This window comes from Xanthomonas sp. F1 (genome assembly GCF_014199855.1).
Map to the genome: position 1 here is coordinate 1 of NZ_JACHOK010000004.1, position 57,671 is coordinate 57,671.

42 protein-coding genes and 2 tRNA genes (1 of these 44 running past the window's edge) are annotated in these 57,671 nt (G+C 66.8%); 19 read left to right on the plus strand and 25 right to left on the minus strand.

Annotated features, from left to right (window positions below):
* The 4 genes from GGR71_RS10785 to GGR71_RS10800 form a co-directional block, all read right to left on the minus strand.
* Positions 1 to 3,732 (minus strand): amino acid adenylation domain-containing protein (locus tag GGR71_RS10785; protein ID WP_456362612.1); only part of this gene is annotated, 3,732 nt, incomplete at its 3' end.
* Complete coding sequence (locus GGR71_RS10790) at positions 3,648 to 5,351, minus strand: cyclic peptide export ABC transporter (protein WP_160958423.1); 1,704 nt, start codon at positions 5,349 to 5,351, stop codon at positions 3,648 to 3,650. The genes GGR71_RS10790 and GGR71_RS10785, both read right to left, overlap by 85 nt.
* A gap of 26 nt (positions 5,352 to 5,377) precedes the next feature.
* On the minus strand, positions 5,378 to 8,560 hold the full coding sequence (locus GGR71_RS10795; protein ID WP_160958426.1) for a non-ribosomal peptide synthetase: 3,183 nt from the start codon (positions 8,558 to 8,560) through the stop codon (positions 5,378 to 5,380).
* Positions 8,561 to 8,683: 123 nt separating this feature from the next.
* Positions 8,684 to 10,996, minus strand: coding sequence for a M28 family peptidase (locus tag GGR71_RS10800; RefSeq protein ID WP_160958429.1), 2,313 nt, complete (start codon positions 10,994 to 10,996; stop codon positions 8,684 to 8,686).
* Positions 10,997 to 11,520: 524 nt separating this feature from the next.
* Here GGR71_RS10800 and GGR71_RS10805 point away from each other — a divergent pair.
* From GGR71_RS10805 to GGR71_RS10820, 4 genes are all read left to right on the plus strand, one after another.
* Positions 11,521 to 12,429: a CmcJ/NvfI family oxidoreductase gene (locus GGR71_RS10805; RefSeq protein ID WP_160958431.1), complete on the plus strand. Its 909-nt coding sequence runs from the start codon at positions 11,521 to 11,523 to the stop codon at positions 12,427 to 12,429.
* A 79-nt stretch (positions 12,430 to 12,508) separates the two neighbouring features.
* Entirely contained in the window at positions 12,509 to 12,754 is a 246-nt protein-coding gene (locus GGR71_RS10810; protein ID WP_160958433.1) for a hypothetical protein, read from the plus strand.
* Between the two features lie 97 nt (positions 12,755 to 12,851).
* Positions 12,852 to 14,294, plus strand: a complete 1,443-nt coding sequence (locus GGR71_RS10815) for a phenylacetate--CoA ligase family protein (RefSeq protein ID WP_160958435.1) — start codon at positions 12,852 to 12,854, stop codon at positions 14,292 to 14,294.
* A 60-nt stretch (positions 14,295 to 14,354) separates the two neighbouring features.
* Positions 14,355 to 15,386, plus strand: a complete 1,032-nt coding sequence (locus GGR71_RS10820; RefSeq protein ID WP_160958437.1) for an alpha/beta fold hydrolase — start codon at positions 14,355 to 14,357, stop codon at positions 15,384 to 15,386.
* Between the two features lie 114 nt (positions 15,387 to 15,500).
* Here GGR71_RS10820 and GGR71_RS10825 read toward each other — a convergent pair whose 3' ends face one another.
* The gene (locus tag GGR71_RS10825) at positions 15,501 to 16,373 is read right to left on the minus strand and encodes a TauD/TfdA dioxygenase family protein (protein WP_237474285.1); all 873 of its coding nucleotides are present in this window, start codon (positions 16,371 to 16,373) and stop codon (positions 15,501 to 15,503) included.
* A 1,137-nt stretch (positions 16,374 to 17,510) separates the two neighbouring features.
* Between GGR71_RS10825 and GGR71_RS10830 the strand changes: the two genes are divergently transcribed.
* Positions 17,511 to 17,843: a hypothetical protein gene (locus GGR71_RS10830; protein WP_160958440.1), complete on the plus strand. Its 333-nt coding sequence runs from the start codon at positions 17,511 to 17,513 to the stop codon at positions 17,841 to 17,843.
* A 16-nt stretch (positions 17,844 to 17,859) separates the two neighbouring features.
* Here the strand turns inward: GGR71_RS10830 and GGR71_RS10835 are convergent, their stop codons facing one another.
* From GGR71_RS10835 to GGR71_RS10855, 5 genes are all read right to left on the minus strand, one after another.
* Positions 17,860 to 18,063 carry a hypothetical protein gene (locus GGR71_RS10835; protein WP_160958442.1) on the minus strand — a complete coding sequence of 68 codons (204 nt, stop codon included), beginning with the start codon at positions 18,061 to 18,063 and terminating at the stop codon, positions 17,860 to 17,862.
* 491 nt (positions 18,064 to 18,554) lie between these two features.
* Positions 18,555 to 18,725 carry a CsbD family protein gene (locus tag GGR71_RS10840; RefSeq protein ID WP_082028942.1) on the minus strand — a complete coding sequence of 57 codons (171 nt, stop codon included), beginning with the start codon at positions 18,723 to 18,725 and terminating at the stop codon, positions 18,555 to 18,557.
* A gap of 297 nt (positions 18,726 to 19,022) precedes the next feature.
* Positions 19,023 to 19,574, minus strand: coding sequence for a CPBP family intramembrane glutamic endopeptidase (locus GGR71_RS10845; RefSeq protein ID WP_184451991.1), 552 nt, complete (start codon positions 19,572 to 19,574; stop codon positions 19,023 to 19,025).
* Between the two features lie 352 nt (positions 19,575 to 19,926).
* Positions 19,927 to 22,062 carry a glycogen debranching protein GlgX gene (gene glgX, locus GGR71_RS10850; RefSeq protein WP_160958447.1) on the minus strand — a complete coding sequence of 712 codons (2,136 nt, stop codon included), beginning with the start codon at positions 22,060 to 22,062 and terminating at the stop codon, positions 19,927 to 19,929.
* Between the two features lie 225 nt (positions 22,063 to 22,287).
* The gene (locus GGR71_RS10855) at positions 22,288 to 22,989 is read right to left on the minus strand and encodes a pirin family protein (RefSeq protein ID WP_048489015.1); all 702 of its coding nucleotides are present in this window, start codon (positions 22,987 to 22,989) and stop codon (positions 22,288 to 22,290) included.
* A 149-nt stretch (positions 22,990 to 23,138) separates the two neighbouring features.
* Between GGR71_RS10855 and GGR71_RS10860 the strand changes: the two genes are divergently transcribed.
* The 3 genes from GGR71_RS10860 to GGR71_RS10870 all read left to right on the plus strand — a co-directional run bounded on the left by GGR71_RS10860 (position 23,139) and on the right by GGR71_RS10870 (position 26,593).
* Positions 23,139 to 24,074 carry a LysR substrate-binding domain-containing protein gene (locus GGR71_RS10860; protein WP_160958449.1) on the plus strand — a complete coding sequence of 312 codons (936 nt, stop codon included), beginning with the start codon at positions 23,139 to 23,141 and terminating at the stop codon, positions 24,072 to 24,074.
* Positions 24,075 to 24,439: 365 nt separating this feature from the next.
* A complete protein-coding gene (locus tag GGR71_RS10865; RefSeq protein ID WP_160958451.1) occupies positions 24,440 to 25,429 on the plus strand; it encodes a DedA family protein/thiosulfate sulfurtransferase GlpE in 990 nt (329 codons plus the stop codon).
* 369 nt (positions 25,430 to 25,798) lie between these two features.
* Positions 25,799 to 26,593 carry an SDR family NAD(P)-dependent oxidoreductase gene (locus tag GGR71_RS10870; protein WP_160958454.1) on the plus strand — a complete coding sequence of 265 codons (795 nt, stop codon included), beginning with the start codon at positions 25,799 to 25,801 and terminating at the stop codon, positions 26,591 to 26,593.
* A gap of 231 nt (positions 26,594 to 26,824) precedes the next feature.
* Here GGR71_RS10870 and GGR71_RS10875 read toward each other — a convergent pair.
* From GGR71_RS10875 to GGR71_RS10915, 9 genes are all read right to left on the minus strand, one after another.
* Positions 26,825 to 26,901, minus strand: a tRNA-Arg gene (locus GGR71_RS10875).
* A gap of 168 nt (positions 26,902 to 27,069) precedes the next feature.
* Positions 27,070 to 27,146 (minus strand) — tRNA-Arg (locus GGR71_RS10880).
* Between the two features lie 62 nt (positions 27,147 to 27,208).
* Entirely contained in the window at positions 27,209 to 28,075 is an 867-nt protein-coding gene (locus GGR71_RS10885) for an alpha/beta hydrolase family protein (protein WP_160958457.1), read from the minus strand.
* Positions 28,072 to 28,881, minus strand: a complete 810-nt coding sequence (thiD, locus tag GGR71_RS10890; protein ID WP_160958459.1) for a bifunctional hydroxymethylpyrimidine kinase/phosphomethylpyrimidine kinase — start codon at positions 28,879 to 28,881, stop codon at positions 28,072 to 28,074. The genes GGR71_RS10885 and thiD overlap by 4 nt, the downstream gene beginning before the upstream one ends.
* Before the next feature lie 258 nt (positions 28,882 to 29,139).
* Positions 29,140 to 29,808, minus strand: a complete 669-nt coding sequence (locus tag GGR71_RS10895) for a YoaK family protein (protein ID WP_160958462.1) — start codon at positions 29,806 to 29,808, stop codon at positions 29,140 to 29,142.
* 84 nt (positions 29,809 to 29,892) lie between these two features.
* Entirely contained in the window at positions 29,893 to 30,387 is a 495-nt protein-coding gene (locus GGR71_RS10900) for a hypothetical protein (protein WP_160958464.1), read from the minus strand.
* Positions 30,384 to 31,784, minus strand: coding sequence for a PhoH family protein (locus GGR71_RS10905; RefSeq protein ID WP_048489023.1), 1,401 nt, complete (start codon positions 31,782 to 31,784; stop codon positions 30,384 to 30,386). The genes GGR71_RS10900 and GGR71_RS10905 overlap by 4 nt, the downstream gene beginning before the upstream one ends.
* 82 nt (positions 31,785 to 31,866) lie before the next feature.
* A complete protein-coding gene (locus GGR71_RS10910; RefSeq protein WP_160958466.1) occupies positions 31,867 to 32,346 on the minus strand; it encodes a peroxiredoxin in 480 nt (159 codons plus the stop codon).
* A 65-nt stretch (positions 32,347 to 32,411) separates the two neighbouring features.
* Positions 32,412 to 32,987, minus strand: coding sequence for a glycine cleavage system protein R (locus GGR71_RS10915; RefSeq protein ID WP_184451932.1), 576 nt, complete (start codon positions 32,985 to 32,987; stop codon positions 32,412 to 32,414).
* Positions 32,988 to 33,153: 166 nt separating this feature from the next.
* Here GGR71_RS10915 and dapA point away from each other — a divergent pair, with 166 nt between their 5' ends.
* Positions 33,154 to 34,062 carry a 4-hydroxy-tetrahydrodipicolinate synthase gene (dapA, locus tag GGR71_RS10920; RefSeq protein WP_184451935.1) on the plus strand — a complete coding sequence of 303 codons (909 nt, stop codon included), beginning with the start codon at positions 33,154 to 33,156 and terminating at the stop codon, positions 34,060 to 34,062.
* A gap of 17 nt (positions 34,063 to 34,079) precedes the next feature.
* A complete protein-coding gene (locus GGR71_RS10925) occupies positions 34,080 to 34,604 on the plus strand; it encodes a hypothetical protein (RefSeq protein ID WP_048489026.1) in 525 nt (174 codons plus the stop codon).
* Positions 34,605 to 35,235: 631 nt separating this feature from the next.
* On the opposite strand, the gene fdxA is transcribed toward GGR71_RS10925, so the two are convergent.
* From fdxA to GGR71_RS10950, 5 genes are all read right to left on the minus strand, one after another.
* On the minus strand, positions 35,236 to 35,559 hold the full coding sequence (gene fdxA / locus GGR71_RS10930; protein WP_017909525.1) for a ferredoxin FdxA: 324 nt from the start codon (positions 35,557 to 35,559) through the stop codon (positions 35,236 to 35,238).
* 95 nt (positions 35,560 to 35,654) lie between these two features.
* On the minus strand, positions 35,655 to 36,554 hold the full coding sequence (locus tag GGR71_RS10935) for a 2-dehydro-3-deoxygalactonokinase (protein ID WP_160958473.1): 900 nt from the start codon (positions 36,552 to 36,554) through the stop codon (positions 35,655 to 35,657).
* Positions 36,551 to 37,474, minus strand: a complete 924-nt coding sequence (locus GGR71_RS10940) for an SMP-30/gluconolactonase/LRE family protein (RefSeq protein WP_160958476.1) — start codon at positions 37,472 to 37,474, stop codon at positions 36,551 to 36,553. The genes GGR71_RS10935 and GGR71_RS10940 overlap by 4 nt, the downstream gene beginning before the upstream one ends.
* 4 nt (positions 37,475 to 37,478) lie before the next feature.
* Positions 37,479 to 38,630 (minus strand): galactonate dehydratase, encoded by a 1,152-nt coding sequence (gene dgoD / locus GGR71_RS10945; protein ID WP_160946586.1) that lies wholly within the window; start codon positions 38,628 to 38,630, stop codon positions 37,479 to 37,481.
* Positions 38,627 to 39,247 carry a 2-dehydro-3-deoxy-6-phosphogalactonate aldolase gene (locus GGR71_RS10950; protein ID WP_184451937.1) on the minus strand — a complete coding sequence of 207 codons (621 nt, stop codon included), beginning with the start codon at positions 39,245 to 39,247 and terminating at the stop codon, positions 38,627 to 38,629. The genes dgoD and GGR71_RS10950 overlap by 4 nt, the downstream gene beginning before the upstream one ends.
* 284 nt (positions 39,248 to 39,531) lie before the next feature.
* Between GGR71_RS10950 and GGR71_RS10955 the strand changes: the two genes are divergently transcribed.
* The 8 genes from GGR71_RS10955 to GGR71_RS10990 all read left to right on the plus strand — a co-directional run bounded on the left by GGR71_RS10955 (position 39,532) and on the right by GGR71_RS10990 (position 55,259).
* Positions 39,532 to 40,494 (plus strand): LysR substrate-binding domain-containing protein, encoded by a 963-nt coding sequence (locus GGR71_RS10955; protein ID WP_160958481.1) that lies wholly within the window; start codon positions 39,532 to 39,534, stop codon positions 40,492 to 40,494.
* A 287-nt stretch (positions 40,495 to 40,781) separates the two neighbouring features.
* Entirely contained in the window at positions 40,782 to 43,712 is a 2,931-nt protein-coding gene (locus GGR71_RS10960) for a TonB-dependent receptor (RefSeq protein ID WP_160958483.1), read from the plus strand.
* A gap of 83 nt (positions 43,713 to 43,795) precedes the next feature.
* Positions 43,796 to 45,733 (plus strand): sialate O-acetylesterase, encoded by a 1,938-nt coding sequence (locus GGR71_RS10965; protein WP_160958486.1) that lies wholly within the window; start codon positions 43,796 to 43,798, stop codon positions 45,731 to 45,733.
* 17 nt (positions 45,734 to 45,750) lie between these two features.
* A complete protein-coding gene (locus GGR71_RS10970; RefSeq protein WP_343160796.1) occupies positions 45,751 to 47,442 on the plus strand; it encodes a DUF5597 domain-containing protein in 1,692 nt (563 codons plus the stop codon).
* A gap of 53 nt (positions 47,443 to 47,495) precedes the next feature.
* The gene (locus GGR71_RS10975) at positions 47,496 to 50,378 is read left to right on the plus strand and encodes a TIM-barrel domain-containing protein (RefSeq protein WP_160958489.1); all 2,883 of its coding nucleotides are present in this window, start codon (positions 47,496 to 47,498) and stop codon (positions 50,376 to 50,378) included.
* 493 nt (positions 50,379 to 50,871) lie between these two features.
* Complete coding sequence (xylB, locus tag GGR71_RS10980; RefSeq protein WP_160958491.1) at positions 50,872 to 52,365, plus strand: xylulokinase; 1,494 nt, start codon at positions 50,872 to 50,874, stop codon at positions 52,363 to 52,365.
* 34 nt (positions 52,366 to 52,399) lie between these two features.
* On the plus strand, positions 52,400 to 53,740 hold the full coding sequence (xylA, locus tag GGR71_RS10985; RefSeq protein WP_160958493.1) for a xylose isomerase: 1,341 nt from the start codon (positions 52,400 to 52,402) through the stop codon (positions 53,738 to 53,740).
* A gap of 91 nt (positions 53,741 to 53,831) precedes the next feature.
* A complete protein-coding gene (locus GGR71_RS10990; RefSeq protein WP_160958495.1) occupies positions 53,832 to 55,259 on the plus strand; it encodes a sugar porter family MFS transporter in 1,428 nt (475 codons plus the stop codon).
* A 69-nt stretch (positions 55,260 to 55,328) separates the two neighbouring features.
* Here GGR71_RS10990 and GGR71_RS10995 read toward each other — a convergent pair whose 3' ends face one another.
* Positions 55,329 to 57,110 (minus strand): S53 family peptidase, encoded by a 1,782-nt coding sequence (locus GGR71_RS10995; protein ID WP_184451940.1) that lies wholly within the window; start codon positions 57,108 to 57,110, stop codon positions 55,329 to 55,331.
* Positions 57,111 to 57,317: 207 nt separating this feature from the next.
* Between GGR71_RS10995 and folE2 the strand changes: the two genes are divergently transcribed.
* On the plus strand, positions 57,318 to 57,671 hold the 5' portion of the coding sequence (folE2, locus tag GGR71_RS11000) for a GTP cyclohydrolase FolE2 (protein ID WP_160958499.1). Its footprint extends 594 nt past the window's final position; 354 of the gene's 948 nt are visible here — the first part of the coding sequence; it begins with the start codon at positions 57,318 to 57,320; its stop codon lies beyond the right edge, outside the window.

Consider the following 57,671-nt stretch of genomic DNA (forward strand, 5'->3'; position numbering starts at 1 on the left):
CAGCAGGTGTGCCAGCGGTTGGCCATCGGCACTGGTGGCGAAGACGGTGCGCAAGGCGGCATGCCGTTGGAGCAGGGCGTCCAGGGCACGGCGCAAGGCGAGCGGGTCGAGGTCGCCGCGCAGGCGCAGCGCACCGGGCATGTGGTAGGCGGTGCCGGTGCCTTCGAGCTGGGCCAGGAACCACAGGCGCTGCTGGGCGAAGGACAGCGGCAGCGTGTCGCCGTGGTGGACCGGGACGATGGCCGGCAACGCCGCCGTGGCGACGCCGGTCTGGTGGCGGGTGACGGCTTGTGCCAGTTCGCGTAGCGTCGGGTGGGCGAAGACCTCGGCCAACGACAGGCGCACGCCGCAGGCCGCCTCGATGCGGCTGAGCAGGCGCACGGCGAGCAGGGAGTTGCCGCCGAGGGCGAAGAACTGGTCGTGGCGGCCGATCCGTTCGCGCCCCAGCAACCGGCACCAGGCCTCGGCGAGGAGGGCCTCGGTGCCAGGATGCGGCGGCGCATAGGCATGCCGGGCGAAGGCGTCGTCCTGCGGCGCGGGCAAGGCCTTGCGGTCGAGCTTGCCGTTGGCGCTCAGCGGCAGGGCAGGCAGGCACACGAACGCGGCCGGCACCATGTAGTCGGGCAAAGTGCGGGCCAGGAACGGGCGCAAGGTGGTGACCAGCGCATCGCTGGGCGCATCGGCGGAGGTCTCGCGCGGGACGACATAGGCGACCAGGCGCATGTGCGCCGCCTCTCCCAGAGCCAGCACGACGGTGCTGTGCACGGCAGGATGTTCGGCGATGCGCGCCTCGATCTCGCCCAGTTCGATGCGGAAGCCGCGCAGCTTGACCTGGTGGTCGATGCGGCCGAGGAACTCGATGGCGCCATCGGCGCGATAGCGCGCCAGATCGCCGGTCCGGTACAGACGTGCCTCAGGATCGGCGGCGAAGGGATCGGGGAGGAAGCGCTCGGCGGTGAGCTGGGGGCGGTTCAAATACCCTCTGGCCACGCCGACGCCGCCGATATGCAGTTCGCCGACGGCGCCGAGCGGCACCGGTTGGCCGTTGCCGTCGAGCAGGTAGATCGTGGTGTTGGCGATGGGACGGCCGATCGGCACGCTCTCCCCGGCGAAGGCGGGCGGGCAGGTCCAGGCGGTCACATCGATCGCCGCTTCGGTAGGGCCGTAGAGGTTGTGGAGGGCGGTCCAGGGCAGGCGCCGTTGGGCCAGGCGCACGCTGCTGGCGGGCAGGGCCTCGCCGCTGCAGATCAGGTGGCGCAGCGTGGTGCAGCGTTCGACGCCGGCGGCTTGCAGGAACAGGGCCAGCATGGAAGGCACGAAATGCGCGGTGGTCACGCCGTGGTGCACGAACAGTGCGGCCAGGGCATCGGGATCCTTGTGCGCCCCCGGCGGCGCCAGGGCCAGGGTGGCCCCGTTCAGCAGCGGCCAGAAGAACTCCCAGACCGACACGTCGAAGCCGAAGGGGGTCTTCTGCACGACGACGTCGCGGGCGTCGAGGCGATAGGCCTGCTGCATCCAGACCAGGCGGTTGACGAGGGCGCGGTGCTCGTTCTGGGCGCCCTTGGGGGTTCCGGTGGACCCGGAGGTGTAGATGACGTAGGCCAGGTGGCGGGCGTGCAGGCCGAGGGCGTGCGGATCCGGATCGGTGTGCGGCTGCTGGTGCCAGGCCGGATGCGGCTGGTCCAGGTCCAGCACGTGGCGGTTCGCCATCGCCTCGGCGCCGAGGGCGACGCGGCCGGCGGCGTCGACCAGCAGCAGGGCCGGATCGGCATCGTCGAGGATCTGCTGCAGGCGAGCGGCGGGATAGTCCGGATCCAGCGGCACGTAGGCGCCGCCGGCCTTGAGGATGGCGAGCAGGCCCACGACCATGGCGAAGGAGCGCTGCACGCACAGGGCGACCAGGCCATCGGGGCGCAGGCCCTGGGCGATGAGGTGGTGCGCGAGCTGGTTGGCTTGCGCGTTGAGTGCGGCGTAGCTGAGCGTGTGCGTGTCCAGGACCAGGGCGGTGGCGTGCGGGCTGCGCTGCACCTGCGCCTCGAACAACTGATGCAGGCAGCGATCGTCGGGATAGGGCGCCGCGGTCTGGTTCCAGGTCTCCAGCAACAGCTGGCGTTCCTGCGGCGCCAGCAGGTCGATGCGGGACAGCGGCTGGTCCGGCGCGTGTACGCTCGCCTCGAGCACGCGGACCAGCGCATCTGCCATGCGCTCCATCGAGGCATCCTCGAAGAGGCTGCGGTTGAAGCGCCAATCCACGACCAATCCCGTATCCGACGCAACGGCGTCCACCTGCAGGTCGAACTTCACTGGAGCGCCGCGGTTGTCCAGTGCCTCGACCTCCGCGCCAGGCAGGTGCAACCCGGCGCGCTGCTGTGTTTGCAGCGCCAGGAAAATCTGCACCAACGGCGTGTAAGCCGGGCTGCGCCCCGAGCACAAGGCGTCGACCAGGGTGTCGAAGGGTACGTCACGATGCTGCAGCGCCTCGATCACCGCTTCCCGGCTGAGCGCCAGGGTATCGGCGAACGTCACGTTGCCGCGCACTGGCACGCGCAGTACCAACGTATTGACGAACAAGCCGACGACCGTTTCCAGCTCCTTGCGTTGCCTGCCGCTGACGGGGAACCCCAGGGTGATGTCGTCCTCGTTGCTGTAAGCAGACAGGACAATGGCCAGTGCCGCATGCAGATACATGAAAAGCGTGGCGTTGCTGGATTGGCACAGCGTCTGCGCGGCCTGCAGCCAGCGCTGCGGCAGAATCCGGCGGACGGTGCCGCCGTCGTTGATCTGGACCGCAGGTCGCGGTTTGTCCAGCGGCAGGCTGTGCAACGTCGGCAAATCAGCCAGCTTTGCTTTCCAATAGTCGAGCTGCGCCAACTGTTCGATGCCCTGCGCCTGCCGGTTGCTCCATGCTGCGTAGTCGATGTAGTGAAGGGGCGGTACCGGCAGTGCAGGCTGCGTGCCGGTGGAAAGGGCCGTATAGAGCGCGCTGATCTCGCGCTCGAGAATGCCGATGGACCACTCGTCCCCTGCGATGTGGTGAATGTTCAGCAGCAGCATCCAGTTGCCGCTGCCGAGGTCACTGCAGGTGGCGCGAAGCAGCGGGCCGGCGGCAAGGTCGAAACGCCAATGGTTCTCGCGCTGCAGCACGCGCTGCAGCGCATGCTCGGCTTCAACGGGTGTGACCGTGGAGAGATCGATGTGCTCGAATGCCACACGCCCGATGGGCTGCACGCATTGCCGCAGCTCGCCGTCTTCCTCGGCAAAGACGGTCCTCAGGGCCTCGTGGCGCACCACCAGCGTGTCCAGCGCGGCCCGCATGCACGCGACATCGAAACTGCCGTGCACGCGGTAGGCGCCGACCATGTTGTATGCGCCATTCTCCTCCTCCAGCATGTGGAGCAGCCACATGCGGCGTTGCGCGGTGGATGCCGGAGCCGATGTCCTGGCTTCCGGGGCCAGGGCCGGGATGCCCGCGACATGCCGCGCCTCCGAATTGTTCAGCTGTTGCAGGATGTCCTGCTTGTGCCGGCGCAAAGCATCCAGCAGTGCACGATCCGGAGGGGGGCCATCGAAGTGGACGCGCAGATCGCCGTTGTTCTCGGCTAGACGGACACCGCGGCGAACGCATTCGCTCAGGAGATCGTGAATGTTCATGTGCGCGCAGACGTCCGTTCCAAAGAAAAAGGGTTCATGGCGGGCTGGCGGCTGCCTGGCATGCTGCCGCGTTCCACCCATACTTCATCGGTCGGAGTGTTGTGGGTGGTGGATGCAATCGCGCCGTTGTCGAACTTCAGCACTTTGTCGGCGAGATGAAAGTAACGCTCGTCGTGAGTGACCACGATCGAGGTCTTGCCCAACTTCTTCAGTCCTGGAAGGAAGCTGCCGTAGAAGAACTCGCGGAACTCCACATCCTGGTCCGCGGCCCATTCGTCGAAGACGTAGATCTCCGATTGCTCGAAGTAGGCGATCAGCAGCGCCAGACGCTTGCGCTGGCCATAGGACAGCCTGGTGGTCGACAGGCGTCCACGCTCGACGCTGACCTTGTCGGAGAGATGCAGCCTGTCCAGCCAGGCTCGCACCTGCTCCGGCTCAATCTCCTGGCCGCGCTTGGCCACCAGCGTTTCGAACAGGTAGTAATCCTGGAAAATTGCAGAGAAGTACTGGAAATGCGCCCGCTGGTCGGCCAGTTGCACGCCATTGATCAGTACGTCGCCTGCATGGTGCTCGTACAGTCCGGTGAGCAGCTTTGCCGCGGTGGTCTTGCCGCTTCCGTTGCCGCCGACGAAGTAGACGATCTCGCCGCGCGCGATGTCCAGGTCCAGCGGGCCGACACTGAATCCGGGGCATTCTCCGTCCGGAGTGTCATGGCGGAACGATAGGCCTCTCGCCGATAGCGACTGGAATGGTTCCATCGCCAAGGGGGGAGAGGACGCGGTATCCGTGGCGTCGAGTCTGAGCGTATGCAGGTGCGCGATGGCCGCCTTGGCCGCATGCACGGTGCGGAACGAATTGATGAGTACCGTCAGTGGGCCGACGATGTAGAAAATGGTCAGCACGAAGGTCACCACCGGTTCGCGGTCCGTTACGCCGATGTGCGAGGACAGGAACAGCAGGGTGCCGACCCCGATGAAGATGATTGCGCTCGCCCAACTATTGGATATGTTGAGGAACAGCTCTGCGGTCTTGGTGGCGTCCTTGTATTTCTGGGCGAATCCCTCGAGTTCATCCCGGAGCAACCAGTCCTCCCGGTCCCGGTTCAGCTTGAGTTCCTTGCTGCCGTCGATGACCGCCTCGTAGCACTTGAACAGATCGTTCTCGACCTTGCGGCGCAACTGGAAGCGCGCCTCCGCCCGGTCGGCGATGACGACCTTGGCTACGTAGAGGCCGATGACGAGGAGTACGAAGAAGACCAGGAACAGCCGGGAGGAGATGAGGGCGAGATAGACCAGGCACGCCAGCACCACTGTGATGTTGAACACGTAGTTCGGTAGCGCGACGAGGAAGTCGTGCAACGCAGGGACGTCGCGGGTGAGCGCGGCGTACAGCCGATGCCGTCCGATGGCTTCGATCCTGCGAACCGACAGGTGGCTGATGGCCTGCACCAGCTTGTGCCGGAGGCCATGCAGCATGTTGGCGCTGAGCCGCGACAGCGCGACCTGGGAGACCAGGCCGAACCCGACCATCAGCAGCAATGCGCCCGCAAACTCGACGATTGCGTCCGGTGCGGCGGCAGTGGCGCGCATGTCGCGGCCAACCAGGGCCAACAGCCAGATATTGGCTGCGCCGGCGGCGATGCTGATCGCGCTGGCGAGCGCGATTTGCGGCTTGCTCTGCTTGACGACGTCCAACACCATGGCTTGATAGTCCGTCCTGCGCGCGCTCAAAGATCGATGAAGGTGTCCGATGCCGCTTCCTGGAGATCGCATGCCGCGTGTCGCACGCGTTCCAGTTCCAGTTGCTGGATCAGCAAGCGGCTTTGTGCGGCAATCGTGGGGTTGGAGAACAGCAGCGGCAGGTCGATGCGCAGCGCGAACTCGCGTTCGATGGACGAGGCGAGCTTGAGCAACAGCAAGGAGTCGCCACCTCTCGAAAGAAAGTTCTCGTCAATGCCGATGCCTTCCTGCTGCAGCGTGTCCTGCCACAGCATGCCCAGACGCTGTTCGGTGTCATTGCCGGGTGCCGCGTCGGTAGCCGCACGGTGTGGTGCGGAGCCTGGCGCCGGCAATGCATTGCGGTCCACCTTGCCATTGGGGGTCAACGGCAGCGTGGAGAGTGGTATAAAGCGCGATGGCAGCATATGTGCCGGCAGGCGCATGGCCAGGAATCTGGCGAGATCGTCCAGCACCTCGGACGTGGTGGGAGCTGCGTTGTCCTCGCCCGCCGACGCGACGACGACATAGGCCAGCAGGATCCTGCCTTCGGCGGCCCCCGCCGTGCCGTGGCCGACCACGACGCATTCGCTGACCGCCGGATGCTCCAGCAGACAGGCTTCGACTTCCCCCGGCTCGACCCGGTAGCCGCGGATCTTCTCCTGGTTGTCCTTGCGTCCCCTGTACTGCAGGCGGCCATCGCTGGTCCAGCGCGCCAGGTCGCCGGTCCGATAGACGCGGGTGTCGGCGTGGGGGTTGAACACGAACCGCTCCGCCGTAGGGGCCGGTTGGTTCAGATAGCCCCTGGACAGGCCGGCGCCGGCGATATGGAGCTCGCCGACCATGCCGGTCGGAAGCGGATCGCCTGCCTCGTCCAGAACGTAGACTTGCGTGTTGTGGATAGGCCTTCCTATGGAGGCATCCCCGCCCTTGCTGCGCAGACACACTGTGGAATAGGTCGTACTTTCGGACGGGCCGTAGAGGTCGTAGACCTTCACGTCCGCAAGCTGCGCATAAAGCGCGTCCACCAACTCCTGCTGCAGCAGTTCGCCGGCCAGGTTGAGGCAGCGCACAGAGGCGGGAATGGCTTCGGCATCGAGCAGTACTCGGATGGCCGATGGAACCGTATTGATCAGCGAGAGGCCGTCGAACTGCTGGTCCCTGAGCGCGAGTACATTCTCTGCCAGAACAACGCGGCCACCGCTGGCGAGCGGCACGAAGAGTTCGAATACCGACAGGTCGAAGCAGATCGATGTCGCAGCGAGCACCGCGGACAACTCGCTGGCCGAATAGTGCGCGAGTGCCCATTGGATGAACGCGGCGGCATTGCGATGCTCGATCAGGACGCCCTTGGGTCGCCCTGTCGAGCCGGAAGTGTAGATGACGTAGGCCACTTCCCGTGCGGACAGCCGGGTCGTCGCGCGTGACGGATTCACAGCTGTGCGATCGTCCCGCCCGGCCTTCGCGCAAGGGAGGTCCGTACGGATTGCTGTCCTGCCGAGATCACCCAGGGCCTGGGCACCCATCGCGTCGGCGAGCAGGATCGCGGGGCGCGCATCGTCGAGAATGTGCCGTATCCGCGATGGTGGATAGGCAGGGTCGATCGGCACATAGGCAGCGCCGGATTTCAGCACGGCCAGCAACGCGATCACCAGTTCCAGCGATCTGCCGTGGCACACACCCACCATGTGACCAGGGCCGGCGTCTTGCTCGATCAGCCGGGCGGCCAGCTGATTGGCCCGGCTGTTGAGTTCGGTGTAAGTGAGCGTGGAACGGCTGCACACCACGGCAATGGCCTCGGGTGTGCGCTTGGTCTGCTCTTCGAAGAAATCGTGGATGCAGGCGCCCGCGCGCAACGCGACGTTGGCGCCTTGCCAAGCGCTGAACTGATTCTGCCATTCCTCCGCAAGCAGGAGCCGGTACGAAGCGACACGCTGCCTGCCATCGGCGGCGACCTGGTGCAGGACGTACACCAGCCTGTCGAGCATGGTCTGCGCGGCGGCCTCGTCGAAATGGCCGAGCGCATAGTCAAGATGCAGCCGTACGTGTTGGTTGCCGTAGTCGCAAAGTACGAAGGTCAGTGGGACGCGCTCCCACGAGTGCGACATGTAATGCGTTTCCACCGGCTCGCCGTGGATCTGGAAATCGAAATCCAACTTCTGGTAGTTGAAGGCGATTTCGTATGGGAGTTCGTCGCTGGTGCCGTGATCTTCGCGAAGGGCCCTGACCAGGTCGCCGAGCGGGAAGCGGCCATGGCGATAGTCCTGCCGCAGCACCGAGGCCACGTATTCGACCAATTGGATGAAGGAGATGCCGGGCTGGGCGGCGAACCGATGCATGTTGACGTTGACGATGGAACCGATGGTGTCCTTGTCGTCCGCGTTGCGTCGGTTGTGCACAGGCGAACCGATGATGAGATCCGTACGCTGGTGCGACCTTGAAAAATAGAGGTACAACGCTGCATGCATCACCGCGACCAGATCGGCCTTCGCGTTGGCCGCCAGTTCCCGCAACGAGGTGAGCAACGCCGCATCCAGCACTGCACTGACACGTCTGCTGCCAATTGCTGCCGGCGCGTGTGAAAGCGGGAACAGGGCATCCCTTGCGCCAGTGTGGCGCGACAGCCAATGTTCGCGGCTGCGCAGATACTGTGGGCTGCCGCGATAGCCGGATTGGCGCAACATGTGATCGACGAAGGAGCGGGGCGGATGGGCGGGCACTCCTTCAGGCCCGGCCTCTCCCGATGCCGCATACATCCCCAGAAAGCGGCGCATCTGCAAGGCGAACCCCCAGCCATCCATGATGAGGTGATGCGCTTTGGAGAAGTACCAGTGTTCGTCGGATGCCAGTCGCAGCAACGCATCTTCGAATACGTCCGATGCGATGTCGGTGAACGCCGTCGCCATGCGTTCCTCGATCCAGGCCAGCGCTGCCGTCGCGGTGGCGATATCCACGATGCGCAGTTCGGTCTGGCGCTGGTCGCTGAGAAACGGCGTGCAACGGCCCTCGATTTCGCGGAAACGCAGGCGATAGGCATCGTTTTCCTGCAGCAGGCGGGTGCGTGCATGCCGAAAGCGGCCAAGATCCAATTCGCCGCGATAGACCTGATAGCCTCCGATATTGTTCACCACCTTCCCGAAGAGTCGTCCCTCCAGGTAGATGTCCTGCTGCGCCGGTGTCAATTCGAGAACCATGTGCTTTATCCAGTCGCTTCCATCGCCATACGGTGATGCCTGGCGTGCGACGCGGCCCACGCCGCCGTCGTACGCTTGCCTTGCTGGTGGTGCCGGATATGGATCGGGAGCGCCTTTTTCGGATCAGAGAGTGACGTTGCTGATGACGACGCTTTGGTCGCCGTCCTGGTAAGGCACGGCGTCGCTGTCCCTGACATTCGCCAGCGCGCTGGCTGGTTTGGCCAGGGGTGAGAATGACTTGACCAGCACGGTCGACGGTCGCTTGCTGGCCATCGCGAGGGTGAGCTGCATGCCGTTGCACGATCTGCCACGGCAATTGAGGACCTTGTAGTTGCCATAGCTGGAGAGGCTGCCCGCATAGTCCATCCGCTGGCCTCCGGTTTCGATCGAGTGCAGTCCCATCGCCTGAGGGAAGAACAGGCCTACGCGCCGTATCGAGGCATCCGCATCGATGCGAATGGTCGTGGTCCTTCCGGTCACGGTTTGCTCTGTTCGCAGCACGGTCACGTTTGCCGGGCTCAGCGACATGGATGCCACGGGTGCAGCAAGATAGGTCTCGCCGGACTCGGGGAAGATGGGTTTCATGGAGGCCGTACCCATCGCGCGGGCCACAGCGAGTGGTGGGGATGCGCTCGACGAGACCAGATGGGCGTCGCCGTCGGCGCTCTGTACATAGAGGATGTTCACCGCCTGCGGCTGCTCTGTGTCGTAGGCGGAGGCGCTTATCGAAAAGAAGGCGCTTCCGGCAACGACCAACAGCATCGCGACGCCGCCGTAGCGCAGGGTCCTGGAGGGCGTGCCGGTCGGCATCGATGGTGCAAGGAATGAGGCAGCCAGACCGATGAGCACGCCCATGCCGACAGCGCCGATTGCCTCATTGAATCCGAGCAGCATTTCGAAAAGGAATGTCGCGTTCAGCAAGATCGCGAACGCCACGGATGCCGGCAGCAACAGAACCAGGGGCGACGCCTTGCGCAATCGTGGGGCAATGAGGAGCAGCAGCGCCGCGGCGGACAGCGCGATGGAGGGAAGGATGAACAGGTAGCTGATGCCGGGAAGGAACAGGGCCGTCAGCACGCCAGCCGCCAGCCACGCGTATCCCATGCCGATCCAGCTCCCCTCGGGGTTGCTCCAGCGCCTGAGCGTGCGTTGCGTGGCCAGTGTCGCCACTAGCACGCACGTCCATAGCAGCAGCCGGTTGGCTGCGGTATCGCTGTGCCATGGCGGATCGCGCCCACTGGCCAGGGACAAGGCGGTCGTCAGCAAGTAGCCCACCAGGCCGCCCGTCATGGCACAGGCGACGACCAGCAAGAACCCGGTCGGGATACTGGCCCAGGCAATGGGCAGCCGCAGTGCCAGGCGCCAGTGGCAGAATGCGAAGATGCCGAGCAACGCGATGGCAAGACCGGCGCCGGCGTTTGCCGGCCATCCAACCATGCCCATTCCCATGATGTCGGTGTACACCCGGCGGCCCATCGCCTCCGGTGCGGGAATGTCGCGATCCAGCAGCGAGATCAGCAGTCCGTAGACGTGGTCGCCTTGTTGCTGAAGACTGCCGCGATTCAGCGACTGCAGATTGTCACGTGGCGTGTGGTAGTAGGCCATGTGATCGCCATAGGCGAAGTTGACGCCCTGCATGCCGTGCGATTTGAAGATCGTCAGGTCGGTGTCGTTGGGCAGAAGCGCATATGCCGTGTTGAGCAGGGAATTGGCAAGCGGCCGTACGGAACTGGCGGCGAATGCATCAACCAGCCAGCCGCTGGTGCTGCCGGTTTCGAATAATGCGCTTTGTCCGGACGTGCCTCGTGCCTCGATGTTGATCGCCACTGCGAGACGGGCGGCGAGCGGGGACTGGGTGGCGAATGCGTGCGCACCCAGCAATCCGGCTTCTTCGCCGTCCGTGAACAGGAAGCGAACGCTGTTCCTGCTCGCAGGACGTTGTGCAAGCATGCGCGCCGTCTCAAGCAGGATTGACACGCCCGCACCGTCGTCGCTCGCCCCGGGGCCGGCATCCACCGAGTCGTAATGCGCAGATAGCAGCAGCGTCTGGCCCTCTGCCGATCCCTTGCGCAACGCGGTGATGTTCTCCACTTTGGCGCAGACGTATACCCGAAGCTTGCGGCAGGATGTGGCTTGTTGGACATCCGGCTGATAGCCGTATGCGCGCAGCGTGTCGAGAATCCGCTGGCGTACTTTGTCGTTTTCTTCGCTATCGACAGGATGTGGCAGTTGCTGCGGCAGGATGCGCGTCAATACATCGAAGGCACGATGGGCGGAAAAGCGGTCCGCGTCGGTCGTTGTTGCCGGAGAAATCGGCTCAAGACGCCACTTCGCGAGCGCCGAGAAGATGATGAAGAGGCTGACTGAGATAATGAATGTGATATTCGTTAATTTCCCATTTCCTTTGGGGTCTGCCTGAACATTTGGTTGCGTCAAGGCCGTACTCCATGTGATGCAACTTAATGCGATGTGTTGCAGGAACTGCATTTCTCCAACGCGCCGCTCTGGTTGCGTTGCAGCATGCAGGACGTGCAGTTGTCGGTGAAGTTGCGGCGACGGCGGCGTCGGCGTGGCGATAGGCGCGAACTCTATGCATTTCTGCGTTTTTTTTGGTAGACAATTTCCAGTTCTGTTTGATTTCAGCGTCGCATTTCGTGTGGTCGCGCACTGTTTGCAAGTGGGCAGGAAAATGCAGTCGAACGGTCATATTTTCGGTTTAGAAGTGTCTCCGTAAAGCTGCGCTGGATTGAGCGGCGTATCGCAGAATCTGCGTTGACAGTGCGAATCTGCCGAGAGTAGGATCGGTTCCTCGCTGAAGGGGGTGGCCCTGATTTTTTCAGCGAGTGCATATTCGACGCATTCGCGCTGCTGCGGCGATCGCAGCGGCTTGCCGGCAGAGACCGCAGCTTCCTTGAGGTTTCTGTCCCGACGTCAACGGCCATTGATAGGCGGTGAGAAGAATGGAAAGTGCAGCTACGACGTTGTATTACTCCGCTCCCCTCACCCCGGGAGGAAGGGTGGACAACTGGCAATGCGACGCGGCCACGCGTCCGCCGGAAGTCATCTGCAACTTCCGGACAGTCGGGATCGAGCTCGGGGTAAACGATCTACGAACCGCGCCCGATCTGAATCCGACCTTGGATGGCTGGGGTTTCCAGAAATTCGACGTCCCCACTGCAGTGGATCAAAAGGATTTTCTGGAGTATGGAAATGCGTCGATCGAAGCTTACATCCAGGAAACCAAGGATCTACTGAAGAGCGTGCTTGGTGCGGATGATGTCGTGCATTTCGATACATGCATCCGTCAGAAAGATACGGAATCGGCCGTCAAGCTGGTCAACAATCCGTTCGTCGGGCCGTATCAGCGCGTGCACGTTGACCAGAACCCGACCAGTGCCCAGGCGCGGCTCGATCATCATGCCAGCCACGCGCGCCATGTCAGTCGGTTTCAGATCATCAACGTCTGGCGAGCGTTCGTCGAGCCGGTCAAGAACTTTCCGCTCGCGTTGCTTGATTACCGTACGGTGGATCCGGTGGAGGATCTGGTGGTTACGCGCAGGATTCTTCCGGAATGGATGCATGAGCGCTGGGTGCAGGATCGCGAAGGATTTTCGCTCAAGCACAGCGACGCACATCGCTGGTATCACTGGAGCGGGCTGAGACCGGAAGAAGTCATCTTGTTCAAATGTCACGACAGCGCCAGCAGGAGTCTGCTCGCATCGCATGGCAGTCTCTCGGCGGAAAGCGATAGCGGCTTGCGCGACATCGCTGGGGTGTGCCCGCATACCGCCTTCTTCAATGCGCAGGGACCGGCCACCGGTCACCTGCGTAGTTCGGCCGACCTGCGGTTTCTGGTGCTTTACAACTAGTGTCGCAGGGGGCCACGCCGATAGATTTCCACCGCTTTTCATGTCCGGGTCACTGATCATCGTTTCAGGGAGATTGGCAATGACGAACGAAGAAGAACAGGTTGAATCGGTGGCGAAGCTCTACGCGAAGGCGACCGAAAACGATTGGCGCACGGTCCAGTCTTCTGCGCAGCAAGTGCCTGTCGCGTCGGGTGAAGAGCCGGTCGGCGAGCAGGCGGCTGCCGAAGCGCCATCGTCGGCGAGTCCGATGACGACGGCCGAGACGGTCAAGCTGATGAACGTCGCTCGCTCGATTCTCGTGAACGAGAATGGCAGCGTCGGCTAGGCATGGATGCGCGATCGACGCCGTAGTGCCGCCCTGGTCTTCAGGGCGGCTTTTTTGAAGGAGGAGTCACGGGCTGTGCTGCGTACACGAGGTCTCGGTGCGCTCGTCCTTTCCGGATTTTCAGGTGGTGCCAGAAAAATGGGGCGTCCAGTTCATGCGGCACGACGGCGATCTGCTTGATGCATCGCAGTCTGGCTCGATCCAGGCCCTGCATGCATTTCACAGTGCGCTTCTTCCTGGAACGATCGCGAACGCGCTCGATACGCCATTTTATCGCGCACACTGGTCGGAATGCTCGCTACCGCATGGTGGGCGCGACAGCCTGGCAGAGTTGCCGCTGGTCGAGAAGGATCACATCCGTGCGGCCGGCGATGCAGCGAGGAATCGCGCAGGGGTCATCTGCGACGACGTCTTCACCACGGGGACGACCGGAAACCCGCTGATCACGGTGCGCAGCGACCGCGAGCAGGCGTTCATTGCCGACTTCTTCGCGAGGGTGCTGCGCGATCGCCCGCCGGCGCCGTTGTTGCGGGGGCTGGAGTTCAAGAACCCTTATCACGGCCACCTCGTCCGGGTGCCAGGAGCCGCGCATTATCATCGTGTCAGCGTATTCGATGCCGGGAGTTTCGAGTACGGGCGGGTCACTCTCCTGCACAGCCACAACGACGCCAACGTGGATGCGCGCTGCTCGGTGCTGATGGGCCTGGAACGCTGCTTGCGAGCGTTCACTCTGGACACGTTGCGAACCTATCCGGGTGGATTCCCCGCCACGGCGCTTCGCCTGGTGGTTTCTTACTCGCAGTATCTGACGCAGGCCTGGCGCCGCAGGCTGCAGGATACTTGGGGGGCGCCGGTCGTCGACCGTTTCGGCGTCAGCGAGGTGTTTGGCGGTGCCAGCCAGTGCCTGGCCTGTGGTTGGTACCACTTCGAGCCGTTCGTCATCGCGGAAGTGATCGGGGCTGAAAGCGGCAAGCCCATGTCCAGCGGGCGGGGGCTGCTTGCCTTGACCGCGCTGTATCCCTTTCAACAGGCGCAGCCGCTGATCCGATACTTGACTGGAGATCTCGTCGACGTGACGCATACTTCCTCGTGCCGCCCGGGGACGACGGCGATAAAGCCGCTCGGTCGTGCGCGATACGGCGTGCCCAAGCCTGGCACTGATGGTTGGCTGGTCACTCCTGCGTCCGTGCTTGAGGCAGTGGACGAAGTGCCGGAGATCCAACGCACTGCACGCTTCGCCGGCATTGAGCAGGTACGCGATCCTCATGCAGTCGGTCATCCGAAATTTCGGACCCGCTGGTCGCAGCAGGGGGGCGTCGTGGCAGTCAAGGTCGAGGTGGCGTTTTGCGATGGATTATCCGAACGCCGGCGCTCCGACGTCCTTGCCGACATCCGATGCGCGGTCTTGCGCTGCAACAAGGCCTTGGCGGAAGCGCTTCAAGACAACGCTGCGACGCTCGATGTCGACGCATGCGACGGTATCGAGGAGGGCGATCTGATTGCGCAGGCGCATTCGGGTGGAGTATGGAGCGCGGCATGATGCCAATCGAACCGCACGACGTCTCCGGGTTTGGGGCGGCGTCTTCGCGGAATTCCGGCAATGAACGAAGAGGGGCCGATGCGAGAGCATGAGGATGAGGCTGTGTGTCTGCGTGGCGCACGGACATGGCACGAACAGTGTGTGCAGGGATTCTTCGGGGACGTGTTGGGTACGTCGATCGACCGAATAGACATGGATCGCAGCTTCTTCATCCTGGGTGGTACTTCTGCACAAGCAGCGCAGCTGGCGGGGCGCATCGGGAGCGCGTTTGACATCGCCGTTCCGCTGCAAGCGATTTTCCAGCAATCGACAGTGCGGCACTTGGGGAGGTGGCTCGAAGAACGCATCAAGCGGCTACCGCAAGGTGCGCCATTGGCGCTGAGTCCCAAAGATCGCAACCGCACGCTGATATGTATTCATCCTTCCAGCGGATTCGGGCGGCCTTACAGGGTATTGCTGCCGCATCTGGCGGCCGATATGTCGGTCTACGCCTTGGAAGCGCGTGGCATGCGCGATGACGAAGCCTTGCCTGCCACGCTTGAGGAAATGTGTGATGATTACATTAGCCAGATCCAGCGGATTCAGGTGCACGGCGCTTATCATCTGCTCGGCTGGTCTTTCGGAGCGATCCCGGCCCATGCCATTGCAGCCGCAATGCAGAAGCGCGGACTTGAGGTGGCCAGTCTTGTCCTGATCGACGGATTTCCCTTCGACGGCGAGCCGTGGATCGAGCAGTTGGTTTCAAGCCATCGCGCGCATTGGAGCCAGGAAATATTGAGTTTCCGAGAAGTGCGCGATGCCGGCTCCGAGCGTCAGGCCGTCATGCTCGATCGTCTCTGTGCGATCAAGGAAAACAACGTGCGCCTGCAGTCGTACAAGCATCGCGCTGTCTTCATAGGGGACGCACTTCTGGTCAGTTGCGCCGCACATCCGTTTTCGTGGAACGAATATGTGTCCGGAACGCTGCAGGAGGTGAGCGTTCCATTCGGACACAACGTGCTGATGACGGAGGAGGCCGCCGCGTTCTACGGCCCCAGGATCGCCGATTACCTGGAGCGCTTCGTGCATGGCAGCCTGCGGTCCGATGCTTGATCCAGTGTTTTTCGCAGCGTGTGCTGTCATGCCATTGGGCATACTGCACGTTCCGTCGGTAATGTGCCGACGGAACGTGCGATCCAGTCCTGGTTTCGTAACAGCAGGTCCGCACTACTGGGGTGATTGCAGCATCTTTCCAGCGGGACGGACGACATATTCTCCATCAGGATGGAACTTGACGGCCTTGAGGAAGCGGATTCCCTGATAGGCCTCTCTGCGGTGGAGGAGCTGCATATTGTCGTAGAGCAGCACGTCGCCTTGCTTCCAGGGGTGCGAGTAGATGTTTTCCGGCTTCAGAATCTTCTCAAGAAGATACGCGGTCTTCTTGTCGCTATCTGCGATGTTTTCGCCGTCGGACCCGATGAACTGGCGAGTGTTTTCGCTGATGTAGATGAACTCGCTGCCGGTGAATGGGTTGGTTTCGACCACCGGGTGCGCCACGATGCTTGCAGCTTGCCGGGTCGACCAGAGTTCGCGTAGTTCGGACAATTCACTGGGATCGATATCGAGATTGTCCACCGCGGTCGTTGCAAAACTGGTCGCACCTTCGTTTTCTGTAGGAATCAGACAATACAGCATGGCGATCGATGCGGGAGCTTCCCTGAATTCCTGGTCGGAATGCCACACGTCCGTGGAGTCCGCTGCGAAGCCGAGCGCAGAGCCATCGGGCTTCTTCAGGTTGGTAAGGTAGGCGATGCTATCGGATGGGCTATTGAACGCCTTGGGAGGCGCTTCGATCTTGCCCGATCCAAGGCGTCGCGAAAAATGGATCAGGTGGTGGTCTTCGAGGACCTGGTCGCGGAAGATGAGCAGGCCGTGCAATGCAAGCAGCTTTCGTATCTCGACGATGTCCTGGTCGGACGCCGCCTTGATGTTGTAGTCCCTCAATTCCTTGCCGTAGCGAGCTTGTCCCGATAGCGGGTCGCCGTGATGGCCAAGCGCGCGGCGGCGCGCGATTTCTTCTACAGAAATATCAGAAAGCATTTGCAACCCTCCCTAGCTGGCGTTGTGATACTGCCTGTTACTGAGCGGTCATCGCCTGCGGCGATTCGAGCGCTGTCCAAAAACGCGTTGGATCCGAACAGCATTTCAGGAACATCAGGAAAATCTTGCCTCCCCGGAAGCGTTTCGATACTAGCGGATGGCATCTCGACATTCGTTAAATTGTCGAAGATGTCTACGATGGCATGCCTGGCAAGTTAATCGTCGCAGCACGTTGCCGCGATGGCGAGGCGTGCTGCCAAAAGGCCCCTGCCGATGCCGCGTGTAGCATGCGAATGTCGTGGTCTTACTGGGCGATTCGTTGGTACGCCGCTTGCCGGCATCGCTGTCGGCACACGCACGAGCCGATGATCGCAGCGCAGAGACAAAGCCGTGTCGCACGGACGCGGCCTGGATCGGGTGAAGTCTTACGACGGTCGCTGGCGATCGGCGGTCGTTTGGATCTGCGACAGAGGCATCCCAGCGCGGATGTCGCGTGGTCGAGAGTCTGCAGGCAGTGCGGACAAGGATCGTCTTTGACGATGGTCACCTTCAGAAACAGGGGGGGGAGGTGTTTTGGCCCAATTCACATGTGGGGAGCGCGGGGTGTCCTGCGGCATCGCCTTTTCCGTGGGAGAGAAGTCAGATGACCGAAGTATCCCTGGCCGGCGGCCGATCCATTCTGTTCCCTGCGTTTGTCGCTTGAGGCGGCGACGCTGTTAGGCGTCCTGTTGAGCGTGGTGGTACTGGCCGTCATGTTGCTCTGGCGTCGCCGCTGCACCGCAGTAGATGCCACCGCAGCCGCGCTTGCGATCAGGGCGGCATGTAGCTCAGCCCTTGCCGGCAGGCGTCGACGACGATCGGAAAGGGGTGCGTGGATAGTGCCTTGAAGTTGGCTGTCTGCGCTCTTCTCCCCGTTGCCGGTTGGCAGAACGTTCGTCGGCATCGATCCAGAGGGCCCGTCCATCCCGATTCCAAAACGGGAGGTGGCGGGCGATCAAGGCATCGTAATGCCTGCGCGGGCACTCCTCGGCTGACGAAGAACGCCAGTTGGTATCTGGTTTGGCTCATTGATTTGAGTTCTCTTTATGATTTTCGCCGGATTGTTTGCGGCTAAACCGTGTTGATAGTCAACATGACGTGGGTGATCTTCTCGTTTTAAAGTTGAAAGGAAAGGCGCTTGTGACTATTTTCATGGTATGGCCAGTGCTGATTATTTTCATTTTCCGTCGTGCCTTTGCCGTACTTGCTGAGAAGTGCATTTTGCGTATCGCCTATCGTTACGTCTTGGACTGTCTTGATTGCCGTCGTATCGTTGCTTGTCTACGCAACTATGTAGCTGTCAATGTTGCGTTGCTATGTTTCCCAGAGCGGGTTCGCAGTATGGATTTCAAAGCCATCATATTGATGTTGGTAGTATTTGTAGTTGCGTATCCAACGGGAGCAACGCCCGCGAAACTTTCTCTGATCTGAGTGCCTGACAGACCAGTCAACGCTTGTCGAATGACATGGCGACGTCTATTGTGGAGATGTTCGCCATGGACAGCCGCATCTTGGCGTTGCGAGAAGGCAGGAGTGAGCTCTGATCGATGTCGTTGGGAGGCGGTCGGCGCGCCGCGGCCCATTTCAGACGGTGGAACGCATGTTCGCCGTTGGCAACGCGCATGGATATCACGTCACTCGTCGCGTTCAAGCATGTGTTGCTTGGGGCGAGGGGCGGGAGTGCTGCAGGAATGAGTACCAGCATGGCATTTTGCACATGCGGCTTAGCTAATCCTCCTGCGCTTTTGTGCGCGACACAGTTCCGGCGCAGAAACGACGTCTCGATTGCCTCCACGCCGATCGGCTCGGACGTGAGATGAGCTGCGCCAGGACCCGGTCGAGTTCAACGTGTGCAATGCCTCGCATGGGTGTCGAACACTCCGGCCTTAGTAGCGGCAAGCTGCGTCAGGGCACCTGATGATTGATCGCGATGCACGTCGCCGACCGGATGTGGCGACATGGTTTATCGGATGTGGTGGAGATTCTCGTTTTTCGGTCGATTCGCCGGCCGTTCTGGAGATATGTGCGAATCCTGATGCTCCACGGCGTCATACGAACCGGCGAATCCGTTAGTCAACAAGGCGTAAGCCACTCCCAGAAGCTCCCCAGCCATACGGGCAGGGGAGCACGAAGGGGTGAAGCTCAGCCGCGCGCGTGGTCGCGCGCCTTGCCCACTTCGCTCTGTACCTTGCCGGCGTTCTTCTGCATCTTGCCTTCGACTTCCTTCATCTTGTTGCCGGTCACCTTGCCGGCGACTTCCTTGATGGTGCCCTTGATCTGGTTCTTGGCGCCTTCGGTGCGATTCTTGTCCATCGTTGACTCCGCAGTAGGATGCCCGCAAGTGGGCATCGCCAAACTGCGCGTCGGCCGGTAGCGCTCGAGTGAAAATCGAGCGGGTTCGCGCGCGCCATTTAGGCGGCGGATGGGTTGTGTGCCGACGCTCGAGCCATTCATCGCGCTTGTCGGCGCGCATTCCCTGCGATGCCGTGCTCAGCGCCAGGCGATGGGCGCGCCAGCACAGCGATAGGATCTATTATCTTCCCCTTGGATGGACGTAGTTCGTCAGCATCGGCAGGCCGATCGTCGGCGGTTTGGGCCCGCACCGGGCGCTCAATACCAACCGAGATACAGGGTGGTCACGCCCCAGGTGTCGATCAGTCCGTGCGCGAGGATCATTGCCAACAAGTTGCGCCTGGAGCGCAGATAGGCATAGCCGAACAGCATGCCGACCATGCCGGTCAGCAGGATGCCCGAGGCGCCTTGCGCGGCGTGCATCAGGCCGAATACCACGCCACCGGCCAGTGCGGCGATCCAGCGGCCGCCGCGCAGGCGCGCCAGCAGCGCATCGAGTTGGTGCATGAGGAAGGCGCGGAACACCAGTTCTTCGCCGAGCGCCGCGCTCAGCCATGCCGCGCCGATCAAGCGGAGCGTGGCGTCGACGTTGCCCTTGAGCGCGCCATAGGCGCTGTAGTCGGTCTTGTGCCCAGTGATGGAGTCGATCAGCGGTTGCAGCACCGGCGTGATCAAGCCAACGGTCAGCAGCATCAGCAACAGCGTCCAGCCGATCACAGGCACCAGGCGGGGGCGCGCCACGCCGCAAGCTTCGCGCGAGCGCGTCTCGATCCATACCAAGGCCAGGCCGAGCAGGCCGACCACCGGCATCCGTAGCGGGAACGGCAGCCATGGAAAGGACGCCAGTGCGAGAATCGCGGCGCTCAGCGCGATGCGCAGCAGCGGGTGACGCATGAAGGAGGTGTCGGACGTGGTGTGGACGTTGCCTTGGATGGAGTGCTGCATGCCGAACCTGGGAAGAAGCGAGCACTCAGCCTAGCGAGACTACGCCGTCGGGCATTGTGCCAAAGGCCATGCAGGCCAATGGATGTCGGTGCAACACTGTGCGTCTTGGGAACGCACGGATGCTCACGTGTGGCGCGTCGCCGGCAACCGGTGCCGGCGACGCCATGCAGGTGCGGACGTTGCGGTCCGCGGGCAATTCGAAAGCAGCGTGGCGCGACTACGCCTTCGGCACCTGGCACTCGAACACGCTGACGCTGCGCGGCGGCGCCAGGAACTCGCTGGCACCGGCCGGCATGCTGTCCACCTGCAGCGCGTCGTCGGTGGACAGCACCAGCTTCCAGTGCAATTGCTCATCGGAAGAGGGCAGCACGAAGCTCACGCCTTCGTGGTAAGCGTTGATGACGATCAGCAAGGTGTCGTCGTTGGCCAGTTCCTTGACGCCGGACGTTTGCGCCTTGCCTTCCAGCAGCAGGCCGACCGAGCGCGCGCCGGCGTCGGTCCAGTGCGCCTCATCCATCTCGGTGCCACCGGGGTTGAGCCAGGTCAGGTCGCGCACGCCCGCATCTTCGTTGTACTGGCCGTTGAGGAAGCGGCCGCGGGTCAGGATGCGATAGCGCCGGCGCAGCGCGCTCAGTGCCTTGACGAAGGCGGTAAGGCGGCCTTCGGTCGGGTCGCGCTGCCAATCGATCCAGGTGATCTCGTTGTCCTGGCAGTAGGTGTTGTTGTTGCCGCCCTGGGTCTGCGCGCGCTCGTCGCCGGCCAGCAGCATCGGCGTGCCCTGCGACAGCAGCAGGGTCGCCAGCAGATTCTTCATCTGCCGCTCGCGTAGTTGCAGGATCTCGACGTCGTCGGTCTCGCCTTCGGCGCCGTAGTTGCAGGAGCTGTCATGGTCGGAGCCATCGCGGTTGTCCTCGCCATTGGCGTCGTTGTGCTTGCCGTTGTAGCTGACCAGGTCGTGCAGGGTGAAGCCATCGTGCGCGGTGATGAAGTTCACCGAAGCCCAGGGCCGGCGCCCGCGCCGGTCGAACAGATCGGCCGAGCCGGTGAAGCGCGTGGCGAACTCGGCGAGCTTGCCCTCGTCGCCTTTCCAGAACGCGCGGGCGTTGTCGCGGAACTTGTCGTTCCACTCCGACCAGCCCGGCGGGAAGTGGCCGACCTGGTAGCCGCCCGGGCCGCAGTCCCAGGGTTCGGCGATCAGCTTGACCTGCGACAGCAGCGGGTCCTGGTTGCAGGCGTCGAGGAAGCCGCCGCGCTGGTCGAAGCCGGTGGGCTCGCGGCCGAGGATGGTGGCCAGGTCGAAACGGAAGCCGTCCACGTGCATCTCGCCGGCCCAGTAGCGCAGCGAGTCGTTGACGAACTGGATCACCCGCGAGTTGCTCAGATTGAGCGTGTTGCCGGTGCCGGTGTCGTTGATGTAGTAGCGCTTGTCCTCGGCCAGGCGATAGTAGCTGGCGTTGTCGATGCCACGGAAGGAGAGGGTGGGTCCCAGTTCGCTGCCTTCGGCGGTGTGGTTGTAGACCACGTCGAGTATCACCTCCAGGCCCTGGCGGTGCAGCGCCTTGACCATGTCGCGGAACTCGTCGCGGTGGCCACTGGCCAGGTAGCGCGACTTGATCGCGAAGAAGCCGAGCGTGTTGTAGCCCCAGTAGTTGCGCAGGTCCTTGTCGAGCAGGTGCTGATCGTCGAGGTAGGCGTGCACCGGCAGCAGCTCCACCGCGCTGACGCCCAGTTCCTTGATGTAACGCAGCACCGGCTCCTGGGCCAGCCCAGCGCAGGTGCCGCGCAACTCGTCCGGCACCTGCGGGTGGCGCATGGTGTAGCCGCGCACGTGGGTCTCGTACACCAGGGTCTCGCTCCACGGCGTCAGCAGGCGCTGGTCGTCCTCCCAATCGTAGGTGTCTTCCACCACCACGCACTTGGGCATGAACGGCGCGCTGTCGCGCTCGTCGAAGCTGAGATCGCCGTCCGGGTGGCCGACGGTGTAGCCGTAGAGCTCGTCGGCCCAGATCAGATCGCCCTCGAGTTCGCGCGCGTACGGATCGAGCAGCAGCTTGTTGGGATTGAAGCGGTGGCCTTCGCCCGGTTCATACGGGCCGTGCACGCGATAGCCGTAGCGCTGGCCGGGCTTCACGTCGGGCAGGTAGCCGTGCCAGATTTCGTTGGTGTATTCGGGCAGGTCCAGGCGCGTCTCGGTGCCGGCCTCGTCGAACAGGCACAGCTCCACGCGGGTGGCGTGTGCCGAGAACAGTGCGAAGTTGGTGCCCTGGCCGTCGAATACGGCGCCGCGGGGGAAGGGACGCCCTTCGCGGATGCGCGAGGGGGTGGCATAGGCGGCGCTGGTAGGGTGGCGCATCGGGCAGGCTCTCGGCCGGCACGCCGGCAGTAGGGGAGGGAGAGCGGAAGCATTGCCGCGGAGGCCGTGCAGGACGCGTTACGGGGTGCCGAGGATGGCGTGAGGATGTGGGCATCGCAGCGGATGCAGCCACCCTCGCAGCGACGCCATGGCGCCGCTGCGTGGGCGGATTTCGCGAGGCCGTCGCGGCCCGGTCCAGTGGGCCCCGGGCGCGACCTGACCTGCTCAGCGCGGCAGGTCGAACAACAGGAACTCGCTGTCCTGAGCATCGGCGAACCGCAGGCTCGCCTCGTCGATCGCCTGGGCCGCGTCGCCGGCCTGCAGGGTCTGGCCGTTGACGCTCAGCGTGCCGCGGATCACCTGCACGTAGGCACCGCGCCCGGCCGCCAGCGGGTAGTCCAGGTGTGCGTCGCCGTCGAGGATCGAGGCATAGATGCGTGCGTCCTGGTGGATGCGCACCGCGCCGTCCTCGCCCTGCGGGGCGGCGATCAGGCGCAGTTGACCGCGCTTGCTGTCCGGAGCGAAGTGCTTCTCCTCGTAGCCCGGATCGATCCCGGCGCGCTCGGGCATCACCCAGATCTGCAGGAAGTGCACCGGCGCACTGGCGGAGTGGTTGAACTCGCTGTGGGTGACGCCGGAGCCGGCGCTCATGCGCTGCACGTCGCCGTAGCGCAGCACCGAGCCGTTGCCCATGCTGTCCTTGTGCTCCAGTGCGCCCTCGACCACGTAGGACAGAATCTCCATGTCGCGATGGGCGTGGGTGCCGAAGCCCTGGCCCGGCTGTACGCGGTCCTCGTTGATCACCCGCAGCGGGCCGAAGCCCATGTGGCGCGGGTCGTGGTAGTGGCCGAAGGAGAAGGTGTGGCGCGAGGACAGCCAGCCGTGTTCGGCGCGGCCACGGGTGTTGGCGGGGCGGATCTGCAGCATGGGAGGCTCCTTGATGGCGTTGATGTGCAAGTGGATCGAAAGCGCCTGTCGGCATGATTTCGCGTGCGCTTCGGCTTGGAAACAAGTATCCGCGCTGTTGCCGGGTTTGAAAAACGGATAGATTCGGCATCCATCATCGAAAAAATCGAATGCTCAAGCTCAGCCTCGATGCCCTGCAGATCCTCGACGCCATCGACCGTCGCGGCTCGTTTTCGGCCGCCGGCAAGGCGCTGCACAAGGTGCCGTCGACCATCTCCTACACGGTCGCCAAGCTCGAGCAGGACCTGGGCGTGCAGCTGTTCGAGCGCATGGGGCCGAAGGCAGTGCCGACTGCCGCGGGCGCCGAGCTGCTGCGCGAGGGCCGCCACCTGCTGCGCGCGGCTGGCGATCTGGAACTGCGCGTGCGTCGCGTCGCCTCCGGCTGGGAGACCGAGTTCGCGTTGGGCCTGGATGCGGTGTTCGCGCCCGAATGCCTGGCGCAGGACATGGCGGCGTTCTACGCGGTCGCCGACCAGACGCGGCTGCGGGTGGTGCAGGAATCGCTGTCCGGCACCTGGGAGGCGCTGCTGGACCGGCGGGTGGATCTATTGGTCGGTGCGGCCGGCGAAGGGCCCAGCGGTGGCGGCTACGTGATCGAGCTGCTCGGCACGCTGCCGTTCGTGTTCGCGGTCGCGCCCGGGCATCCGCTGGCGCAGGCGCCGGAACCGCTCAGCCGCAGTCAATTGAGCGCGCATCGCGCGATCGCGGTGGCGGACTCGGCGCGGCGCCTGCTGCCGCGCACGGTCGGGCTGTTGTTCGGCCAGGACGCGCTGACCGTCCCGGACATGCGCAGCAAGTATCGGCTGCAGTTGGCCGGGCTCGGCTTCGGCTTCCTGCCCGAGCCGTATGCGCGCGCGGCGCTGGCGCGCGGCACGCTGGTGCGCAAGGCGGTGGAGGAGCCGAAGCCGGACGAGGTGTTCCAACTGGCCTGGCGCAGCGGCGAGGAGGGTGCGGCGCTGACCTGGTGGCGCGCGCGCATGCGCCAGCCGGGCGTGTTCGCGGCATGGCTGGCGCAGATGGCGTTGCGGCTGGACGAGGGGGGGTGAGCTTCGTCGGCGCGCACGCGGCCAGTTCCATGGCGCGTTGAGGCCGCGTTGCGCGCCATGCTCCGGCGGACCGGCCAGGGCAAGGTGATCGCCCTGGCCCAATCAAGCGGAGGCCGCTTCCCTTTGGGTTCGGCGTCCGCGTCGTCGCCTAGGCATCGCGCACTTTGCGTTGGCGCCGGCCATGGCTGCGCCCCGTAATCCCGCTCCCCAGCGCGGGCGGCCAGCGCATCTGGCCTCGGCGCGCGGCGCGCGCTCCAGCGCGATGATGGATGGGTCTGTTCCGCCGGTGATGCCGTGGCGCCCGCGCACCTGGTGAATGCCGGGAGGATAATGCGCGGCATCTTCTTCTCTCCGCCCGGCAAGCCATGCAGGACCTGATTGCGCGCTACGGACTCGGGCTGGTCTTCGTCAACGTCCTGGCCTTGTCGCTGGGCCTGCCGGTGCCGGCGCTGCCCACGCTGATCCTGGTCGGCGCGACCTATGCGCTGCTCGATGGATCGGCGATGTGGAGTGCGTTGCTCGGCGCCTTGTCGGTATCGATCGCGGCCAGCCTGCTCGGTGACCTGCTGTGGTTCGGCGCCGGGCGCCGCTACGGCAATCGCACGTTGCAGTCGCTGTGCCGGCTGTCGCTGTCGCGCGACACCTGCATGAAGCGCACCGAGCGCTTCTATGCACGCTGGGGCGTGCGCGTGCTGGCAGTGGCCAAGTTCGTGCCCGGCCTGTCGATGGTGTCGGTGCCGATGGCCGGCGCGATGCGCGTGCGCGCTGGCGCCTTCCTGCGCTACGACGCGCTGGGCGCGGCGCTGTGGGCCGGTGGCGGGTTGTTGCTGGGCCTGTGCTTCGCCGACCAGGTGCAGGACCTGTTGGACTGGCTGAGCCTGCTTGGCAGGCGCGCGGCACTGCTGCTGGTCGGCCTGCTGGCGCTGTATGTCGGTTACCGCGCCTGGCGCCGGCATACGTTGCGCAAGGCGATGGAAACCCTGCGCATCGATGTCGACGAACTGCATGCGCTGCTGCAGGGCGAGACGCCGCCGCTGCTGCTGGACATTCGCGCCCCGGGTTATCGCACGCTGGAGCCGTATGCCATTCCCAGTGCGCTGGAAGTGGACGATCGCCAGGTCGATGCGCTCGTCGCCCGCTTGCCGCGCGACCGCAGGATCGTCATCTATTGCGCCTGCCCGAACGAGGTGTCGGCCGCGATACTGGCCAAGCGCCTGCGCCAGCATGGCTTCGAGGACGTGCTGCCGCTGCGCGGCGGCCTGGATGCGTGGCGTGCGGCAGGCCATCCGCTGGTCGCGCTGGACGCTGAAACTGCTGTGGCGCCGGCACCGAAGGGCAATACGATCGCGGCGTGAGTCGGCGCAGCGGAGGCGTCACGCGTGCCGATGGCGCCTACGACGCACAGGCCGAGCGTGCGCCCCGGCTGATGCAGGCGGGTGCGTTGTCCGCAGGCGCGCGCGGGCGCGTGCTGTGCACGGCGGAGCAAGTTCAGCGGTCATGCACTTGATCCTCTTGCCTGTGCCGTCTTGCGGCACCCTGCTGCAATGGGCGAGATCCACATCGCGCCGTTCACTTGCCGTTCCTTGCCTTGCGGTTGGATGCGCACATGATGAATCGACAGAACGAATGGACAGAACGACCGGCGCGGCCAACGCGTGTCGGCAGCGACGACCTCGCAGGGCGGGCGCCGAAGCGGATCCTCACCCTCATTCTTGGAGACAGCCATGCACATCGATCTATCCGGTAAAACCGCCCTCGTCACCGGCTCCACCGCCGGCATCGGTTTCGGCATCGCCAAGGGCCTGGCAGCGGCGGGCGCCGAGGTCGCGCTGAACGGTCGCGACAAGGCGCGCACCGAGGCCGCCGTTGCGGCCCTCGAGCGCGATGTCGCCGCTGCCCGAGTGCGCGCCGTCGTCGGTGATGTGGCAACCGCTGCTGGCTGCGATGCGATCGTCGCAGCGCTTCCTGCGGTCGATATCCTGGTCAACAACGCCGGCATCTTCGGCATGCAGGACTTCTTCGACACGCCCGATGCGGAGTGGGAGCGCTTCCTGGCCGTCAACGTGATGTCCGGCGTGCGCCTGTCGCGCGCGTATCTGCCGGGGATGGCCGACAAGGGCTGGGGGCGCGTGCTCTTCGTCTCGTCGGAGTCCGGGCTCAACATCCCGGTCGAGATGATCCACTACGGGGTGACCAAGACGGCCGATCTTGCCCTGTCGCGCGGGCTGGCCAAGCGCATGGCCGGCACCGGCGTCACGGTGAACGCCATCCTGCCGGGGCCGACGCTGACCGAAGGCGTCGCCGCCATGCTGTCCGACCAAGTGCAGCAGTCCGGCAAGCCGCTGGACGAGGTCGCTGCTGATTTCGTCAAGGCGCATCGCGCCAGTTCGATCATCCGCCGCGCCGCCACGGTGGAGGAGGTCGCCAATCTCTGCGTCTACGTCGCATCGCCGCAGGCCTCCGCCACCACCGGTGCGGCGCTGCGCGTCGATGGGGGCGTGGTGGATACCATCGCCTGAGCGGGTGAGGCCTCGTTGGTCGCGCAGGCGGGGCCGGCGGTGCGCAGCGTCTGCCGCTGCGCTCGACGTGCGCAGCGCAGCGGTGTTGCGAAAGCCTGCCCGCGCGGCGAATGCGGCGATCGGCGCATCGCCCTGACGCGGATGCGCCGCTGGTTGCTGCACGCGGCACGCAATCGCCATCGGGCAGGCAAAAAAAAACGACAAGCGCTGGCTTGTCGTTTTTGATCTGACTGGTGCGCCCGGAGAGATTCGAACTCCCGACCGCCTGGTTCGTAGCCAGGTACTCTATCCAACTGAGCTACGGGCGCGTTGTCAGGCGCGGGATTATTCACGAGTTGCGGCGATTCGTCTACACCTGCGTGTCGTGTGCATGACGCGCGGGCGAGTGCGCTGCCGTGTGCTGCCTTGCTGCGCGTTGCAGCGCCGAGGCGGGCAAAAAAAAACGACAAGCGGTGGCTTGTCGTTTTTCATCTGACTGGTGCGCCCGGAGAGATTCGAACTCCCGACCGCCTGGTTCGTAGCCAGGTACTCTATCCAACTGAGCTACGGGCGCGTCGTCAGGAGCGGAATTATGCGGGAGTCGATCGGGTCCGTCAATGCTCTTTCCGAAAAATTTCACGGATCCCCGCGCAGCAGCGCCTCGACCACGGTCGCTGGGCGCTTCATCCAGGCGAAATGGTCGGCGGCCACGCCCAGCTGTGCGGCATCCAGGCAGCGGATTTGCGCTGCAGGCGTGGCCAGCTTGTCCAGCAAGCTGCGCAGCGAGGTCTCCGGTGCCAGCCAGTCGTCCTGCAGCACCACGCCACGCACCGGCAGCGTCAGGTGCGCCAGTTGCGCCTCCAGGTCGATCGCCAGGCCGGCCGCGGCGTAGCGGCCGCTCCGGCCGACGCGGGCCCAATCGGCGATCAGGCCGCGTGCTTCGGTGCCGCCGAAGCCCAGGCGGCGGCCGTGCAGCACGCCTTGTCGCTGCGCCAGCCACGGCAGCAGGCGGTAGGCCAACGGCAACAGATAGCCGCGCGGTGCGGGAAAACGGCGCCAGTACGGCGTGCCGCTGGCGACCAGCCACAGCGCGGCGAAGGCCTGCGGCTGCAGGCTGGCGTAGCAGCAGGCGAGCTGTCCGCCGAGGCTGTGGCCGCCGACGACCAGCGGCGCCGCGATCCCATACCCGGCGATCGCCGCCTGGCTGGCGGGCAGGTCCAGTTGCAGCAGGGCGCGATAGCCCCAGTCGCACTGCCGCGACGGCCGCAGCGTGCTGCTGCCGTTGCCGCGCCATTCGTGCAGGAACACCGCGACGCCGTGCGCGGCCAGCGCTTCGGCGAACGGCAGGTAATGGCGCGCGGCCACGCCCAGCGCCGGCAGCCACAGCAGCGCCTGCCGCGGCGCGTCGGGAATGCGCGCCAGCAAGGTCCAGCGATGGCCGTCGGCCGCGGCGACGGGCAGGGCGTGCTCGGCGATCGCCGCGCCGAGGGGGGCTGCGCTCATGGGCCGCGTGCCGCGCCGAAATGGTCCAGCACCGCCACGTCGCCACGGCCGGGGCGGTAGCTGCCGCGCAAGGCGCGCGCCACGTAGTCGATCGCCGCCTCGCAGGCGGCCGGCAAGGCTAGACCCTGGCACAGCTGTGCGGCGATCGCCGCGGCCAGGGTGCAGCCGGTGCCGTGCGCATCCAGTGGCAGCCGCGCATGGCTGAATTCGCTGCGGCTGACGCCGTCGTCGTAGCGGTCGATCACCCGCTGGCCTTCCTGCAGGTGGCCGCCCTTGAGCAGCACCGCCTGCGCGCCGGCCTCTAGCAGCGCCGCGGCGGCGTGCTCGGCGTCGTCGGCGGTGTCGATCGGGCGGCCGAGCAGCAACTGCGCTTCCGGCACGTTCGGCGTCACCAGCGTCGCCAACGGCAACAGGCGGCCGCGCAGCGCGTCCAGGGCGTCGTCCTGCAGCAGCTTGGCGCCGCTGGTGGCGACCATCACCGGGTCCAGCACCACCCAGGGCGGGCGATATTCTTCCAGTGCATCGGCGACCAGGTGGATCACCTCGGCGTTGGCGAGCATGCCGAGCTTGACCGCGGCGATGTCGAAGTCGTCGAAGCAGGCATCGATCTGCGCGCGCAGGAACGACAGCGGCGGCACGTGCACCGCGGTGACGCCGCGGGTGTGCTGCGCGGTCAGCGCGGCCGCGGCCGCCAGCCCGTGCACGCGGTGCGCGGCGAAGGTCTTGAGATCGGCCTGGAGGCCGGCACCGCCGCCGGAATCGGTGCCGGCGATGCTCAGTGCGGAGACGACAATGGGTGCGCTCATGCGCCGATTGTGCAGGGCCGGCGCGGGTTCTGCACTCGCGGCTGTGCGGTGAAGGTCAGCGCCGGCAGGTAGGGTCGTCACCGCATGCCGTGGGTGCGCGTGGCGGGTGGCAAGCATCGGTCAGGGAGGCGCTGGCGAACGGCACCGCAGGCGTCGGCGCTGATCGCGCATGATGTGCGGGAGTGCGTACGTTTGCATGTCGCAACTGCTGCCACGTCGGGACTGCGCGGCGCCGATGCGCCACCGTCAACTGAGCCCTCAGTGCTCGCGGCGGCGGTAGTGCGCCTGCAGCGCGTACAGAATGCCGACCGTGCCGGTCAGCAGGGCGGGGCCGAGCAGGGCGTTGAAGCCGACATGGCGGTAGGCCCAGGCGCCGAGCACGCCGCCGCACAGGAAGCCGCCGATGATCAGCAGGCTCAGGCGGATGCGCCGGCGCGGCAGCGGCAGGCCGCGCAGCGCCTGGCCCAGGCCGATGCCCAGGTCGGTGAACATGCCGGTCAGGTGGGTGGTGCGCACCACCGCGCCGCTGTAGATGGTGGTGGTGGCGTTCTGCAGGCCGCAGGCGATCGCGGCGAGCACGGCGCCGGCGAGTTGCTGCTGCTTGAACGCCTGCATCGCCGCCAGCAGCAGCAGCGCTTCCAGCGCCAACGCCACGCCGTAGCGGCGGCCCAGGCGCAGGCGGCTGTCCTGCACGATGAAGCCGCCGAGCATCGATCCGCCGAGGAAGGCCAGGACCACGCCGGCCAGTTGTGCGATCGCGCGGGCGTCGCCATCGGCCAGCGCCGCGCCGAGCAGGGTGGTGGTGCCGGTGAGGTGGGTAACCGCCTGGTGTTCGAAGCCCAGATAGCCGACCACGTTGACCATGCCGGCGACCGCGGCCAGCGCGCCGGCGAAGGCCCAGGCCCAACGTGGCAGTTCCAGGTTCATGCCGCGCGCGATGCGCTCGCGGCGCGGCGACCGCGGTGTGGGGCGGCGTCAGCGCTCCGCCGCTGGCGCCTGCCTGCCGCCATCTCAGCGTTCGCCGTTGACCGCGATCTCGGAGAAGCTGGCGCTGGCCGGGTCGTAGACCGCGCCCCAGAAGCGGCCGCCGCCGCCACAGGCGCGGACTGCGTCGACCGTTGGGTCGCGCTCGCTGGTGTCGTCCGGCGCGAAGGCGTTGACGTAGATCGCCTGCTTGCCGCGGTACAGGATGCCGACGTACTGGCGATCGGACGCGGTGGGATCGGCGATCTGCGGCTGCAGTTGTGCCAGGTGCGCTTCCAGTTGCGCGATCTGCTCCGGGGTCGGGATCCAGTAGCCGGTGACCGCGCCGTCCTGGCGCGCCGGGCTGTCGCGCGAGCAGGTGTCCAGCACCTGCGCGGCGGTGCTGTTGCGGGTGACGATCCACGACTGCCCGGCCTTGACCGCGGTCGGCACGGTGGCCGGCCCGCGCGCGGTGGCGCAGGCGCCGAGCAGGGCCATGGCCAGCGCTGCGCCGGCCAGGCGCACGCCGGCCGCCGCGTTCACAGGACCTCCGAGGCGTAGTCGGCCAGGCGCGAACGCTCGCCGCGGCGCAGGGTGATGTGCGCGCTGTGCGGCCAGGCCTTGAAGCGGTCCACCGCGTAGGTCAGGCCGGAGGTGGTCTCGGTCAGGTACGGCGTGTCGATCTGTTCGACGTTGCCCAGGCACACGATCTTGGTGCCGGGGCCGGCACGGGTGATCAGCGTCTTCATCTGCTTGGGGGTCAGGTTCTGCGCTTCGTCCAGGATCAGATAGCGCGACAGGAAGGTGCGCCCGCGCATGAAGTTCATCGAGCGGATTTTGATGCGGCTGGCGAGCAGGTCGTTAGTGGCCTGGCGGCCCCAGGTGCCGCCTTCCTGGGTGTGCGTGAGCACTTCCAGGTTGTCGGTGAGCGCGCCCATCCACGGCGTCATCTTCTCTTCCTCGGTGCCGGGCAGGAAGCCGATGTCCTCGCCGACGCTGACCGTGGCGCGGGTCATGATGATCTCGCGGTAGCGCTGCTGGTCCATCGTCTGCGCCAGGCCGGCGGCCAGCGCCAGCAGGGTCTTGCCGGTGCCGGCGGTGCCGAGCAGGGTGACGAAGTCGATTTCCGGGTCCATCAGCGCGTTGAGCGCGAAGTTCTGCTCGCGGTTGCGCGCGGCGATGCCCCACACCGCGTGCTGGCCGCTGCGGAAGTCGTCGACCAGCGCCAGCGTCGCCTTGCGCTCGGCGTTGACCTTGACCACGCGCAGTTCCACTTCGTCCTCGCCGGGCAGGTACAGATACTGGTTCGGATACCAGTCCTCGTCGGCGGCCAGGGCGATCTCGTAGCAGGTGCGGCCCTTGTCGCTCCAGCTGCGCAGGTCCTGGTTGTGCTTCTGCCAGAAATCCTCCGGCAGCTCGATCGCGCCGGTGTAGAGCAGGCTGAAATCGTCGAGCGCGCGGTCGTTCTCGTAATCCTCGGCGACCAGGCCGCTGATCGCCGCCTTGATGCGCAGGTTGATGTCCTTGGACACCAGGATCACCGGGGTTTCCGGGTGCTCCTCGCGCAGCGCCAGCACCGCGGCCAGGATCTTGTTGTCCGGGGCGACGCTGCCGAAGCTGCGCCCCGGCTCGACCGGGCGGATCTGGAAGTACAGCCGGCCGATGCTGCCGGTGCTCTTGAGCTGGATGCCCTGCGGATGGCTGAGCGGGATGCCGGATTCGATCTGCTCGGCACCGGCGCCCTCGATCAGCTCGTTGAGGAAACGACTGACCTGACGCGCGTTGCGGCTGACTTCGGACATGCCCTTCTTGGCATTGTCCAGTTCCTCGATTACCTGCATCGGCAGGAACACATCGTGTTCCTCGAACTTGAACAGCGCGGTCGGATCGTGCATCAGCACGTTGGTATCCAGCACGTAGATGCGCTTGCCTCGGGTCATCATGGATTCCTGGAAGAGGGGCAGGGACGAGCCATCGCTGCCTGCAGGGCAGGGCGATGCGGGGTGCGGGAAACGGCGGTGGTCACTGCTGGGCGGCGGCCTGCAGCGCGTCGAGCACGGCCTGGGCGTGGCCGGGAACCTTGACCTTGCGCCAGCTGCGGACCAGTTGGCCGGTGGGCGAGAGCAGGAAGGTGCTGCGCTCGATGCCCAGCACCTGGCGGCCGTACATGTTCTTTTCCTTGATCACGTCGAAGGCGCGGCACAGCGCTTCGTCGGCATCGCTGATCAGCGGGAAGCGGAAGCCCTGCTTGGCGCAGAAGTTGTCGTGCGACTTCACCGAGTCGCGCGACACGCCCAGCACGGTGGCGCCGGCCTGTTCGAACTGCGGCAGCAGCGCATTGAACTCGATGCCCTCGGTGGTGCAGCCGGGCGTGCTGTCCTTCGAGTAGAAATACAGCACCAGCCAGCGGCCGGCGTAATCGCCGAGCGTGGCGCTGGCACCGCCGGACAGCGCCAGCGGCAAGGCCAGCGTGCTGCGGTCCAGGGTGTCGCCGTCGTTCATGGGGTGTCCTCCGCGTGCATCGCCATCATCCGCGTTCGATTGCGTCGGTGTCCAGCGCGGCGCACTCAGAACTTCATCGGGTCCATGATCGCGTCCAGGTTGAGGTGGTCGCAGAACTCGAGGAAGTCGTCGCGCAGGGCGGCGATGTGCATGTTCGCCGGCACCCCGATCGTCACCTGCGCCGAGAACATCTCCGCGCCGGTCTGCATGGCGCGGTAGCGCGTGCTCTGCAGGTTCTCGATGGTGATGCCCTGGCGGTCGAAGAAGTCGGCCAACTGGAACAGGATGCCCGGTTTGTCGGCGGCGATGACTTCGACGATGTACGGCAGCAGGTTGGACTGCGTCTGCTTGGCGCCGGTGCGGTACCACACCAGCTTCATGCCTTCCTCGCGGTCGAGGCGGGTCAGCATGGCTTCGAGCTTGGCCACCGAGTCCCAGGAGCCGGTCGCCAGTGCGGTCACCGACACGTCGCGGCCGACCGTGGCCAGGCGCGCATCGACGAGATTGCAGCCGCTATCGGCGATGCGACGCGTCACCGGCAACAAGGGCGACTCCGGATGCGTCGTGTAGGCGTTGATCAGGAGGTGGTTTTCGGTCGGCGCGGGCCGGGGCGTGGTGTCGGTCAAAGGGGCTTCCGGCATTGCGTAAGGCTGAACGGCATCCGGGCGGTCGCCCGGCATGGTGTGCAGCATACTTGCCCGCGCTTTCGGGCCGCAAGTAACATGCGGGGCGACCTTGCCCCGCTAGCGGGGCCGATCCGTCCGCGCAACCTGCGCGGCCCTCCTCTCCCAGCGAGCACCCGGCATCTTGTCCCTCTCCGGCATCATCACCGCCCTGGCCACGCCCTTCCAGGGCAATGGCGACCTCGACCTCGACGCCTGGCAGCGGCTGCTCAAACGCCAGCTCGACGGCGGCGTGCAGGGGCTGGTGGTGGCGGGATCGACCGGCGAGGCCGCGACGCTGCTGGACGCCGAATACGACCGGATCCTGCGCGAGGCGGTGCAGGCGATCGGTGGCCGCGTGCCGGTGCTGGCCGGGACCGGCCTGTCCGGCACCGCCAAGACCGTGGCACTGACCCGGCGCGCCGCCGCCAACGGCGCGCAGTACGCGCTGGTGGTGACGCCGCCGTACGTGCGTCCGACCCAGGCCGGGCTGATCGCGCATTACACCCAGGTCGCCGAACACGGCGGCCTGCCGGTGGTGCTGTACAACGTGCCCGGCCGCACCGGCTGCGATCTGCTGCCGGAGACCGTGGCGCAGCTGGCGCAGCACCCGAACATCGTCGGCATCAAGGACGCCAGCAGCGACCCGCAGCGCATCGCCGCGCTCGCCGCCCTGCGCAGCGACCATTTCGCCGTGTTCAGCGGCGACGACGGCAGCGCCGCGCAGGCGATGCTGGCCGGCTACGACGGGCTGATCTCGGTCGCCTCCAACGCCTTGCCGCGCGCCTACCGGCGGCTGTGCGACCTGGCGCGTGCGCGCCAGGCCGAGCCGGCGCAGGCCTGGGACGCGCGGCTGCAGCCGTTCCATGCCTTCTGCGGCATCGAATCCAACCCGATCCCGGTCAAGGCGCTGCTGCAGCGCGCCGGGATCGGCCAGGGCCTGCGGCTGCCGCTGTTGCCGCTGTCCGCGGCGCACCACGCCACGGCCGACCGACTTGCCGCCGACGCTGCCGCGTTGGAAGACCTATCCAGCCGCGAAACGCTCGCGGCCTGACTCCAGGAGATTGATTGATGCGTGCTTCCGTTCCCTACGTCCGCGTGCTGTCGGCCGCCGTCCTGGCGACCACCCTGGTCGCGGCCACCAGCGGTTGCAGCTGGTTCCACAAAGGCAAGCCGCGCGGCGACTATGCGCTGGCGCCCGACATGCGCCCGCTGGAAGTGCCGCCGGATCTGACCTCGCCCGACACCTCGGCGGCGATGAAGGTGCCGGCGCTGGCCTCGGCGCAGCGGCCTGCGGCCCCGGCCGGCCAGGCCCCGGCGGCGTCGAACAGCGGCTTCGTGGTGCCGGGTGCGCGTGACCAGGTGTTCGGCCAGGTCGGCGACGCGCTGGGCGGCATCGAAGGCGTCACCATCGCCAGCCGCGCGCAGCTGCTGGGCTCCTACGACGTGGCCTACGAAGGCAGCAACTTCCTGGTCCGGGTGGTGGCGGTGGATGCCGGCGTGTACGTCTCGGCGGTGGACCCGCGCGGCCTGCCGGCCACCGGCGAAGCGCCGGTCAAGCTGATCGCGGCGCTGAAGGCCAAGCTGGGCCATTGATCCGTTACGGGGTCCGGCGCGTGCGCCGGGCTGCCATGCGGTTCGCATGCGAAACGGGCGCCTTGTGCGCCCGTTTTGTTTCCGTAGGAGCCAGCTGCCATGCGGCCGAGATACACGACGCCCGCTAGGTATGCAGCCTCAAGGCGTCGGGACTGAAGTCCCTCCCACAGTGCACCCAGCCAACGTATCGCAAGTCCCGTGCGGGGCCGTTTCGCCGCGTGTGAGTTGCGCCTGCCGCTGCTGCGGAAACCAGCCTTTTTGCGTGCCCTCGACGATGCTTCGCCCCGGCGGGCGGGCTGGCGCCGTGAGGCGACTGCCCCGGACTTGGCTGCAAAGCAGCCAAGCCCCTTCCGCGGATCCCCGTGGACGCGGACCCGGAGCGCACAGCGCGGAGGGCGCGTAGGCAGGGTGTGCTTGACCAGCCTTCGGCTGTGGTGAAGCACTTCTTTTGGTTACTTTTCTTTGCACAAGCAAAGAAGCGCTTCTCAGCAGCCGAAGGCTGATCAAAGTGACTCGCCGCAAGGCGAAAGCCCTTTGCTGTCGCTTGAGGTTTGCGAATCAAAGGCGAAGAACCAGAAGGCAACTGTCATACAGTTGCGAGCGCGGGGTTCACGCAGGACGATGAGTGCAGTTACTTCTGCAGCAGCGGCAGCTTGTTCGGCTTGCCGTCCCACTCGGCGGCATCGGGCAGCGGTTCCTGGCGCGTGGTGAGCACCGGCCAGGCCTTGGCCAGTTCCGCGTTGAGCGCGACGAAGCCTTCCTGGCCGGCCGGCACGTCGTCCTCGGGGTAGATGGCGTTGGCCGGGCATTCCGGCTCGCACAGGGTGCAGTCGATGCACTCGTCCGGATCGATCACCAGGAAGTTCGGGCCGGCGTGGAAGCAATCCACGGGGCACACTTCCACGCAGTCGGTGTATTTGCACTTGATGCAGTTTTCGGTGACGACGAAAGGCATGGCTCGGTCCGGCGATTAACCCGGTAATTCTAATGCAAAGCGGCGGTCGCCGCCGTGTGTGCGGGCCGGCCGGACGGCGGGGCGCGGCGTGCGGCTCAGCCGGCGAGGCCGCCGTGCTGCTGCGCCAGGCGATACAGGCCGCGCGCGGCCAGACCTTCCGGATGGGTGCGCACGGCGCTGCCGAGCGCGGCGAGCGCATGCGCATAGCGCGCCAGCAGGCCGCTGCCGCCGACCAGGTGCACCACCGGCGGCAAAGTGGCCTGCGCGCGCAGTTCGTGGCCGATCAGCAGGCCGGACAGATACGACGGCGCCGCGGCGGCGCTCAGGCGGTCGAACAGGCCCAGGCTGCGCACGCCGAACAGATGGTGCAGCAGGCCGCCGGGCTCGCCGCTGCGCTGCACGCCGGCATCGAACGCGGCCGCATCGAAGGCGCCGTCGTCGGCGTCCATCAACCGCGCCAGCAGGCTGTGCGTGCGCAGCAGCGCATACAGCTCGCCGGTCATCATCGTCGCCACCGAGGCGATGCGCCTGTCCCGCAGCGTCACCCATTTGCTGTGGGTGCCGGGCAGGCACACGTGGTGGGCTTCAGCGGCTGGCGATTCGGTCGCAAGCAACGCGAGCAGGCCGATCAGCTGGGTCTCCTCGCCGCGCATCACGTCCGGCACGGCGTCGGCGCCGCTGGCCACGCCGGGCACGAACCACAGCGTGCGGCCGGGCAGGGCCGGATCCTGCAGTGGTTGCATCGACGCAGCCAGGGCAGCGGCATCGGCCGGGCAGGGCGCATACGGCAGTTCGATCCAGCCGTTGCGGCTGCCGATCATCCCGCACAGGACGACATCGCCGTCCCATCCGTCGATCAGGGCGGCCAGGGTCGCCGGGAAGCGCCCTTGGCAGGCGGCGATGCCCTGGTCGCTGCGACGCTGTTCGAGAATGCCGCCATCGGCATCGAGCCGATAGCCACGCAGGCTGCTGGTGCCCCAATCGACGACGATCATGCGCTGGCGATGCGTCCTTCGGGCAGGCCGGCAATGCCGACCGCGGCGACGTACACGCCGCCTGCCTGCGGCGTGCGCGCCAGTTCGTCCTCGCTATGGTCCTGCCGCGAGGTACTCAGATACAGGGTGCCGCCGTCGGCGCCGCCGAGGGCGGGGCAGGTGGGATGCTTGACCGGCAGGGAGACGCGGCGCTCGACGCTGCCGTCGGGGCGGTAACGCACCACCTGCCAGGCGCGCCATTGCGCGTTCCACAGGTGGCCTTCGGCGTCGACGATGGCGCCGTCCGGCTCGGCACCGGCATGGTCCAGTTCGGCAAACACGCGGCTGTTGGCGGTGTGCGCGGTGTCCGGGTCGTAGTCGCAGCACAGGATGCGCGGCTGCACCGAGTCGCAGTAGTACAGGGTGCGGCCGTCGGCGCTGAAGCAGATCGCGTTGGGGATGGCCACGCCCGGCAGCGGCAGGCGGCGCAGGCCATGGCGCGCCGACCATTGGTAGAAGCTGCCGACCGGCGCCTGGTCGTCGCGTTCGCTCATGGTGCCGAACACGAAGTTGCCGTGGCGATCGGCGCGGCCGTCGTTGCTGCGGGTGTCGTCGCGCTCCGGTTCCACGTCCGCCAGGTGCTGCAGCGGCAGCGCGCTGTCGGCCTCGGCGGCGGCATCCGGATCTGCGGCGTACACGCCCTTGGCCAGCGCCAGCAGCAGGCGGCCGTCGTCGAACAGGCCCAGGCAGCCGGGGCGATCGGGCAGGTCCCAATGACGGCTGACGTTGCTGGAAGGATCGTGGCGCCACAGGCGGCGGCCGCTGATGTCGACCCAGAACAGCACGCCGCGGCGCTCGCACCACAGCATGCCTTCGCCATGCGCACAGCGGCTGTCCACCGCCAGGGTGGCGGTGTGGCGGGGCGGCGGGGAAACGTTCATCGGCTCACCACTCGGCGATGCTGCCGTCGGCGTGACGCCAGATGGGGTTGTGCCAGTCGGGTGGGTTGGCGTTGGCATGGCGCAGGCGCTCCTCGTCGATTTCCACGCCGAGGCCCGGTTTGGGCAATGCGGCGATGCTGCCGCCATTGTCGCAGGCGAAGTCGTCCTTGTTGAGCACGTAGTCGAGCAGGTCGGCGCCTTCGTTGTAATGGATGCCGATGCTCTGTTCCTGCAGCACCGCGTTGTGCGAGACGAAATCCACCTGCAGGCAGGCGGCCAGCGCCACCGGGCCGAGCGGGCAGTGCGGCGCCAGGCCGACCTCGTAGGCCTCGGCCATGCTGGCGATCTTCAGGCATTCGGTGATGCCGCCGGCGTGCGAGAGGTCCGGCTGCAGCAGCGACAGGCCGCCGGCCTGCAGCACCGGCTTGAAGTCGAAGCGCGAGAACATGCGCTCGCCGGCCGCCAGCGGGATCGGCGTGGATGCGGCCAGCCGCGGGTAGTACTCGGCCTGCTCGGGCAGCACCGGTTCCTCGACGAACAGCGGCTTGAACGGCTCCAGTTCGCGCAGCAGCACGCGCGCCATCGGCGCGGCGACGCGGCCGTGGAAGTCGATGCCGAAATCGATGGCGGTGCCGAACGCCTCGCGGATCTGCGCCACCTTGGCCACCGCCGCGTCCACCGCGCGCGGGCCGTCGATCAGCTTCATTTCTTCGGTGCCGTTGAACTTGAAGGTGTCGAAGCCGAGGTCGCGGTAGCCCTGGATCTGCGCGATGGTGGCCGCGGGGCGGTCGCCGCCGACCCAGCGATAGGTCTTCATGCGGTCGCGCACACGCCCGCCGAGCAATTCGTACACCGGCACGCCCAGCGCCTTGCCCTTGATGTCCCACAGCGCCTGGTCGATGCCGGCGATGGCGCTCATCAGGATCGGGCCGCCGCGGTAGAAGCCGCCGCGGTAGAGCATCTGCCAGATGTCGTTGATCCGCGCCGGGTCCTTGCCGATCAGGCTCTCGCCGAGTTCGCGCACCGCGGCCTCGACGCTGCGCGCGCGGCCTTCGATGACCGGCTCGCCCCAGCCGGTGATGCCCTCGTCGGTCTCGACCTTCAGGAACAGCCAGCGCGGCGCGGCGTGGTAGGTGGTGAGGCGGACGATCTTCATGCGCGGTCCAGATAGGCGTGGCGGAAGGCGGCGGCGTGCGCCTGGGTCTGGGTCAGCGGCTGGCCGGGGCGGTACAGCTCACCGCCGATGCCGGCGCCGATCGCGCCGGCGCTCAGGTAGTCGTGCAGGGTCTCGGTGTTGACGCCGCCGACCACGAACAGCGGCACCTGCGCCGGCAGCACCGCGCGCAGGGCGCGCACGTGGCCGGGGCCGTAGGTGGCGGCGGGGAACAGCTTGAGCATCTGCGCGCCGGCGTCCAGCGCATCGAACGCCTCGGTGGCGGTGGCGAAGCCGGCCACCACCTGCAGGCCGCGCGCCACCGCGTGGCGGATCACCGGCGGGCGCGTGTTGGGGGTGACGATGAAGCGCGCGCCCAGATCGGCCAGGGCGTCGACGTCGCCGATCTGCAGCACGGTGCCGCCGCCGATCCAGCAGCGCTGCCCGAATGCCTGCGCGGCCGGGCCGATGCTGTCGGCCCAGCGCGGCGAATTGAGTGGAATCTCGATCGCGTCGTAGCCGGCATCGGCCAGCGCCCCGACGTGCGCCAGCGCGTCCTCGGGGGTGAGGCCGCGCAGGATCGCGATCAGCGGGAGTCGGAACGGGGAAGCGGCGGACATCGGGGTACCTGGTGGGAAGCGGCGGTGAAGGAGACGCGCAGTCAGCGTGGTGCCACGGTGGGGCCGGGCGGCGAGGCCCGCGGTCCGCGCCCGCTGCATCGACGCTGGCGCGAACCCGGCTGAATCGGCCTGCCTGCGCGAGCAGGGGCGGTGGCGGCGACGCCAGCAGGGGGCGCGATGGGCAGTAGCCTGCGCGCGTGAGCTATGCTCTGCAAATGAAATTTTAGGCATATTCTATTCCGCCGCCGAATAGGCGGCTTCGCTTCCCAGGACGCCTGCCCACGATGAATGCTTCCGCCAATCCCTGGTTCAATGCCGCGCGCCTGAAGACCCGGCACCTGTTGCTGCTGCTGCAGTTGCACGAGCATCGCTCGGTGCTGCGCGCGGCCGAGGCGGCCAGCATGACCCAGCCGGCGGCGTCCAAGCTGCTGGCGGAAATGGAGGACCTGCTGGGCGTGAAGCTGTTCGAGCGCCACGCGCGCGGGGTCGAGCCGACCTGGTACGGGCAGGTGCTGATCCGCCGCGCGCGCGCGGCGATGTCGGAGATCGGCCGCGCCCAGGAAGAGATCGCGGCACTGTGCGAGGGGCGCATGGGCCAGGTCTCGATCGGCACCGTGGTCAATCCGGGCACCAACCTGGTGCCGCAGGCGATCGCCGAGGTCAAGCGCGAGTTCCCCGGGATCCTGGTGCGGGTGGAGATGGACTACAGCCGGCCGTTGGTGGCCAAGCTGCTCGACGGCCAGCTCGACATCGTGATCGGGCGCATCCTCGGCCCCTACGGCGCCGAGGCGCTGGAATTCGAGCCGCTGGCCGACGAGCCGCATTCGGTGATCGCCCGCGCCGGCCATCCGTTGTCCAGCCGCGCCGACCTGCGCCATGCCGACCTGGCGCGCTACGGCTGGGTATTGCCGCCGGCCGACAGCGTGCTGCGCGCGCGCCTGGACGCGATGTTCCTGGAGCATGCGGTGCCGGCGCCGCAGAACGTCATCGAGACCTCGTCGCTGCCGGTGATGACCAGCCTGCTGCGCGGCAGCGACCTGCTGGCCGCACTGCCGGCCGAGGCAGTGGCGCCCTACGTGCAGGCCAAGCTGCTGACGGTGTTGCCGATCACGCTGGGCGTGCGCATGGAATCGTTCGGCATCGTGCGCCGCCGCGATTATCTGCTGCCGCCTGGTGCCGAACGCGTATTGCTGGCGCTGCGCAACGCGGCCAAGCGGTTGTATCCCGAACGCGCGGCGGGTGTTTGAACACGGCGCAGGCGCTGCCATACCGCAAATGGATGATTTCGTAGACATGCCGTGGTGGGTGTCCCGGTAGTCTGGAATCGCATAGCTGGGCGTGAAACTTTCATTTGCTTCACGCGAAGTGCATTCCTAGTCTCGGCCGATCGCGGTAACGACCGGCCTGCCGATCTGCGCAGCGGCGCCACCCGATACGGCAGCGGCTGCGGCCGATGCCGTCACAACTCGCAGGACGGCGCCTTGCGGCGACCGTCGCCCGTGTCTGTGTGCATGTCTCCTGGGAGGGAAACAGCATGGCATCGCAGCATCCTCGTGGTCTGGCCAAGCCGACCGCAGCGTCACGTCGTCCCCGCGTTTTGCCGCGTTCCCTCATCGCGCTGAGCATCGGCGTGTTGCTCAGCGCACAGGCGCTGGCGCAGGAGGCGGAACCTGCCGCCAAACAGCCTGCCGCCAAGAAGGGCGACCCGGTCCAGCTCGATGCGATCGAGGTCAAGGGCGTGCGTGCGAGCCTGATCAAGTCGCAGTCGATCAAGCATGATGCCGAGCAGATCGTCGATGCGGTCAGCGCCGAGGACATCGGCGCGCTGCCGGACCGCAGCGTCACCGAGACCCTGCAGCGGGTCAGCGGCGTGACCATCGATCACTTCATGGCGCGCAACGATCCGGACCACTTCTCGGCCGAAGGCAGCGGGGTGATGATCCGCGGCATGACCCAGGTGCGCGGCGAACTCAACGGCCGCGACAGCTTCAGTGCCGCCAGCGGGCGCGGTCTCAGCTTCGAGGATGTGCCGGCCGAACTGATGGCCGGGGTGGACGTGTACAAGAATCCGTCGGCGGAAATCATCGAAGGCGGCCTCGGCGGCACGGTCAACCTGCGCACGCGCATGCCGTTCGACCAGCCCGGTCGGGTGATCGGCGCCACCGCCGACGTCAACTACGGCGATCTCAGCAAGACCTACAAGCCGTCGGGCTCGTTCCTGTTCAGCGATCGCTGGAACACCGGGCTGGGCGAAATGGGCTTCATGCTCGATGTCGCGCACTCGGAACTGTCCACGCGCAGCGACGGCATCCAGGTGGAACCGTTCGTACGCCGCACCGATCCCGCATTGCTGGCGGGCACCAGCTTCGACAAGGTCTACGTGCCCGGTGGCGTCAACTGGCGCCAGCTGGAATTCGAACGCAAGCGCAAGGGCGTGGCGGCCGCCTTCCAGTGGCGGCCCAGCGACGCCACCGACCTCTATGTGCAATACCTGCGCTCGTCCTACGACATGAACTGGCAGGAGCGCGCGGCGTTCTTCAACGACGACACCAACGCCATCGCGCCGGCGCCCGGCACCACCTTCACCTACGACGACGCAGGCCGCTTCGTCAGCGGTTCGCCGGCGTCGAGTTCCTGGCGCGGCAACGTCACCGGCAACGACGGCGTGCGTTTCTACACCGATAACCGTTACGCCCGGCAGAGCACCACCACCTCGGACCTGTCCGGCGGCTTCACCCATCGCCTGACCGACCGGCTGACCGTGCGCGGCGACATGCAACTGGTGCAGTCGCAGAGCGACACGTTGGACTTCACCCTGTTCAGCTCGATCTATCTGCCGGGGCTGACCTTCGATCTCAGCGGCAAGTACCCGGCGGTGAGTCTCGCCGACCCGAGCTACACCGCCGATCCCTCCAACTATTTCTGGAGCGCGGCCATGGATCACCTGGCGAAGAACCGTGGCCGCGAACTGGCCACGCGCTTCGACCTGGAGTACAGCTACGACGACAACCCGTGGCTGCGCACGTTCCGTGCCGGCATCCGCGCCACCGATCGCACCCAGACCAACAAGAATTCCGGCTACAACTGGGGCGTGATCAGCGACAACTGGGCGACTATCCCCGGCACCGCCACCGGCCTGGCCGACCTAGCCAGCTACATGACCGCGTCCTCGTCGCTGTACTCATTTTCGAACCTGCTGCGCGGCAATGTGCGCGTGCCCAACAACCTGTACTTCCCGCGCAACAGTGCGGTCAAGGACTACGCCGGCACCTCGGCGCTGATCGAGCAGATCGTCGCGCTGCGCGGTTATGGCTGGGCACCGGACCAGTACCAGTTGCAGGACACCAATCGTCAGTTCGAGCGCACCCAGGCTGCGTACATGGTGATGTACTTCGGCAACGACACGGCGCTGGGCGTGCCGGTGGACGGCAACATCGGCGTGCGCGTGGTGCAGACCAGGACCGAGGCCTCCGGCTACGGCCAGTATCCGGACCTGTCCGCCACCTCGGCCTCGGAAGCGCTCAAGGCCCAGTACTACGGGCAGTACTTCCCGAACAACGCGCAGGGCAGCTACACCGACGTGCTGCCGAGCCTGAACCTGCGCTTCAAGTTCTCCGATGCGCTGCAGCTGCGCCTGGCCGCCTCCAAGGCGATGGCGCGGCCGGACTACACCCAGTTGCAGCCGTACCTGCTGTTGACCGCGACCGTCAACGACGACGGCACGCTGAAGGACTGGACCGGCACCGCCGGCAATCCCAATCTCAAGCCGATGAAGGCCGACCAGTACGACGCGGCGCTGGAGTGGTACTTCGACAGCAGCGACATGATGTACGTGACGCTGTTCTACAAGAGCGTCAAGGATTACTTCTCCAACCAGACCGTCACCGAGAACTACAACGGCCAGGATTTCCTGGTGACGCGCCCGTACAACATGGACAAGGGCCGCATCCGCGGCTTCGAATACGGTTACACCCAGTTCTTCGATTCGCTGCCGGGCTGGATGAGCGGTTTCGGCGTCAATGCCAACTTCACCTTCGTCGACAGCAGCGGCGGCGTGAACACGGCCACCGATCCCTATACCAAGACCACCGTCACCGGCGTGGCGCTGCCGCTGGAAGGCCTGTCGCGGCGCAGCTACAACCTCGCCGGCATCTACGAGAAGGGGCCACTGTCGGTGCGCCTGGCCTACAACTGGCGCTCGCGCTACCTGCTGACCGCCAGTGACGTGTCGACCAAGCTGCCGACCTGGTCGGACGACTACGGCCAGCTCGACGGCTCGGTGTTCTACCGCTTCACGCCGCACCTGCAGTTGGGCGTGCAGGCCAACAACATCACCAATTCGCTCACCAAGGTGCTGATGGGGCCGACCTCGTACAGCGACGGTGAGGTGGACCGCCGTCTGTACACGCGCAGTTGGTTCGTCAACGATCGCCGCTATTCGCTGGTGTTGCGCGCCACCTGGTAAGCGCCACGCAGCATCCGGTGCGCGGCTTGCCTGCACGATGCCGGCCGCCGCCGCCGGCCCTTCCCCCGATGCAGGATCCACGCATGGCCGTCCCCTTGCTCCGCACCGTTCGCCGCCTGGCCTTGCTGGCCTTGGCCGCCGCGTCATGGCCGGCCGCCGCCGCACTGGAACTGCCATTGCTGCTCGCCGACGGCGCGGTGCTGCAGCGCGATGCGCCGATTCCGGTGTGGGGCTGGGCCACGCCCGGCGCACGCATCCAGGTGCGAATGGACGGCACCAGTGCCAGCGCGGTCGCGGGCAGCGATGGTCGCTGGCAACTGCAGTTGCCAGCGCATGCGGCCGGCGGCCCGTATGCGCTGGAGGTCCAGGGCGACGGCAGCCAGCGCCGCATCGGCGACGTGCTGATCGGCGACGTGTGGCTGGCCAGCGGCCAGTCCAACATGGAGTGGCCGCTGGCGCAGGCGCGCGACGGCGCGCGCGAAGTGGCGGCGGCGACGGATCCGCAGTTGCGCAACTTCAAGGTACCCAAGGCCTGGGCGGCGCAGCCGCAGCCGCGGCTGCCCGGCGGTAGCTGGGTCGCGGCGACGCCGGCCACCGCCGGCGCGTTTTCGGCGGTGGCGTACTTCTTCGCCCGCGACCTGCGCCAGCACACCGGGGTGCCGATCGGCATCATCGACAGCAGTTGGCTAGGCAGCGCGATCGAAGCCTGGATGGACGCGGCCTCGCCCGGCGTGGACGCGGCGCAGGTGCGCACGCGCATCGCACAGATGCAGGCCAAGGACGCAAAGGAGCTTGGCGAGACCAAGCGACGCCTGGCGCGCTGGCCGCAGGCGACGGGAGCGCAGGAGGACGCGGGCTGGGCCGCCGCCGATCTGGACGACCGCGACTGGGACCGCCAGCCGCTGCCGGGGCTGTGGGAACAGCACGGCTACGTCGGCATGGACGGCGTCGCCTGGTACCGCACCACCTTCACTCTGAGCGCGGCCGAAGCCAAGGCCGGCGCCGTCGTGGGCATCGGCCCGGCCGACGATGCCGACACCACCTACGTCAACGGCGTGGAGGTCGGCCATACCGAAGGACGCTACACCGAGCCGCGCCGCTATCGCGTGCCGCCGTCGGCGCTGCGCGCCGGGATCAACCACGTCGCGATCCGGATCCTGGACACGGGCGGCTTCGGCGGCATTCCCGGCGATGCGTCGGCGTTCTTCGTGCAGCCGGACGGCGGCCAGCCGCGTTCGCTGGCCGGCGACTGGCAGTTCCGCCCGGGCAAGGTGACGCTGGCCGCCAACGACGACAAGAACCAGATCCCGACGCTGCTGTACAACGCGATGATCCACCCGTTGCAGCCGTTCCCGGTCAAGGGCGTGATCTGGTACCAGGGCGAGAGCAACGCCTATCCGTACGGCGCGCTGCGCTATCGCGAGCAGTTCGCGTCGCTGATCGGGCGCTGGCGGCAGGAGCGCGGACAGCCGCAACTGCCGTTCCTGTGGGTGCAACTGGCCAACTGGAAGGCCGGCAACGACCAGGGCGACCTGAGCCCTTGGGCGCAGCTGCGCGAATCGCAGACCAGGACGCTGGCGCTGCCGGCGACCGGGCAGGCGGTGACCATCGACATCGGCATGCCGGACAACATCCATCCCACCAACAAGCAGGACGTTGGGCATCGCCTGGCGCTGGTCGCGCGGCACGTGGCCTACGGCGAAGCGCTGGTCTACAGCGCGCCGGTGTTCGCGCGCGCCACGTTCGCCGATGGCCAGGCACGCGCGATGTTCGACATGATGGGCAGCGCGCTGGCGGTGCGCGGCGGCGGCAACACGGTGCGCGGCTTCGCCCTGGCCGGTGCCGATCGCCGCTTCCATCCGGCGCAGGCGCGCATCGAGGGCGACCAGGTGGTGGTCCGCAGCGACGCGGTGCCGCAGCCGCAGGCGCTGCGCTACGCCTGGAGCGAGAACCCCGAGGACGCCAACCTGGTCAACCGCGAGCAGTTGCCGGTGGGCCCGTTCCGCACCGACAGCTGGTGAGGCAGGACACGCGCCACGTGGGAGGCACCGAGTCGCGGCTGCGCGCTACGCGCTGCGGATGGGGGCTGCAGTGCCTGCTGTCGTTGCTGCTGGCCGCCTGCCAGGCTGCGCGGGATGCACCGCCGGCCCATGCGCGCGCTGCGGCCGCCATCGCTGCGCCGTCGGCGCTGGCACAGGTACCGATCCCGCGCCTGGTCAGCACCGACGGCCGTCACGCGCTGCTGGTCGACGGCGCGCCATTCCTGATCCTCGGCGCGCAGGTCAACAATTCCAGCAATTATCCGGCAGCGCTGGCGCAGGTGTGGCCGGCAATCCGCGCGCTGGGGCCGAACACCGTGCAGGTGCCGATCGCCTGGGAGCAGGTGGAGCCGGAGGAGGGGCGTTTCGATTTCTCCTTCGTCGACGCGCTGTTGGCGCAGGCGCGCACGCAGCGGGTGCGGCTGGTGCTGCTGTGGTTCGGTACTTGGAAGAACAACGGACCCAACTACGCGCCGCACTGGGTCAAGACCGACGACGCGCGCTTCCCGCGCGTGGTCACGCGCGACGGGCGACGCCTGGGCTCGCTGTCGCCGCTGGCCCCGGCCACGCTCGAGGCCGATTGCAAGGCCTTCGTCGCCTTCATGCGGCATCTGCGCCAGGCCGATCCGCAGCGCACGGTGATCATGGTGCAGGCGGAGAACGAGCCGGGCACCTACGGCAGCGCGCGCGACTTTTCGCCGATGGCGCAGCGCGTGTTCGATGGCCCGGTGCCGCAGGTGCTGCTGCAGCGGCTCGGCAAGCCGCCAGGCACTTGGGCGCAGGTGTTCGGCGCCGATGCCGACGAGATCTTCCATGCCTGGCACATCGCGCGCTTCATCGACCGCGTCGCCGAGGCCGGCAAGGCCGCATATCCCTTGCCGATCTACGTCAACGCGGCGTTGCGCGGCCCGTTCAATCCAGGCCAGCCCGGGCAGTACGCCAGCGGCGGCCCCACCGACAACGTGCTGGACGTGTGGAAGGCGGCGGCGCCGCACCTCGATCTGCTGGCGCCGGACATCTACATGCCCGAGTACCCGCTGTACACCACGGTGCTGCAGCGCTACGCGCGGGCGGACAACGCGCTGTTCGTCGCCGAGACCGGCAACCGCCCCGAGTACGCGCGTTATCTGTATCCGGCGCTGGGCCACGACGGCATCGGCTGGTCGACCTTCGGCATCGACTACAGCGGCTACTCCAACTATCCGCTCGGCGCCAAGCGCGTGGACGCGCAGGCGTTGGCGCCGTTCGCGGTGGGGTACCGTGCGGTCGGCATGGGCATGCGCGTGTTCGCCCGGGCCGCGGCCGCGGGCAAGTTGCACGGCACCGCCGAGGCGCCGGGCCAGGCGGTGCAGGAGCTGCCGCTCAACGCGCGTTGGAGCGCCACCATCACCTACGGCGTGCCGCAGTTCTGGTTCCAGGGCACGCCGCCTGGCAATCCCGCGCCGATCGGCGCGGCGCTGATCGCCGAACTCGGCCCGGACACCTTCCTGATCACCGCCCAGCACGCGCGGGTGACCCTGCATCCGGCCAGCGCGGCCACCGCCAACATGCTCTACGACCGGGTCGAGGAGGGCGTGTACGAAGGCGAGCAGTGGCGGTTCCGGCGCAACTGGAACGGCGATCAGACCGATTACGGGCTCAACTTCTCCGACGTGCCGCAGTTGCTGCGGGTCACGCTGGCGACCTACTGACGACGCGGCGGCGCCCGTGGCGCCATGCTGCGTGACCATCCAAGGGAGTGAACATGCACAACGCGAACCGTCACCTGCCGCCATCGTTGCCACGCCTGTTGCTGCTGACGCTGTTGCTTGTTACCGCGTCCGCCGCAGCGCAGGAGGTGACCCGCGATGCCGACGGCGTCACCGTGCATCCCAGCGCCAAGGGCGCAGCGCCGGTGCGTCTACAGGTGATCGATCGCGGCATCGTCCGGGTCAGTGCCGATCCGACCGGTACGTTCCAGCGCACGCCCAGCCTGATGCGGGTGCCGGTGCAGGGCGAGACCGGCTTTACGCTGGAGCAACACGGCGAGACGGTGCAGCTCAAGACCGCCCGGATGACCGCGCAGGTCTCCACCGTCGACGGCCATGTCGGCTTCACCGATGCGCAGGGCACGCCCTTGCTGGCGGAAGTGGCAGGCGGGCGCAGCTTCGCGCCGCTGCAGGTCGAAGGGCGCAACTATCTGAGTGTGCGCCAGCGTTTCGTCTCGCCGCCCGACGAGGCCTTCTATGGGTTCGGACAGCACCAGCAGGGCTGGATGAACCAGAAAGGTCACGACATCGAGCTGTTGCAGAGCAATCTGGACATGGCGGTGCCGTACCTGGTGTCCAGCCGCAACTACGGCATCCTCTGGGACAACAATGCGATCACCCGCTTCGGCGATCCGCGCGGGCTGCAGCCGCTGCCGGCGTCGCTGCGCCTGTACGACGCGCAAGGCAAGCCGGGAGCGCTCACCGCGCACTACGCGATCGATGGCAAGCCGGTGCTGGAGCGCCGCGAGCCGGACATCGACTACCAGTACATCAAGGACCTGGCGAAGTTTCCTGCCGCGGCCAAGCCCGGCGACAAGCGCCGCATGCAGGTACGCTGGGAAGGCCAGATCGAGGCCGAACGCGGCGGCACGCACACCTTCTCGCTCTACGCCAGCGAATACGCCAGGCTGTGGGTCGACGGCAAGCTGCTCGTCGACCGTTGGCGGCAGAACTGGAACCCCTGGCACCACGAGTTCGCGCTGCAGCTGCAGCCCGGCCAGCGGCATACGCTCAAGGTCGAGTGGGACCTGATCGATCCCAGCTACATCGCGCTGCTGCATCGCGACCCGCTGCCGGCGGCCGAAGCCGGCGACCTGTCGCTGTGGTCCGAAGCCGGGCAGATGATCGACTACTACGTCGTCGCCGGCGACGACGCCGACCAGGTCATCGCCGGCTACCGCACGCTCACCGGCAAGGCCGTGTTGCTGCCGAAGTGGGCCTACGGCTTCTGGCAGAGCCGCGAGCGCTACAAGACCCAGGACGAGTTGCTCGGCGCGCTGGGCGAGTACCGCCGGCGGCAACTGCCGATCGACAACATCGTGCTCGACTGGTCGTACTGGCCGGAGAACGCCTGGGGCTCGCACGAGTTCGACCGCGCGCGCTTTCCCGATCCGGACGGCATGGTCAAGGCCGTGCACGACAGCCACGCGCAGCTGATGATCTCGGTCTGGCCGAAGTTCTACCCGGCCACCGCCCACTACAAGGAACTGGACGCGGCCGGACACATCTACCGGCGCAATGTCGAGGTGGGCGAACTGGACTGGATCGGCAAGGGCTACACCAACGCGTTCTACGACCCGTACGCGGCCGATGCGCAGGCGATCTACTGGCGGCAGATCGACCAGACGCTCAACCGCAAGGGCATCGATGCCTGGTGGCTGGACGCCGACGAACCCGACGTGCACTCCAACCTGGACATCGCCGAGCGCAAGGCGCGCACCACCCCGACCGCGCTGGGGCCGTCCACCGAGTTCTTCAATGCCTACCCGTTGCCGCACACCCACGGCGTCTACGCCGGCGATCGCGCCGCCGATGGCAAGCGCGTGTTCATCCTCTCGCGCAAGGGCTATGCCGGCATCCAGCGCAACGCCGTGGCGGTGTGGAGCGGCGACATCGCCTCGCGCTGGGAGGACATGCGCGAGCAGATCTCCGCCGGCGTCAACCTGTCGATGTCGGGCCTGCCGAACTGGACCTTCGACATCGGTGGCTTCGCCGTGGAGAAGCGCTACGAAAGCCAGGACCCGGCGCATCTGCCCGAATGGCGCGAACTCAACACGCGCTGGTTCCAGTTCGGCGCCTTCGTGCCGCTGTTCCGCTCGCACGGCCAGTTCCCGTATCGCGAGATCTGGAACATCGCGCCGGAAGGCACGCCGTACTACGCCAGCATGGCCTACTACAGCCGCCTGCGCTACGCGCTGCTGCCCTACATCTACACGCTCGCCGGCGACACCTATCACCACGACGGGGTGATGATGCGCGGCCTGCCCATGGACTTCCCGCACGACCCCAAGGTCGCCGACATCGACGACGAGTACCTGTTCGGCCCGGCGTTCCTGGTGGCGCCGGTGACTCGCTTCGGCGCGACCTCGCGCAAGGTGTACCTGCCGGCCGGCACTGACTGGATCGACTTCAACAGCGGCGCGCGCCACGCCGGCAGCCAGACCATCGACGCCGCCGCGCCGCTGCAGCGCATGCCGCTGTTCGTGCGCGCCGGCGCCATCGTGCCGATGACCCGCGTGCAGCAGTACGTCGACCAGATCCCGGACGCACCGCTGACCGTGGTGGTCTATACCGGTGCCGACGGCCGCTTCTCGCTGTACGAGGACGACGGCACCGGCTACGGCTACGAGAAGGGCGAGTTCAGTCGCATCCCGCTGCAGTGGGACCAGGCCAGGGGCGTGCTGCGCATCGGCGCGCGCGAGGGTCGCTGGCCGGGCATGCAGGAACGGCGCACTATCCACGTGCGCTTCGTCGATGGTCCGCGCGACGATGCCGGTGCGCTGGAGCCCAAGGCCGATGCCACGGTGGACTACCGCGGTGAGGGCGTCGATGTGCCGCATGTCAGCGCCGGGCGCGCCGGTGTGGCCGGCGCCGGATGAGTGTGGCGCGAGGCCAGCGAAGCGAGGGCCATCATCCTTGCGTCGCCATCATCGCGGCGGGCTGCATGCACGCGCGTCGTCCGCATGGAGAGCGAGACGCGGCAGCAGCGTGTGCTCATGTGCCTGCTGCAGTGCATCAAGACGGTGCCGTGTGTAGACACATTCTGCGCAGAGCCGAGACCGCGCCAGTCGCCATCGTGTCGCGCATGCGACGCGCCATCACGGCATGCAGTGACATCCATTGGCTTGATCGGTGTCTTGCTTCTGCATGCGTTGACCGCGAATTGGCTGCAGGACAGCCGGATGCACGACGTGCGTGCGCCATCGCGCGAGCCGCGCTGGCAGGGCGGGGCACTCGGCGTCATCATGCGCCGCTGCGTGATGCGTGCGGTGCGCACTACACTCGGCATCACGGCGGGTGGCCCTCGCACGCCGGCCTTTCTCCTGGAGCGATGATGGACGTGGGTGTGTGCAAGATGCGGCAGGTGCGGCAATGAGTCTGTACATCGGTCTGGACGTGGGCACGCAGAGCGTCAAGCTGCTCGCCTACGATGCCGACAGCCGGCAGGTGGTGGCCACCCACGGTCATGCGCTGGAACTGATCAGCCGCGACGACGGCACCCGCGAGCAGCAGGCGCAGTGGTGGATCGACGGCATCGTCGCCTGCTTCGCCGCGCTGAGCGCCGAACAGCGGGCGCAGGTGCGGGCCATTGCGGTGTCCGGGCAGCAGCACGGCTTCGTGCCGCTGGACGCGCAGGGCCAGGTCACCGCGCCGGTGAAGCTGTGGTGCGACACCAGCACCCAGCGCGAATGCGAGGAGATCATGGACGCGGTCGGCGGCGCGCAGCGCTGCGTGGAACTGGCCGGCAACCCGATCCTGGCCGGCTACACCGCCTCCAAGCTGCCGTGGACGCGCAAGCATCGCCCCGACGCTTATGCGGCGATGACCTCGGTGTTGCTGCCGCACGACTACGTCAATTTCTGGCTCACCGGCGAGCGCTACGCCGAGGTCGGCGACGCCTCCGGCAGTGGCTGGCTGGACGTGCGCACCCGGCAGTGGTCGGCGCCGCTGCTGCAGGCGATCGATCCGCAGCGCGACCTGGCTGCGGCGCTGCCGCCGCTGGTGCCGACCGAGACCAGTTTCGTCTTGTCCGCGGATGCCGCGCAGACGTTGGGCCTGCCGCGCGAGGTTCGCGTGGCCACCGGTGGTGGCGACAACATGATGGCGGCGATCGGCACCGGCAACGTGGTGCCCGGACGCCTGAGCATGAGCCTGGGCACCTCCGGCACGCTGTTCGCCTATGCCGAGCGCCCGGTGGTGGACCCCGATGCGCGCTGGGCGGCGTTCTGTTCGTCCAGCGGCGGCTGGTTGCCGCTGATCTGCACCATGAACTGCACCGTCGCCACCGAAACCATCGCGCGCCTGTTCGGCATCAAGACCGGGCAGGGCGAGGCCTTGCTCGAAGCCACCGAGCCGGGTGCGGACGGACTGGTCTTGCTGCCGTTCTTCAACGGCGAACGCACCCCGAACCTGCCGGCCGCGCGCGGCTGCCTGACCGGCATGGACCTGCACAACACCACGCCGGCGCATTTCTATCGCGCGGCGATGGAGGGCGCCAGCTACAGCCTGCGCAACGGCTTCGACGCGTTCGTCGATGCCGGGCTGCGATTCGATGCGATCTCCTTGACTGGCGGCGGCAGCAACAGCGCCGGCTGGCGCCAGCTCATCGCCGATCTGTTCGGCTTGCCGGTGCACGTGCCGGCGCAGCCCGAGGGCGCGGCGTTCGGCGCCGCGCTGCAGGCGCTGTGGGCCGACGGCTGGGCGCAGGGCGAGCGCGCCAGCCTGGCCGAGGTGGTGCTGCGGCACCAGCAGGACGACGCGTCGCGCTCCGCGCAGCCGGATGCGCAGCGCGGCGCGCAGTACCAGGCGCACTACCAGAGCTTCCAGCGGCATCTGCAGGCCATCGGCCCGCTGTACGCCACGTGATCTCCTTTCCCCCGCAACGCACCAGGACTTCGTGATGAGCACTTCCGTCTACACCGGCGCCAAGGAATACTTTCCGGGCATCGGCCGCATTCCGTTCGAAGGCAAGGCCTCGGACAATCCGCTGGCATTCAAGGTCTACGACGCCGGCAAGCGCATCGGCGACAAGACCATGGCCGAGCATTTGCGCTTCGCCGTGGCCTACTGGCACAGCTTCTGCGGCAACGGCGCCGATCCGTTCGGCCCGGGCACGCGCGCCTATCCGTGGGACGCCGGCAGCGACGCGCTGGGCCGCGCCGAGGCCAAGGCCGATGCCGCGTTCGAGTTCTTCACCAAGCTCGGCGTGCCGTACTACTGCTTCCACGACGTGGACCTGGCGCCGGACGCCGAGGACGTCGGCCAGTACGAGAAGAATCTCAAGCATATGGTCGGCATCGCCAAGCAGCGCCAGGCCGACACCGGGGTCAAATTGCTGTGGGGCACCGCGAATCTGTTTTCGCATCCGCGCTACATGAACGGCGCGGCGACCAATCCGGACTTCGACGTGGTCGCGCGCGCGGCGGTGCAGGTCAAGGCCGCGTTGGAGGCGACCGTGGAACTGGGCGGCGAGAACTACGTGTTCTGGGGCGGCCGCGAAGGCTACGCCTGCCTGCACAACACGCAGATGCGGCGCGAGCAGGAGCACCTTGCGCGGTTTTTGACCCTGGCCCGCGACTACGGGCGCAGCATCGGCTTCAAGGGCAATTTCCTGATCGAGCCCAAGCCGATGGAGCCGATGAAGCACCAGTACGACTTCGACAGCGCCACCGTGATCGGCTTCCTGCGCCAGTACGGCCTGGACAAGGACTTCAAGCTCAACATCGAGGCCAACCACGCCACGCTGTCCGGGCACAGCTTCGAGCACGACCTGCAGGTGGCCAGCGACGCCGGCCTGCTCGGCAGCATCGACGCCAATCGCGGCAATCCGCAGAACGGCTGGGACACCGACCAGTTCCCGGTCGACCTGTACGACACGATCGGCGCGATGCTGGTGGTGTTGCGGCAGGGCGGGCTGGCCCCGGGCGGGCTCAACTTCGACGCCAAGGTGCGCCGCGAGTCGTCCGATCCGCAGGACCTGTTCATCGCCCACATCGGCGGCATGGACGCGTTCGCGCGCGGCCTGGAAGTCGCGCACGCGTTGCTCACGGCGTCGCCGCTGGAGCAATGGCGCCGCGAGCGCTACGCCAGCTTTGACGGCGGCGCCGGTGCGGCATTCGCCGCCGGCAAGAGCACGCTGGCGGACCTGGCCGCGCACGCCGCGCAGGCTGGCGAGCCGACCCAGCGCAGCGGCCGCCAGGAAGCCTACGAGAACCTGATCAACCAGTACCTGCTGCGCTGAACCAGTGCGCGGCGGCGGCCCGGTGCCGCCGCCGCGCATGCTGCTTCCCGCGCGCCGGCCGTCTTCCTCTTGCACGCCACCAGGTGAACCCATGTCCAGTGTTCCGATCGATCGCCACGCCGACGCCGGCGAGAACACCCGCCTCATCATCCTGATCAGCTGCGTCGCCACCATCGGCGGCTTCCTGTTCGGCTTCGACAGCGGCGTCATCAACGGCACCGTCGATGGCCTCAAGGCGGCCTTCCAGTCCAGTTCCGCCGGTACCGGCTTCGAGGTCGCCTCGATGTTGCTGGGCTGCGCGGTCGGCGCGTTCCTGGCCGGTTCGCTGGCCGACCGCTGGGGCCGGCGCACGGTGCTGATCGTGTCGGCGGCGCTGTTCCTGCTGTCGGCGCTGGGCGCCGGCGCGGCGCACAACTCGGCGGTGTTCGTGCTGGCGCGGATGATGGGCGGTTTCGCGGTGGGCGCGGCCAGCGTGATGTCGCCGGCCTACATCGCCGAGGTCGCTTCGGCGCGCTACCGCGGGCGCCTGGCCACGGTGCAGCAGATCGCCATCATCGGCGGGCTGTTCTGTGCCTTCCTCAGCAACTATCTGCTGGCCAAGGCCGCCGGCGCGTCCACCGAGGCGCTGTGGCTGGGCCAGCCGGCCTGGCGCTGGATGTTCTGGATGCAGGCGTTGCCGTCCACGGCGTTCCTGCTGCTGTTGCTGGCGATTCCGGAAAGCCCACGCTTCCTGGTGGTGAAGGGCCGCCGCGAACAGGCGCTGGCGGTGCTGACCCGGCTGTACGGCGCCGGCACGGCGCAGACCAAGCTGACCGAGATCTCCGCCTCGCTCTCGGCCGACCAGCACAAGCCGCGGCTGTCGGACCTAGTCAGCAAGGTCACCGGCAAGATTCGTCCGATCGTGTGGATCGGCATCGGCCTGGCCACCTTCCAGCAACTGGTGGGCATCAACGTGGTGTTCTACTACGGCGCGGTGCTGTGGCAGGCCGTGGGCTTCTCCGAGAGCGATGCGTTGTTGATCAACGTGCTGTCCGGCGCGTTGAGCATCGGCGCCTGCCTGGTCACGGTGGTGCTGATCGACCGGATCGGGCGCAAGCCGCTGCTGTGGATCGGCTCGGCCGGCATGGCGGTGTCGCTGGCGCTGGTCACCATCGCGTTCGCCAGCGCCTCGCTGGATGCGGCCGGCAAGCTGGCGCTGTCGCCGGGCATGGGCCGGCTGGCGCTGATCGCCGCCAACGTCTACGTGGTCTTCTTCAACATGTCCTGGGGCCCGGTGATGTGGGTGATGCTGGGCGAGATGTTCCCCAACCAGATCCGCGGCTCCGGGCTGGCGGTGGCCGGTGCGGCGCAGTGGATGTCCAACTTCGCCATCACCGTGACCTTCCCGATCCTGCTCGGCAGCATCGGCCTGGCCGGCGCCTACGGCATCTACACCGTGGCCGCGTTCCTGTCGGTGTTCTTCGTGCTGCGCTACGTGTACGAGACCAAGGGCAAGGAACTGGAGCAGATGCAGGGCTGAGGCGAAGGCCGGCGCGCACGCGGCGCGCCGGCATCGTCAAAGCTGCGCGTCGTGCGCGTCGCGTCCGGCTCAGTGCGTCTGCAGGTAGCGGCTGAAGGCAAGCATGTCCACGCTGCCCCAGCCGGACGCATAGTCCCAACCGGGACCGGCGCGGTAGCCGTCGCGATACAGGCCGTTGTCGCCGAGCAGCACGTCGTACGTATTGCTCGCGGTCCTGGCATAGGCATACAGGGCCGGGCCGACGAAGCCCACCCGGTTTCCGTTGGCCTGCAGCACGCGGGCGAGCATGCCGGCGAAGGTCGGCGCCGCCGCGCTGGTGCCGTAGACGTAGCCGCTGACCTCGGTGCCGATGGTGCTGCCGGTCTGCAGGATGTAGGCGCTGCTGTCGCCGGAGCCGTTGAAGCTGACGTCGGGCACCGCGCGGTAGCCGGTGCCGAGCATGCTCGGGATCGCGCTCTGCTGCCAGCTCGGCGCGGCGTACATCTTGCTGAGTCCGCCCTGGGTGATGCCGTGGCCGCGGTGCGCGTTCCAGACCACCTCCTCGCCGTAGGTGGTGGGCGCGCCGGCCGGCGTGCGCAATTCGGTCGCGCCGACGGCGATCACGTACGGGCTTGAGGCGGGGAAGGCGACTTCGCGCTGTTCCGGATGGGCGCTCAGGTCGGGATAGTACGGCGCGTTGGCATTGGCGCTCAGCGGCAGGTAGACCCCGTCGTCGCCGCTGCAGAACACGAAGTTCTGGCCGTTGCTCACCGCCTGGTTCAGCGCCGCATTGGCCGCCTGCAGGGTATCCCGGTACACCTGCGCTTCCGATCCGTAGATCGAGACGCTGATCACCCGCGCCAGGTCGTCGTCGGCCGCCCGCTGCATGCCGTCGATGATGCTCTTCCATGAAAAGTCGGGAATGTCGTAGATGATCAGTGTCTTCAGGCCGCCGGACGTGCCGAGCAGCAACTGCGTGTCCATGTCCCACTCGACGTCGGCCGAGGGATCGTTGGTCGGCCGGTAGCCGGGCGAGGCCGGATCGGCGGTCTGCACCACGCGCACCATCGTGTGCAGGTTGTGCTGCGCCTGGAAGCTGGCCAGGTGCCGCAGGGTCTCGCCCATGTTGCCGACCGCGATGATCGCCGCGGTGGTGTCGGTGGCGGCCGGCAGACTGGCGGCGTCGTACAGCACCGGCAGGTCTTCCACCCGATGCATCACGGCGACCAGGTCCGGCGTGGCCTGCGCCGTCGCCTGCGGCGAGGCGATGGCCTGCGCGGCCTGCCGGGCGACGATCTTTGGCGCCGCTGCGCTGCGCACGGTGTCCAGGCCGAGCACGCCGGCCACGCTGCCGGCCAGCGCCGCCGGCACCTTGGCCGCGCCGTCGTTGACGTAGTAGCGGCGGCCGTTCTCGCTGTAGCTGCGGATCGCCGTGTCGAACGCGGCCTGGATCGCGGCGACGCTGGCCCGGGCCTGCAGCAAGGTGCCGTTGCCGGCCACGCGCACGTCGCCGATGCCCTTGCCGAGCAGGTAGTCCTGGACCCGGCGCAGGGCGGCGGCGTTCGGCTGGGCCAGGGCCTTGGCCCGGGCCTGCAGCGCCGGATCGGCGGAGGACTGGGCGGTCAGCGCCGCGGTGGCCTGCTGCAGCGCGACCGGATCGGCAGGGCGCAGCACGATGCTGATGTCCAGGGTGGCGTCCAGCGGCGCCGGGCTCAGCGCTTGCTCGGGGCGGGCGAGGGCACGGCCCGCAGCGACCTGGCTGGCGGTATCGGTGGCGACCCAGCCTGCCGCGGGCGCGGCGTGGGCGGTGGTGACGAGTGCGGCGCACAGGGCGCCGGTGAGCAGGGCGGTACGGAACCTCGGGTGGGACATGGCATCACTCGCTGCGGGGGAAAGGGCGTCAGGTGGACACGGACGGAAGCCGAATGGTTCAGCCCGTTGGAACGTTGTCTACGGCACGGCCGGGGCCTGAGCGTGGCGTGGGTGACGCACGCCGCCGCGATGGTTCGATGCGTTACTTTATAACAATTGCGATGCCTTCCCGCTGTCCTTCCTTCGTTCCGTTGCCCAGCCGATCCGATGAACCTGCCACTCCCCCCGCCGTTGCCCGATGTCGCCGCCGATGAACCCTCGCAGATCGCCGCCCCCCTGAATTGGGTCGGCATGGACGGCATCGCGTTGCCGATCTGCCTGGAGGTGGGCGAGGGCGGGAATGCGGCGCATGTGCCGGCGCGGGCCGGACTCGCTGTGGACCTGCCGTCGGCGCAGGTCAAGGGCATTCATATGTCGCGGCTGTACCGCCTCCTCGACGAGTGCGCGCAGCAGCCGCTGTCGCCGTCGCGGCTGTCGCAGTTGCTGCGGGCGATGGTGCACAGCCATGCCGATTGCGCCTCGACCGCGGCGCGGGTGTCGCTGCGCCTGGAGCTGCTGCGT

Bases quoted from the DNA above. Each gene is read 5' to 3' on its own strand.
- GGR71_RS10825 (WP_237474285.1), bottom strand. From the start codon at position 16,373: ATGCTTTCTGATATTTCTGTAGAAGAAATCGCGCGCCGCCGCGCGCTT.
- fdxA (WP_017909525.1), bottom strand. From the start codon at position 35,559: ATGCCTTTCGTCGTCACCGAAAACTGCATCAAGTGCAAATACACCGAC.
- GGR71_RS10790 (WP_160958423.1), bottom strand. From the start codon at position 5,351: ATGGTGTTGGACGTCGTCAAGCAGAGCAAGCCGCAAATCGCGCTCGCC.
- GGR71_RS10870 (WP_160958454.1), top strand. From the start codon at position 25,799: ATGCACATCGATCTATCCGGTAAAACCGCCCTCGTCACCGGCTCCACC.
- GGR71_RS10795 (WP_160958426.1), bottom strand. From the start codon at position 8,560: ATGGTTCTCGAATTGACACCGGCGCAGCAGGACATCTACCTGGAGGGA.
- GGR71_RS10910 (WP_160958466.1), bottom strand. From the start codon at position 32,346: ATGAACGACGGCGACACCCTGGACCGCAGCACGCTGGCCTTGCCGCTG.
- GGR71_RS10860 (WP_160958449.1), top strand. From the start codon at position 23,139: ATGCTCAAGCTCAGCCTCGATGCCCTGCAGATCCTCGACGCCATCGAC.
- xylB (WP_160958491.1), top strand. From the start codon at position 50,872: ATGAGTCTGTACATCGGTCTGGACGTGGGCACGCAGAGCGTCAAGCTG.
- GGR71_RS10975 (WP_160958489.1), top strand. From the start codon at position 47,496: ATGCACAACGCGAACCGTCACCTGCCGCCATCGTTGCCACGCCTGTTG.
- GGR71_RS10905 (WP_048489023.1), bottom strand. From the start codon at position 31,784: ATGACCCGAGGCAAGCGCATCTACGTGCTGGATACCAACGTGCTGATG.
- glgX (WP_160958447.1), bottom strand. From the start codon at position 22,062: ATGCGCCACCCTACCAGCGCCGCCTATGCCACCCCCTCGCGCATCCGC.
- GGR71_RS10885 (WP_160958457.1), bottom strand. From the start codon at position 28,075: ATGAGCGCAGCCCCCCTCGGCGCGGCGATCGCCGAGCACGCCCTGCCC.
- GGR71_RS10840 (WP_082028942.1), bottom strand. From the start codon at position 18,725: ATGGACAAGAATCGCACCGAAGGCGCCAAGAACCAGATCAAGGGCACC.
- GGR71_RS10955 (WP_160958481.1), top strand. From the start codon at position 39,532: ATGAATGCTTCCGCCAATCCCTGGTTCAATGCCGCGCGCCTGAAGACC.
- GGR71_RS10810 (WP_160958433.1), top strand. From the start codon at position 12,509: ATGACGAACGAAGAAGAACAGGTTGAATCGGTGGCGAAGCTCTACGCG.
- GGR71_RS10935 (WP_160958473.1), bottom strand. From the start codon at position 36,554: ATGATCGTCGTCGATTGGGGCACCAGCAGCCTGCGTGGCTATCGGCTC.
- dgoD (WP_160946586.1), bottom strand. From the start codon at position 38,630: ATGAAGATCGTCCGCCTCACCACCTACCACGCCGCGCCGCGCTGGCTG.
- GGR71_RS10925 (WP_048489026.1), top strand. From the start codon at position 34,080: ATGCGTGCTTCCGTTCCCTACGTCCGCGTGCTGTCGGCCGCCGTCCTG.
- GGR71_RS10940 (WP_160958476.1), bottom strand. From the start codon at position 37,474: ATGAACGTTTCCCCGCCGCCCCGCCACACCGCCACCCTGGCGGTGGAC.
- thiD (WP_160958459.1), bottom strand. From the start codon at position 28,881: ATGAGCGCACCCATTGTCGTCTCCGCACTGAGCATCGCCGGCACCGAT.
- GGR71_RS10805 (WP_160958431.1), top strand. From the start codon at position 11,521: ATGGAAAGTGCAGCTACGACGTTGTATTACTCCGCTCCCCTCACCCCG.
- GGR71_RS10960 (WP_160958483.1), top strand. From the start codon at position 40,782: ATGGCATCGCAGCATCCTCGTGGTCTGGCCAAGCCGACCGCAGCGTCA.
- GGR71_RS10855 (WP_048489015.1), bottom strand. From the start codon at position 22,989: ATGCTGCAGATCCGCCCCGCCAACACCCGTGGCCGCGCCGAACACGGC.
- GGR71_RS10915 (WP_184451932.1), bottom strand. From the start codon at position 32,987: ATGCCGGAAGCCCCTTTGACCGACACCACGCCCCGGCCCGCGCCGACC.
- GGR71_RS10995 (WP_184451940.1), bottom strand. From the start codon at position 57,110: ATGTCCCACCCGAGGTTCCGTACCGCCCTGCTCACCGGCGCCCTGTGC.
- GGR71_RS10865 (WP_160958451.1), top strand. From the start codon at position 24,440: ATGCAGGACCTGATTGCGCGCTACGGACTCGGGCTGGTCTTCGTCAAC.
- GGR71_RS10965 (WP_160958486.1), top strand. From the start codon at position 43,796: ATGGCCGTCCCCTTGCTCCGCACCGTTCGCCGCCTGGCCTTGCTGGCC.
- GGR71_RS10950 (WP_184451937.1), bottom strand. From the start codon at position 39,247: ATGTCCGCCGCTTCCCCGTTCCGACTCCCGCTGATCGCGATCCTGCGC.
- xylA (WP_160958493.1), top strand. From the start codon at position 52,400: ATGAGCACTTCCGTCTACACCGGCGCCAAGGAATACTTTCCGGGCATC.
- GGR71_RS10845 (WP_184451991.1), bottom strand. From the start codon at position 19,574: ATGCCGGTGGTCGGCCTGCTCGGCCTGGCCTTGGTATGGATCGAGACG.
- GGR71_RS10895 (WP_160958462.1), bottom strand. From the start codon at position 29,808: ATGAACCTGGAACTGCCACGTTGGGCCTGGGCCTTCGCCGGCGCGCTG.
- GGR71_RS10820 (WP_160958437.1), top strand. From the start codon at position 14,355: ATGAACGAAGAGGGGCCGATGCGAGAGCATGAGGATGAGGCTGTGTGT.
- GGR71_RS10990 (WP_160958495.1), top strand. From the start codon at position 53,832: ATGTCCAGTGTTCCGATCGATCGCCACGCCGACGCCGGCGAGAACACC.